At 60.4% G+C, this 56,111-nt stretch carries 53 protein-coding genes (2 of these 53 running past the window's edge); 27 read left to right on the plus strand and 26 right to left on the minus strand.

Annotated elements, in window-relative coordinates; genetic code table 11:
* On the minus strand, positions 1-420 hold the start of the coding sequence (topA, locus tag Q5H92_RS13370; RefSeq protein WP_305012033.1) for a type I DNA topoisomerase. Its footprint begins 2,094 nt before the window's first position; the window shows 420 of its 2,514 coding nt (coding positions 1-420); its start codon is at positions 418-420; its stop codon lies off the left edge, out of view.
* A gap of 279 nt (positions 421-699) precedes the next feature.
* On the opposite strand from topA, the gene Q5H92_RS13375 reads away from it, so the two are divergent.
* The 7 genes from Q5H92_RS13375 to Q5H92_RS13405 all read left to right on the plus strand — a co-directional run bounded on the left by Q5H92_RS13375 (position 700) and on the right by Q5H92_RS13405 (position 10,208).
* Complete coding sequence (locus Q5H92_RS13375; RefSeq protein WP_305012034.1) at positions 700-5,121, plus strand: HAMP domain-containing protein; 4,422 nt, start codon at positions 700-702, stop codon at positions 5,119-5,121.
* 38 nt (positions 5,122-5,159) lie between these two features.
* On the plus strand, positions 5,160-5,687 hold the full coding sequence (locus Q5H92_RS13380; protein WP_305012035.1) for a chemotaxis protein CheW: 528 nt from the start codon (positions 5,160-5,162) through the stop codon (positions 5,685-5,687).
* A 64-nt stretch (positions 5,688-5,751) separates the two neighbouring features.
* Positions 5,752-6,153 (plus strand): response regulator, encoded by a 402-nt coding sequence (locus Q5H92_RS13385; protein WP_305012036.1) that lies wholly within the window; start codon positions 5,752-5,754, stop codon positions 6,151-6,153.
* Positions 6,154-6,257: 104 nt separating this feature from the next.
* Positions 6,258-7,898, plus strand: coding sequence for a chemotaxis protein CheA (locus tag Q5H92_RS13390; protein WP_305012037.1), 1,641 nt, complete (start codon positions 6,258-6,260; stop codon positions 7,896-7,898).
* 105 nt (positions 7,899-8,003) lie between these two features.
* Entirely contained in the window at positions 8,004-8,588 is a 585-nt protein-coding gene (locus Q5H92_RS13395; RefSeq protein ID WP_305012038.1) for a chemotaxis protein CheC, read from the plus strand.
* Positions 8,589-8,747: 159 nt separating this feature from the next.
* The gene (locus tag Q5H92_RS13400; RefSeq protein ID WP_305012039.1) at positions 8,748-9,842 is read left to right on the plus strand and encodes an agmatinase family protein; all 1,095 of its coding nucleotides are present in this window, start codon (positions 8,748-8,750) and stop codon (positions 9,840-9,842) included.
* A gap of 27 nt (positions 9,843-9,869) precedes the next feature.
* Positions 9,870-10,208, plus strand: a complete 339-nt coding sequence (locus tag Q5H92_RS13405; RefSeq protein WP_305012040.1) for a phage holin family protein — start codon at positions 9,870-9,872, stop codon at positions 10,206-10,208.
* Here the strand turns inward: Q5H92_RS13405 and Q5H92_RS13410 are convergent.
* The 4 genes from Q5H92_RS13410 to Q5H92_RS13425 form a co-directional block, all read right to left on the minus strand.
* Complete coding sequence (locus tag Q5H92_RS13410; RefSeq protein WP_305012041.1) at positions 10,205-11,173, minus strand: DUF4349 domain-containing protein; 969 nt, start codon at positions 11,171-11,173, stop codon at positions 10,205-10,207. The genes Q5H92_RS13405 and Q5H92_RS13410 overlap by 4 nt on opposite strands.
* A 145-nt stretch (positions 11,174-11,318) precedes the next feature.
* Complete coding sequence (gene murA, locus Q5H92_RS13415; protein WP_305012042.1) at positions 11,319-12,623, minus strand: UDP-N-acetylglucosamine 1-carboxyvinyltransferase; 1,305 nt, start codon at positions 12,621-12,623, stop codon at positions 11,319-11,321.
* Between the two features lie 149 nt (positions 12,624-12,772).
* Positions 12,773-13,498 carry a DUF4290 domain-containing protein gene (locus Q5H92_RS13420; protein ID WP_305012043.1) on the minus strand — a complete coding sequence of 242 codons (726 nt, stop codon included), beginning with the start codon at positions 13,496-13,498 and terminating at the stop codon, positions 12,773-12,775.
* Between the two features lie 203 nt (positions 13,499-13,701).
* Complete coding sequence (locus Q5H92_RS13425; protein ID WP_305012044.1) at positions 13,702-15,951, minus strand: ATP-dependent helicase; 2,250 nt, start codon at positions 15,949-15,951, stop codon at positions 13,702-13,704.
* A gap of 126 nt (positions 15,952-16,077) precedes the next feature.
* On the opposite strand from Q5H92_RS13425, the gene Q5H92_RS13430 reads away from it, so the two are divergent.
* Positions 16,078-16,377, plus strand: coding sequence for a hypothetical protein (locus Q5H92_RS13430; protein WP_305012045.1), 300 nt, complete (start codon positions 16,078-16,080; stop codon positions 16,375-16,377).
* 59 nt (positions 16,378-16,436) lie between these two features.
* Positions 16,437-17,015, plus strand: coding sequence for a DUF3109 family protein (locus Q5H92_RS13435; RefSeq protein WP_305012046.1), 579 nt, complete (start codon positions 16,437-16,439; stop codon positions 17,013-17,015).
* Positions 17,016-17,154: 139 nt separating this feature from the next.
* On the opposite strand, the gene Q5H92_RS13440 is transcribed toward Q5H92_RS13435, so the two are convergent.
* A complete protein-coding gene (locus Q5H92_RS13440) occupies positions 17,155-17,616 on the minus strand; it encodes a peptidylprolyl isomerase (protein WP_305012047.1) in 462 nt (153 codons plus the stop codon).
* 171 nt (positions 17,617-17,787) lie between these two features.
* On the opposite strand from Q5H92_RS13440, the gene Q5H92_RS13445 reads away from it, so the two are divergent.
* Positions 17,788-18,420, plus strand: a complete 633-nt coding sequence (locus Q5H92_RS13445) for a fasciclin domain-containing protein (RefSeq protein ID WP_305012048.1) — start codon at positions 17,788-17,790, stop codon at positions 18,418-18,420.
* Between the two features lie 210 nt (positions 18,421-18,630).
* On the opposite strand, the gene rsgA is transcribed toward Q5H92_RS13445, so the two are convergent.
* The 5 genes from rsgA to Q5H92_RS13470 all read right to left on the minus strand — a co-directional run bounded on the left by rsgA (position 18,631) and on the right by Q5H92_RS13470 (position 23,854).
* Complete coding sequence (rsgA, locus tag Q5H92_RS13450) at positions 18,631-19,590, minus strand: ribosome small subunit-dependent GTPase A (protein WP_305012049.1); 960 nt, start codon at positions 19,588-19,590, stop codon at positions 18,631-18,633.
* Positions 19,590-20,840 (minus strand): 3-deoxy-D-manno-octulosonic acid transferase, encoded by a 1,251-nt coding sequence (locus Q5H92_RS13455; RefSeq protein ID WP_305012050.1) that lies wholly within the window; start codon positions 20,838-20,840, stop codon positions 19,590-19,592. Before Q5H92_RS13455 ends, rsgA begins: the two co-directional genes overlap by 1 nt.
* Before the next feature lie 113 nt (positions 20,841-20,953).
* Positions 20,954-21,538, minus strand: coding sequence for a peroxiredoxin (locus Q5H92_RS13460; RefSeq protein WP_305012051.1), 585 nt, complete (start codon positions 21,536-21,538; stop codon positions 20,954-20,956).
* A gap of 158 nt (positions 21,539-21,696) precedes the next feature.
* Entirely contained in the window at positions 21,697-22,470 is a 774-nt protein-coding gene (locus Q5H92_RS13465) for an enoyl-CoA hydratase-related protein (protein ID WP_305012052.1), read from the minus strand.
* Between the two features lie 82 nt (positions 22,471-22,552).
* Positions 22,553-23,854: an aspartate kinase gene (locus Q5H92_RS13470; protein ID WP_305012053.1), complete on the minus strand. Its 1,302-nt coding sequence runs from the start codon at positions 23,852-23,854 to the stop codon at positions 22,553-22,555.
* A gap of 191 nt (positions 23,855-24,045) precedes the next feature.
* On the opposite strand from Q5H92_RS13470, the gene fbp reads away from it, so the two are divergent.
* Positions 24,046-25,119 (plus strand): class 1 fructose-bisphosphatase, encoded by a 1,074-nt coding sequence (gene fbp, locus Q5H92_RS13475; protein WP_305012054.1) that lies wholly within the window; start codon positions 24,046-24,048, stop codon positions 25,117-25,119.
* A 72-nt stretch (positions 25,120-25,191) separates the two neighbouring features.
* Here the strand turns inward: fbp and Q5H92_RS13480 are convergent, their stop codons facing one another.
* The 3 genes from Q5H92_RS13480 to yihA all read right to left on the minus strand — a co-directional run bounded on the left by Q5H92_RS13480 (position 25,192) and on the right by yihA (position 27,101).
* Entirely contained in the window at positions 25,192-25,809 is a 618-nt protein-coding gene (locus Q5H92_RS13480) for a DUF5606 family protein (protein WP_305012055.1), read from the minus strand.
* 121 nt (positions 25,810-25,930) lie between these two features.
* Positions 25,931-26,392 (minus strand): energy transducer TonB, encoded by a 462-nt coding sequence (locus Q5H92_RS13485; protein WP_305012056.1) that lies wholly within the window; start codon positions 26,390-26,392, stop codon positions 25,931-25,933.
* Positions 26,393-26,480: 88 nt separating this feature from the next.
* A complete protein-coding gene (gene yihA, locus Q5H92_RS13490; protein ID WP_305012057.1) occupies positions 26,481-27,101 on the minus strand; it encodes a ribosome biogenesis GTP-binding protein YihA/YsxC in 621 nt (206 codons plus the stop codon).
* Between the two features lie 437 nt (positions 27,102-27,538).
* On the opposite strand from yihA, the gene Q5H92_RS13495 reads away from it, so the two are divergent.
* The 4 genes from Q5H92_RS13495 to Q5H92_RS13510 all read left to right on the plus strand — a co-directional run bounded on the left by Q5H92_RS13495 (position 27,539) and on the right by Q5H92_RS13510 (position 32,316).
* Positions 27,539-29,788 carry an OmpA family protein gene (locus Q5H92_RS13495; RefSeq protein ID WP_305012058.1) on the plus strand — a complete coding sequence of 750 codons (2,250 nt, stop codon included), beginning with the start codon at positions 27,539-27,541 and terminating at the stop codon, positions 29,786-29,788.
* A gap of 174 nt (positions 29,789-29,962) precedes the next feature.
* Positions 29,963-30,691, plus strand: a complete 729-nt coding sequence (gene ubiE / locus Q5H92_RS13500; RefSeq protein WP_305012059.1) for a bifunctional demethylmenaquinone methyltransferase/2-methoxy-6-polyprenyl-1,4-benzoquinol methylase UbiE — start codon at positions 29,963-29,965, stop codon at positions 30,689-30,691.
* Positions 30,640-31,443, plus strand: coding sequence for a type IX secretion/gliding motility protein PorT/SprT (porT, locus tag Q5H92_RS13505; RefSeq protein ID WP_305012060.1), 804 nt, complete (start codon positions 30,640-30,642; stop codon positions 31,441-31,443). Before ubiE ends, porT begins: the two co-directional genes overlap by 52 nt.
* A 126-nt stretch (positions 31,444-31,569) precedes the next feature.
* On the plus strand, positions 31,570-32,316 hold the full coding sequence (locus tag Q5H92_RS13510) for an SDR family NAD(P)-dependent oxidoreductase (protein WP_305012061.1): 747 nt from the start codon (positions 31,570-31,572) through the stop codon (positions 32,314-32,316).
* Positions 32,317-32,325: 9 nt separating this feature from the next.
* On the opposite strand, the gene Q5H92_RS13515 is transcribed toward Q5H92_RS13510, so the two are convergent.
* From Q5H92_RS13515 to Q5H92_RS13525, 3 genes are all read right to left on the minus strand, one after another.
* Positions 32,326-32,976, minus strand: coding sequence for an alpha/beta hydrolase (locus Q5H92_RS13515; RefSeq protein ID WP_305012062.1), 651 nt, complete (start codon positions 32,974-32,976; stop codon positions 32,326-32,328).
* A 4-nt stretch (positions 32,977-32,980) separates the two neighbouring features.
* Positions 32,981-33,478: a cytidine deaminase gene (gene cdd / locus Q5H92_RS13520; protein WP_305012063.1), complete on the minus strand. Its 498-nt coding sequence runs from the start codon at positions 33,476-33,478 to the stop codon at positions 32,981-32,983.
* Between the two features lie 78 nt (positions 33,479-33,556).
* A complete protein-coding gene (locus Q5H92_RS13525) occupies positions 33,557-34,693 on the minus strand; it encodes a hypothetical protein (RefSeq protein ID WP_305012064.1) in 1,137 nt (378 codons plus the stop codon).
* Positions 34,694-34,851: 158 nt separating this feature from the next.
* Between Q5H92_RS13525 and Q5H92_RS13530 the strand changes: the two genes are divergently transcribed.
* On the plus strand, positions 34,852-36,198 hold the full coding sequence (locus Q5H92_RS13530) for a saccharopine dehydrogenase C-terminal domain-containing protein (protein WP_305012065.1): 1,347 nt from the start codon (positions 34,852-34,854) through the stop codon (positions 36,196-36,198).
* 13 nt (positions 36,199-36,211) lie between these two features.
* On the opposite strand, the gene Q5H92_RS13535 is transcribed toward Q5H92_RS13530, so the two are convergent.
* Positions 36,212-36,574 (minus strand): hypothetical protein, encoded by a 363-nt coding sequence (locus Q5H92_RS13535; protein ID WP_305012066.1) that lies wholly within the window; start codon positions 36,572-36,574, stop codon positions 36,212-36,214.
* 199 nt (positions 36,575-36,773) lie between these two features.
* Between Q5H92_RS13535 and Q5H92_RS13540 the strand changes: the two genes are divergently transcribed.
* Positions 36,774-37,784 carry a hypothetical protein gene (locus Q5H92_RS13540; protein WP_305012067.1) on the plus strand — a complete coding sequence of 337 codons (1,011 nt, stop codon included), beginning with the start codon at positions 36,774-36,776 and terminating at the stop codon, positions 37,782-37,784.
* Between the two features lie 80 nt (positions 37,785-37,864).
* On the plus strand, positions 37,865-38,557 hold the full coding sequence (locus Q5H92_RS13545; RefSeq protein WP_305012068.1) for an ABC transporter ATP-binding protein: 693 nt from the start codon (positions 37,865-37,867) through the stop codon (positions 38,555-38,557).
* A 110-nt stretch (positions 38,558-38,667) separates the two neighbouring features.
* Here Q5H92_RS13545 and Q5H92_RS13550 read toward each other — a convergent pair whose 3' ends face one another.
* The 6 genes from Q5H92_RS13550 to Q5H92_RS13575 form a co-directional block, all read right to left on the minus strand.
* Positions 38,668-39,648 (minus strand): TolB family protein, encoded by a 981-nt coding sequence (locus Q5H92_RS13550; protein WP_305012069.1) that lies wholly within the window; start codon positions 39,646-39,648, stop codon positions 38,668-38,670.
* A 148-nt stretch (positions 39,649-39,796) separates the two neighbouring features.
* The gene (locus Q5H92_RS13555; protein ID WP_305012070.1) at positions 39,797-40,543 is read right to left on the minus strand and encodes a tRNA1(Val) (adenine(37)-N6)-methyltransferase; all 747 of its coding nucleotides are present in this window, start codon (positions 40,541-40,543) and stop codon (positions 39,797-39,799) included.
* Between the two features lie 9 nt (positions 40,544-40,552).
* Positions 40,553-41,278, minus strand: a complete 726-nt coding sequence (locus Q5H92_RS13560) for a hypothetical protein (protein WP_305012071.1) — start codon at positions 41,276-41,278, stop codon at positions 40,553-40,555.
* Positions 41,279-41,307: 29 nt separating this feature from the next.
* Positions 41,308-41,772 carry a ribonuclease HI gene (rnhA, locus tag Q5H92_RS13565; RefSeq protein WP_305012072.1) on the minus strand — a complete coding sequence of 155 codons (465 nt, stop codon included), beginning with the start codon at positions 41,770-41,772 and terminating at the stop codon, positions 41,308-41,310.
* 136 nt (positions 41,773-41,908) lie between these two features.
* The gene (locus tag Q5H92_RS13570; RefSeq protein ID WP_241934125.1) at positions 41,909-42,469 is read right to left on the minus strand and encodes a MarC family protein; all 561 of its coding nucleotides are present in this window, start codon (positions 42,467-42,469) and stop codon (positions 41,909-41,911) included.
* A 150-nt stretch (positions 42,470-42,619) separates the two neighbouring features.
* Complete coding sequence (locus Q5H92_RS13575; RefSeq protein WP_305012073.1) at positions 42,620-43,687, minus strand: aminotransferase class V-fold PLP-dependent enzyme; 1,068 nt, start codon at positions 43,685-43,687, stop codon at positions 42,620-42,622.
* Positions 43,688-43,931: 244 nt separating this feature from the next.
* Here Q5H92_RS13575 and Q5H92_RS13580 point away from each other — a divergent pair, with 244 nt between their 5' ends.
* On the plus strand, positions 43,932-44,510 hold the full coding sequence (locus Q5H92_RS13580) for a hypothetical protein (protein WP_305012074.1): 579 nt from the start codon (positions 43,932-43,934) through the stop codon (positions 44,508-44,510).
* A gap of 5 nt (positions 44,511-44,515) precedes the next feature.
* Here the strand turns inward: Q5H92_RS13580 and aroQ are convergent, their stop codons facing one another.
* Positions 44,516-44,962: a type II 3-dehydroquinate dehydratase gene (gene aroQ, locus Q5H92_RS13585; protein WP_305012075.1), complete on the minus strand. Its 447-nt coding sequence runs from the start codon at positions 44,960-44,962 to the stop codon at positions 44,516-44,518.
* Between the two features lie 168 nt (positions 44,963-45,130).
* Here aroQ and xerD point away from each other — a divergent pair, with 168 nt between their 5' ends.
* From xerD to lolA1, 3 genes are all read left to right on the plus strand, one after another.
* Positions 45,131-46,030, plus strand: a complete 900-nt coding sequence (gene xerD / locus Q5H92_RS13590; RefSeq protein WP_305012076.1) for a site-specific tyrosine recombinase XerD — start codon at positions 45,131-45,133, stop codon at positions 46,028-46,030.
* 209 nt (positions 46,031-46,239) lie between these two features.
* Positions 46,240-49,236 (plus strand): FtsK/SpoIIIE family DNA translocase, encoded by a 2,997-nt coding sequence (locus Q5H92_RS13595; RefSeq protein WP_305012077.1) that lies wholly within the window; start codon positions 46,240-46,242, stop codon positions 49,234-49,236.
* A gap of 192 nt (positions 49,237-49,428) precedes the next feature.
* Complete coding sequence (lolA1, locus tag Q5H92_RS13600; protein WP_305012078.1) at positions 49,429-50,073, plus strand: outer membrane lipoprotein periplasmic chaperone LolA1; 645 nt, start codon at positions 49,429-49,431, stop codon at positions 50,071-50,073.
* 63 nt (positions 50,074-50,136) lie between these two features.
* On the opposite strand, the gene Q5H92_RS13605 is transcribed toward lolA1, so the two are convergent.
* Positions 50,137-50,802 carry a tetratricopeptide repeat protein gene (locus tag Q5H92_RS13605; RefSeq protein ID WP_305012079.1) on the minus strand — a complete coding sequence of 222 codons (666 nt, stop codon included), beginning with the start codon at positions 50,800-50,802 and terminating at the stop codon, positions 50,137-50,139.
* 224 nt (positions 50,803-51,026) lie between these two features.
* Here Q5H92_RS13605 and Q5H92_RS13610 point away from each other — a divergent pair, with 224 nt between their 5' ends.
* The 5 genes from Q5H92_RS13610 to Q5H92_RS13630 form a co-directional block, all read left to right on the plus strand.
* Positions 51,027-52,328 (plus strand): DUF2851 family protein, encoded by a 1,302-nt coding sequence (locus tag Q5H92_RS13610; RefSeq protein WP_305012080.1) that lies wholly within the window; start codon positions 51,027-51,029, stop codon positions 52,326-52,328.
* Complete coding sequence (locus Q5H92_RS13615) at positions 52,325-53,701, plus strand: hypothetical protein (RefSeq protein ID WP_305012081.1); 1,377 nt, start codon at positions 52,325-52,327, stop codon at positions 53,699-53,701. Before Q5H92_RS13610 ends, Q5H92_RS13615 begins: the two co-directional genes overlap by 4 nt.
* Before the next feature lie 70 nt (positions 53,702-53,771).
* Positions 53,772-54,404 (plus strand): NeuD/PglB/VioB family sugar acetyltransferase, encoded by a 633-nt coding sequence (locus Q5H92_RS13620; protein WP_305012082.1) that lies wholly within the window; start codon positions 53,772-53,774, stop codon positions 54,402-54,404.
* A 93-nt stretch (positions 54,405-54,497) separates the two neighbouring features.
* A complete protein-coding gene (gene trhO / locus Q5H92_RS13625) occupies positions 54,498-55,445 on the plus strand; it encodes an oxygen-dependent tRNA uridine(34) hydroxylase TrhO (RefSeq protein ID WP_305012083.1) in 948 nt (315 codons plus the stop codon).
* 112 nt (positions 55,446-55,557) lie between these two features.
* Positions 55,558-56,111: the 5' portion of a nucleoside phosphorylase gene (locus tag Q5H92_RS13630; protein ID WP_305012084.1), read on the plus strand. It continues 316 nt past the right edge of the window; the window shows 554 of its 870 coding nt (coding positions 1-554); its start codon is at positions 55,558-55,560; its stop codon lies beyond the right edge, outside the window.

Here is a 56,111-nt window from a genome sequence, read left to right on the forward strand (position 1 = left end):
ACGGCGGGCTTGCTGGGCATTCACCAAGTCTTGGTTCACCTCGCGCGGGTTGGCGATGGCGCCCAGAATGGCATTTTTGGTGATTTCTCGGAATACGATGCGCTTGGTTTTGGCGGCCGGCAGGTTCAGCGTTTCGGCCAGGTGCCACGAAATGGCTTCGCCCTCGCGGTCATCGTCACTCGCCAACCACACCATTTCGGCCTCTTTGGAAAGTTTTTTCAGCTGCGCAATAAGCTCGCGCTTGTCGGCCGATACCACATAAGTGGGCTTAAAGCCGTTGGCGATGTCGATGGCGTTGTTGTCTTTGGGCAGGTCGCGCACGTGGCCATAGCTGGAGCGCACCACGAAATCCTGGCCGAGGTAGCCTTCTATGGTTTTGGCCTTGGCCGGCGACTCGACGATTACTAAATTCTTGACCATGTGGGCGGGTAAGGGTTACGGCAAACCAAAAGAGGGGGCAGGGGGAGTGAAACGGCCAGCCGCGGCGAAATGTTAAATTGGCCGCAAAGATGCCGGAATATTCCTAGCGAATGCATACCTAGCAATAATCCAGCCGCGCTCGGGCCATTTCAACACCTCATTGAAGGCGGTGAGTTCATTGCTTTCGGTGCCAAATTCTGCCTTTGCTTATTGCCGCCGAACGCGCGTACCTTCGCCTTCCCTTTTGTCCTTCTTCCCGCCGATTGATACCTATACTATATGGCTTCCCCCAAGACTCCGCAATCTAAGCCCCGCCGCACCCCAGAAGTGGCCGCTACGGAAGGCGAAACCGGCGGAATGCCGGATGCCGGCGCGGTTTCGTCGCTCGATGTAGTGCGGACTAATAATGACCTGACCCGCAAAAAAGGCGGCTCGCGCGGCTCCATCGACACGCAGGACCCCGGCTACGTCAACGACCAGCTGAACCGCGTGCTCTACGCCCTCGACGCCTTCAAAAAAGGCGACGTTTCGGTGCGCCTCACCAAGCAGAACGACGACATCTTCGCCGAAATCGCCGAAGCATATAACTCGATGGTGGACATGATTGCCGGCGTGGGCGGCGAAGTGTCGCGCATCTCGAAAGTGGCCGGCGTAGAAGGTAACCTCAAGGCTCGCGCCTCGTCCGACGGTGCCGCCGGCTTCTGGCGCGACATGGTGAACAACATCAACGGCCTCGTGGACAGCATTGCCGTGCCGGTACTAGAAGTAGGCAAGGTGTTGAAGAATATCAGCCGCGGCAACCTGGACGAAAGCTTCCAGATTCCGGTGTCGGGCGACTTCAAGCTGATGGCCGAAACCATCAACAAGACAATTGATAACCTGAATATCTTCGCCGGCGAGGTAACCCGCGTGGCGCAGGAAGTAGGCACCGAAGGCAAGCTCGGCGGCCAGGCCTCGGTACCCAACGTGGGCGGCATCTGGAAAGACCTGACCGACAACGTAAACAACATGGCTTCGAACCTCACCGTGCAGGTGCGGGACATTGCCAACGTGGCCACCGCGGTAGCAAAGGGCGACCTTTCGCAGAAAATCACTGTTGACGTTAAGGGCGAGTTCCTGCAGCTGAAGCAGAACCTGAACCAGATGGTGGACTCGCTCAATCTGTTCGCCGGCGAGGTAACCCGCGTGGCCCAGGAAGTGGGCACCGAAGGTAAACTCGGCGGCCAGGCATCAGTGCCCAACGTGGCCGGCGTGTGGAAGGACCTGACGGACAATGTTAACAACATGGCCGGCAACCTGACCTCGCAGGTACGGGACATTGCCAACGTAGCTACCGCCGTAGCCAAAGGCGACTTGTCGCAAAAAGTAACGGTAGACGTAAAAGGCGAACTGCTCCAGCTGAAGCAGAACCTGAACCAGATGGTGGACTCGCTGAACCTGTTCGCCGGCGAAGTAACCCGCGTGGCGCAGGAAGTAGGCACCGAAGGCCGCCTCGGCGGCCAGGCCGTAGTGCCGAACGTAGCCGGCGTGTGGAAGGACCTGACCGACAACGTAAACTACATGGCTAGTAACCTTACCAGCCAGGTACGAGACATTGCTAACGTGGCAACCGCGGTAGCTAAAGGTGACCTGACCCAGACGGTTACTGTTGATGTAAAAGGCGAGTTCCTGCAGCTGAAGCAGAACCTGAACCAGATGGTGGCCTCGCTGAACCTGTTCGCCGGCGAAGTAACCCGCGTGGCACAAGAGGTAGGCACGGAAGGTAAACTCGGTGGCCAGGCCAGCGTGCCGAACGTGGCCGGCGTGTGGAAAGCCCTCACCGACAACGTAAACGACATGGCCGCGGCTCTCACCTCGCAGGTGCGGGACATTGCCAACGTGGCAACCGCCGTAGCCCGCGGCGACTTGAGCCAGAAGATGACGGTGAACGTGAAGGGCGAAATTCTGGAGCTGAAGAACATCCTCAACCAGATGGTGGACTCGCTCAACATCTTCGGCGACGAAGTAACCCGCGTGGCCCGCGAAGTAGGTACCGAAGGCAAACTCGGCGGCCAGGCCGTGGTGCCCCGTGTCGGCGGCACCTGGAAAGAGCTGACGGACAACGTGAACACGATGGCCAGCAACCTGACCTCACAGGTGCGGGACATTGCCAACGTGGCCACCGCCGTATCACGCGGCGACCTGACGCAGAAGGTGACGGTAGACGTGAAAGGCGAGTTGCTCGACTTGAAGGACAACCTGAACCAGATGGTGGACTCGCTGAACGTATTCGCTGGCGAGGTAACCCGTGTGGCCCGCGAAGTGGGCACCGAAGGTATCCTGGGCGGCCAGGCCAACGTGCCCAAAGTATCGGGCACCTGGAAGGACCTGACGGACAACGTGAACACGATGGCCAGCAACCTGACCTCGCAGATGCGGGACATTGCCAACGTGGCCACCGCCGTAGCCAAAGGTGACCTGAGCCAGAAAATTACGGTGAACGTGCGCGGTGAGCTGCTCCAGCTGAAGGAAAACCTCAACGAAATGGTGGACTCGCTGAACACCTTCGGCGACGAAGTAACCCGCGTGGCCCGCGAGGTAGGCACCGAAGGCAAGCTCGGCGGCCAAGCCAAAGTGCCCAACGTGCGCGGTACCTGGAAAGACCTGACGGACAACGTGAACACGATGGCGAGCAACCTGACCTCGCAGGTGCGGGATATTGCCAACGTGGCCACGGCTGTATCGCGCGGCGACCTGAGCCAGAAAGTGTCGGTAAACGTCAACGGCGAGTTGCTCGACCTGAAGGACAACCTGAACCGAATGGTGGACTCGCTGAACATTTTCGCCGGCGAGGTAACCCGCGTGGCGCAGGAAGTGGGTACCGAGGGCAAGCTCGGCGGCCAGGCCAGCGTGCCCGGCGTGGCCGGCGTGTGGAAGGAGCTGACCGACAACGTAAACTACATGGCCTCCAACCTCACCACGCAGGTGCGGGGCCTTGTGAAGGTAGTAACCGCCGTATCGAAAGGCGACTTGACCCAGAAGCTGACGCTGCAAGCTAAAGGCGAAGTGGCCGACTTGGCCGACACCATCAACAGCATGGTGGATGACTTGAACCGCCTCGCCTCGGAAGTAAGCCGCGTGGCCAAAGTGGCCGGTGTGGAAGGCAAGCTGACCGAGCGGGCCACCGTAACCGGCGTGTCGGGCTCCTGGAAAGAGCTGGTGGACACGCTCAACGCCCTGCTCGAATCCATCGCCTCGCCGGTGCTGGAAGTGAGCCGCGTGGTGCGCGCCATCTCGGAAGGCGACCTGACCCAGCGCGTGGAAGTACCCACCACGGGCGACATCCTGGCCATGGCCAACGCCCTCAACCTGGCCGTGGAAAACTTGAACGAGTTGCTCGGCGAAATCAACGATTCGTCGCAGATTGTGGGGACTTCGTCGGAAGAAATGGCCGGTAAAGGCCAGGAAATGAGCCGCGTAACGGTTGACGTGGCCTTGGCCATGCAGCAGATGGCTGAAGGTGCTCAGAACCAAGCTCTCAAGACCGACCAGGCTTTCAAGCTGATTGAGGAAATCATGCAGGCCACCAAGGAAACGGCCAATAAGGCCGACGTCGTGAACAAATCGGCTATCCTCGGTGAGCAAACCTCGCAACTCGGTCTGAAAACGGTGGCCGAAGTGGTGAAAAACATGGAAGAAATATCCAGCGCCGCTTCGCAAACCTCGCGCACCATTGAAGTACTGAGCACCCGGTCGGGTGAAATCAGCAAGTCGCTGGGCGTGATTACCGACATCGCCTCCCAAACCAACCTGCTGGCCCTGAACGCCGCCATCGAAGCCGCCCGCGCCGGGGAAGCCGGCCGCGGCTTCGCCGTGGTAGCCGAGGAAATCCGCAAGCTGGCCGAAGGCTCCCGCAAATCGGCCAACGAAATTGCCACGCTGGTAGAGGACGTTCGGAAGGACACCACCTCGGCCGCTACCGCTATTTCGACCATGGAAAACCGAGTGCTCAAGGGCAAGAACGCCACGTTCGAAGCCAGCTCGGCCTTTAAAAACATTGCCACCAGCAGCGGCGAAACGCTCCGCACGTCGCGCGACATTCTCACCGCCACCGAGGTACAAAAAACCTCGATTGGCGACGTGGTGAAGTACGTGGAAGAAGTGGTAGCCATTGCTGAGCAAACCGCTACCGGCACGCAGCAAGTAGCCGGTACTGCCAAGCAACTCTCCACGGCTATGCAGGAGCTGACCACCAGCTCGCAGCGCCTCACCGATATTGCCGACGACCTGCAGGCCGGCCTCGAAACCTTCCAGCTCAGCGAATACACCTACGAGCCCGAGCCGGAGCCGGAACCCGTGCGCCGTCCGGTAGCCCGCGATGCGTATCGCAACCGGGACGCTTACGCCGCACCGCAAAACGGCATAGCCCGCCGCGGCCAGGCAGCTCCCGAGCAGGCACCAACTTCTGGCAACGGGCGGCAGAATGGCATGACGCGCCGGGCAACTCGCCCCGAGATTGAAGCTCCGATTTCTGCTCCCACCGCGCGCCGTACTCCACGTTCGGCCCAGGCAGAGGCACCGGTGGTTGCCGCCAGCCCGTCGCCGGCCGCCCGTCGTAAGGTTCGTGCTGGCGCTAAAGCTGACAGCCAGCCGAAAAACGGGCAGGAGAGTGGCAACGGTCAAGCTGCCAAAGTTGCTCCTAAGGCCAAGGCTAAGAAATAAGTATCAGTCTAACCGCATAGCTTTTTTTCGTCTATCGCATGGCCGAGATTGAATTAGCCGCCGCCCCCAAAGCCGAGCGCGCCAAACCTGCTGAGCTGGTCCAGCTCATCGTGTTTCGCCTTGGCGATGAGGACTATGGCATCCGCATCGAACAAGTAAAGGAGGTGACCGTGACACCCGAAGTGGCGCGCATGCCCAAAACGCCGCCTTTCATCAAAGGCATCGCCAACCTGCGCGGCGACATCATCGCCATTCTGGATTTGGAAGAGCGGTTCCGGCTGCGGCCGGCGGGGCGCCCCCTGCCCGAGCGCAGCTACACCGTGGCCGTGGAAGCGGCCGATTACACCCTCGGCCTGATGGTGCGCGAAGTACCACGCCCTTTCACATTGCCCCTGAGCCAGATTGAGCCGGCGCCGGAGTTTGTGCAGGACGCCGGTACCCGCGATAAATACCTTGAAGGCATTGCCAAACTGCCCGAAGGCGGTATCATCATCGTTCTCGACATGCGCAAGCTGCTCACTCCGAGTGAAGTACTGCGCTTGCCAGGCAAAGGGGCATCTTCGTAGGCGCAAGCCCGTATGATGCCAAGCCGGGCGCCGCAAGCCCGGCACCACCCTCGTTATAATTCTCATGTCACCCAATTCCATGAACAAGCGCATCCTCATCGTCGACGACTCTTTTTACATGCGCACGATGCTTAAAAACATGCTGACCGATGCCGGCTACGAAGTAGTAGGCGAAGCAGCCAATGGAGCGCAGGCCCTGGAAATGGCCACCGCCACTTCGCCCGACCTCATCACCCTCGATGTGATTCTGCCCGACAACACCGGGCTGGACGTGTTGAAAAGCCTGCGCCAGATTCAGCCTTCGGCTAAAGTGGTGATGTGCAGTGCCGTAGGCCAGGAGGTTATCGTCACCGAAGCCATCGAAAACGGAGCTTTGGCCTACATCGTGAAGCCGTTCTCGGAAGAGAAGGTGTTGGAAATCGTAGGGTCGGCGTTGCAAGGCGACGCCTCCGAACAGTCTGCCTAAGTGTTGCGCCAGCGCTTCGTCGTGCCATGCCTGCCTGCCGGAAACGGCCGGTGGTGCCTGCGCGCGGTGGAGTGTAGCCTACGCCTTACCATTTATTTCGGCCAATGAAAACGCGCGACCAGGAATACCGGGAGCTGTTTATGGCCGAAGCGCTGGAGTACTATGACTCCATGAGCCGGCACTTGAGCGAGCTGGAGCGAAACCCCAATGCCGGGCCGTCGCTCAACGAGCTGTTTCGGCTCATGCACAACCTCAAGGCCAACGCTCGGGCCATGGGTTTCAACGATTTGGGCGAAGTGGCTCACCACCTCGAAACCCTGTTTGGGTTGATTCGGGACCAGGAACGCACGTTCAGCGGCCCGCTGACGAGAGTGGTATTTACCGGTGTGGATGCACTCGGCAATATGATTCGGGCGGTGGGGGCCAACCAGCCCTTGCCCGATGCTACCGCTCTGCTCGATAACCTCGACCGCTTGGTGCGGGGCGAAGAGCCCATCCTGGATGCTGAAGAGGCCGCCGAGTCGGAGGAGGAATCCAACAAAAAAATGGAGCTGTCGGACCTGGTCTATATCCAGGTCAAAAAGCTTGACAATCTGCTGAATCTGGTAGGCGAACTGGTCATTGACCGCGACCGGATAATGACGCTGGCCCAGGAGTTGGACAACCCGGCGCTGTTGGCTACGGCCCAGCATCTGTTCCGCATTTCCGACGATTTGCAGTACAGTGTGATGGACGCCCGCTTGGTAGGCGTTGGGGTGCTGCTGAATAAATTTCCTCGCGTGGTGCGCGACGTGGCCTCGGCCGAAGGGAAAGAAGTGGAGCTGACTTTGAGCGGCCAGGACGTGCAGATTGACCGCAACATCCTGCAAATCATCACTGACGCGCTGTTGCACCTTGTGCGCAACGCCGTCAGCCACGGCCTTGAAACCACCGAGCAGCGCCTGGCCGCTGGCAAGCCGGTTGTGGGGAAACTAAACCTGTCAGCCCTGACGGAGCGCGACGACGTGCTCATTCAGGTGCGCGACGACGGCCGCGGCATCAACACCGAAGCCGTGCGCCGTAAAGCTGTGGAGCGCGGCCTGGTTTCGGCCAATACCGCGGCCACATTGGATGAAAAAGCCGTTTGGGCGTTCCTGTTTGAGCCTGGCTTTTCGATGGCGCAGAAAGTGACCGATATTTCGGGCCGCGGCGTGGGCCTTGATGTGGTGAAGCTGGCGCTTGATTCGCTGGGCGGGCAACTGCGGGTCGAATCGGAGCTGGGCGTGGGTACCACGTTCACGCTTGTGCTCCCGACTTCCATCGCCGTGAAGGGCGCCCTACTGGTAGAAGTAGAGGAACGGCCCTATGCCGTGCCGTTGCTGCACACCGATACGGTGCTTTCGCTCCATCCCGGCCAGATTTCGGTGGTGGGCGGCGTGCTGGTTACTTATTTTCAGGAGCAATCGGTGCCGCTGGTGCCGTTGCGCCAGCTTTTGTACGACGAAGGCGACGGGCCGCTGCCCTTTGCCACCCGCGACGATATCACCGGGCCCCAACAGGTACTGGTGGTGAACTACAATAACCGCCGCCTGGGCTTGGTGGTTGACCGATTTATTCGGCAGCAAAACATCGTAATCAAGCCCTTGAGTAAACCCTTGGATACCATTGACCTTTTTGGGGGCGTCACCCTGCTGGGCAGTGGGCAAGTCTGCCTCGTGCTCGACGTGCCCGCCCTGACCCGGCTGTTTCTGAACAAACGTCCCTAATTTCCCTTTTCTTTCACACCAGTCCGCGCAGCTGCACTTCCCCCCAATTACACCGCTATGGATTTATCGATGACTGACTTAGAGCGTGATATAATCCGCGAGATTTTGAACATCGGCCTCGCCCGGGCGGCTGATTCGTTCGCCGTCATTGCCCAGGAACGGGTGTTGCTGGAAGTGCCGAACATCGACCTGCTGATGAGCGACGACATCATGCGCAAAGTGCGGGAGTATCAGTCGAAGCACGTGGCCATTCAGTCCGATATTCGCGGCGATTTCAACGGCACCACGCTGATGTTCTTTTCCGGCCAGCACATTCAACGGCTCTCGCGTGTGTGTTTGCGCATGCAAATCGCTGATACGCTGGACGTGAACGAGCTGCAGGAATCGCTGCTGCTGGAAATCAGCAACATCATCACCGGTGCCCTGGTCACGCAGTTGGCTAACATTCTCAAAGCCAATATTTACGGTGCGCCGCCCACGGCGCCGCGAGGCGATATTGCCACGGCCATGCAGTCGCTGATGCCGCAGCAGCAACTGCAGCCGCTCATTTTCTCGGTGATTACGCAGTTCTCGGACAAGGACAACATGGTGGAATTGCCGCTTATGCTGTTTTTCGACCGGGTTACATTTGCTAAAATCCTCGAAATCATTCGCAGCTACGATTTCCTGGGTAGCCAGATGTCGGCGTAAGCGCTTCATTCCTGCACTTCGTAGAACGTCATGCTGAGCGAAGCCGAAGCATCTTTCCTGCGCAACTAATTTGAGTTAGTGCAGCGGTAAAGATGCTTCGGCTTTGCTCATCATGACGTTCTTCTTATCCCCTAAATTTCAATTAAATACTAACTCATCATGTCTAAAACTGACGCGGCCTTAGCCAAGAAAATAGCTTCTTTCGACCCCAATGCTCCCGGCGACGCGGCGGGCGGTCTGTTCGGCCTGCCCTTCACGGCCGAAGAAGCCCAGGTGGTGGTGGTGCCCGTGCCCTGGGAGGTGACGGTGAGCTACCGAGCCGGCACGGCCGACGGACCCGCTGCTATCCACGAAGCCTCGCTGCAGGTTGACCTCTACGACCCGGACCTGCCCGATGCCTGGAAACTGGGCCTGGCTATGGAAGATGCCGACGAAACCATTGCCGATACAAGCCGCAAGCTGCGCCCCCGGGCGGCCGATTACATTGGCTGGCTAGAAGCCGGCGAGCCCGAGGCCGAACATGCAAAAATGAGCGGTGTGCCCGGCCAGGTGACGGCCGAAGGCGAGAAAATGCTGAAGTGGCTCAAGGATAAAACCGGCGCTTTGCTCGACGCCGGCAAAGGGGTGGTGGTGCTGGGCGGCGACCACAGCACGCCGCTGGGCTATCTGCATGCTCTGGCCGAGCGCCACGAAGAGTTTGCCATTCTGCAGTTTGACGCGCACTGCGACCTGCGCCCGGCCTACGAAGGCTTCCGCTACTCGCACGCCAGCATCATGCACAACGCGCTGGAATTGCCGCAGGTGAAGAAGCTGGTGCAGGTAGGCATTCGCGACTATTGCCAGCAGGAGGCTGAGGTCATCGACAAGTCGAATGGTCGGGTGGCGCTATTTGGCCAGCGTTTTTTGAGCGATGAGAAATTTGCCAAGAAATCCTGGAAGAAGGTATGCGGCAAAATCATCGCGCAGCTGCCCAAGAAGGTGTACATCAGCTTCGATATTGATGGCCTCGACCCCAAATTGTGCCCCGGCACCGGCACCCCCGTGCCCGGCGGCCTGGAGTATGAGGAAGCCACTTACCTGCTGCGCGCCATCGTGCGTTCGGGCATCACCATTATCGGCTGCGATTTGAACGAAGTGGCCCCCGGCGACACCGAGTGGAACGCCATTGTGGGCGCGCGCCTGCTCTACCAACTTTGCAACTGGATGGCCGTATCGCAAGGACGGCTCACGGCGAAGGGCGTCGCGGCCGAATAAGCTTCTTCCACCTTAATCCCCGTTCACATGCTTGGTTTTATTCTCAAATTCATTCTCACAGCCGCCCTGGTGTATGGCCTGAGCATGGTGCTGCCGGGCGTGGCGCTCGGCGGGTTCAGCAGCGCGCTCATTTTGGTGCTAGTGCTGGGCCTTTTGAATGCCATCGTAAAGCCTATTCTTAAAATTCTGGGCTTTCCCATCACGGTGCTCACGCTGGGCCTGTTCCTGCTGGTTATCAACGTCATCATTGTGAAGCTGGCCGATTTCCTGATGGACAGCTTTGATGTGCATGGCTTTCTCAATGCATTGCTATTCAGCCTGGCGCTGTCGGTGGTGAATGCCATTGTGGATTTGGTAATTGACTAAGCCTGGATGTCAGCAATAGAAAAGGGCCTCCCGCGTATGCGGGAGGCCCTTTTTTGTAGAACTTCGGCTAGGCCTGCGCCTGGTTGCGCAGCCGCCAGCGCCCGTACCGCCCACCAGATAATAGACGTAAGAAGCAGGAACGGCCACAGTGCTACCAAACCGATGACGAGACTGGTGATAATCGTCCAGCCCAGATAGAAGGATTCGGCCGCGCGGCTGGCGAACGATACCACCGGCGCCTCGGGCACAGTTTGGGGTAGGGGCTGGTAGCAGGTGAGCGAAATGGTGGAGTAAGCTACTTCGTCGTTCAAGGTTTTGAGGCGGCTTTCGGTGCTTTCGATTTCCTCACGTACTTCGCCAATTTTTCCTTCGATTTCCAGCACCTCGCTGATTTTTTTGGCGCGGGCCAATAGGTCAATGTAACGCTTTTCGACGGCTCGCTTGGTGGTGAGGCGGGCGGCTACGTCGGCGTGCTGCGCGGTCACGTCGTCGGTGGTCAGCTTCTTCTCCTCCACCGTACCTACGCCCCCCAGCGCAGCCATCAGGGGCTGGAAGCGGGCCGGCGCTACCCGAATGGTCATGGCCTGTCGCCATTCGCCGTCGGCCCGCACTTCGGTCGACGCGCTCAGGTAGCCGCCGTTGCGATGCACCAGGCTGTCGAGGCTGGCGCTGGCGCGGGGCAGGTTGGTTACCTTCAAGCGCAGGTCGGCGTGGTAGATGAGCAGGCGGGACGGCGCAACGATAGATTCGGTGTAGGGCCGGGGGCCGGGCAGTACAGTAGCAGTGGCTTCACGGTCGTCGTTTTGATTTTGGCTCGGCGCCGACGGGGCGATAAGCATTGCCGGAGCATTCATCTCCCGCAATGGCGCATCGGCAACCGCCTCATCAGCTTCTTCCTTATGTGCGTGGCTGCAACCACCCAACAACACGGCCAGACCCAGCGCAAAACCCAGATGGTACTTCATGATTTTTAGCGATAAAGTGAATCCTGAAACGGTAGCTGCGCCGCTTCCTTTATGCCAACGAACCAGGTAGTGTAACCCATATATCCGGAAATAAAAATGCCTGACTGCAAAGCCAGGCATTTTTATTGTCAAGCCACAGATGGGCCTATACCCGGCGGATTTCGGCACCCAGGGCATTCAGGCGCTGGTCGATGAACTGGTAGCCGCGGTCAATCTGCTCCACGTTGAGGATGGTGCTAGTGCCTTCGGCCGAGAGGGCAGCGATAAGCAGGGCCACCCCGGCCCGGATATCGGGCGAGGTCATCGTGATGCCGTGCAACTGCTTCTGCTGGTCGAGGCCAATGACGGTGGCGCGGTGCGGGTCGCAGAGGATAATCTGGGCGCCCATGTCGATGAGCTTGTCCACGAAAAACAGGCGCGACTCGAACATTTTCTGGTGAATGAGCACCGTACCCTTGGCCTGGCAGGCCACCACCAGCACAATGCTCAGCAAATCGGGGGTGAAGCCGGGCCAGGTGTGGTCCGAAACCGTGAGGATGGAGCCGTCGAGGTAGGTGGCAATTTCGTAGTGCTTCTGGGCCGGAATATGGATGTCGTCGCCCCGGAATTCGAGCTGAATGCCCAGCTTGCGGAAGGTATCGGGGATGAGGCCGAGCTCGGGAATCTGGCAGTCTTTGATGGTGATTTCGGAGCCCGTCATGGCCGCCAGGCCAATAAAGGAGCCGATTTCAATCATATCGGGCAGCATGCGATGGTCGGTGCCGCCGAGGCTGTCGACGCCCACGATGGTGAGCAGGTTCGAGCCAATGCCTTGAATGTTGGCGCCCATGCGCACCAACATGCGGCAGAGTTGCTGCAAATAAGGTTCGCAGGCGGCGTTGTAAATGGTGGTTGTGCCTTCGGCCAGCACGGCGGCCATCAGGATGTTGGCCGTGCCGGTCACGGAGGCTTCATCGAGCAGCATGTGGGTGCCGGTCAGCTTGCCGTCAACCTTGATTTTGTAGAAGTCCTTGCCTTCGAGCGTGAGCTTGCCGCCCAGCTTTTCGAGGCCCAGGAAGTGCGTGTCCATGGGCCGGCGGCCAATTTTGTCGCCGCCGGGCTTGGGCAGCTGGCAGCGGCCGTAACGCCCCAGCATAGGCCCCAGAATCATCACCGAGCCGCGCAGCGCGCCGGCTTGTGCAATAAATTCCGGTGTGTCGAGGTAGTCCAGATTAACGTCCTCGGCCTGAAAAATATACGTGTCGGTGGCCAGCTTGCCCACTTTCACGCCCATGTCGCGCAGCAATTCGATGAGTTTATTGACGTCGCGGATGTCGGGAATATTGCTGATGGTAACCGGCTCGGGGGTGAGCAATACCGCGCAGAGAATCTGGAGGGCTTCGTTTTTAGCGCCCTGGGGCGTGATTTCGCCGCGCAGCTGCTTGCCGCCGCGTACTTCAAATGCTGCCATTTGTGTAGGTGTTTAGTATTCGGGTGTTCAGATAGTCAGAACGTCATGCTGAGCGCAGCCGAAGCATCTCTACTGTGCAACTAATTCTTTTTAGTAATGCAGTAGAGATGCTTCGGCTGCGCTCAGCATGACGTTCGTTGAAATTGGAATTACTGAGGCGGCTGCTGTGGCTCCTGGCTACGGCCTTTTTTGCGCTTTTTGCCATTTTTGCCGCCGAAGCTGTTGCCACCCCGGTTGTCGCGGTTCTCGCGTCGGTCACGGCCCTCGCGCTGCTGAGAGGGCTGCGGGACGATGAATGCCGGCGTACGACCAACGGCCGTTTCAAACAGCCCCTCGGCATCTACCAGGGCCGGGTCGAGCCGGAGCTGACCGCCCGACAGCTCGCTCAGGTGCCGCAGGATGGTCACGTCCTTGGCGTTTTCCTTGTTGTGCTGGCGGTAGAGGAATTTCATGGTGCGGCCAATCTGCACCGTGGCCTGCTCGCGCTCGGTGGCGTCTTCCAAGGTCAGGGCCTTGGCGATGAGGGCCTCAATACCGGCACCGTAGGCCCGGAGGCGGGGCGCGGTGCGGGGGTAGGGCACGCGGGCCGGCTTCTCGGTGCGCACCGTCAGGCTGCGGAGGGGCACTGGTGCATCCAGAGTAACCTCCTCGCTGGCCATGGCGTGCAGGTGGTTCCAAAGGCGGGTTTGCACTTCCGGCAACTCGCGCAGCGCAGGCTGCAGGCGCAGCATAAGCTGCACAATCTGCCCGGCCCGCTTGGTGCGCTCGGCTTGGTCCTCAATGTCTTTGAGGCCCTGAATGAGCTGGTAAGTGCTTTGCCCATATTCGCGCACCAGCAGTTGCAGGTGGAAGGGCAGGTTGGTGAAGTCAGTCATAAAAAAGAGTAGGGGAGTCCGCGCAGGCGGGGCCCAGGCCAAAGATAAGGCCCCAAGATGGTCGGCCGTCTTTGTATGGAAAAACGTCATGCTGAACGCAGCCGAAGCATCTCTAAGGCAATAGTAAATGATTACGTTGCGCGGTAAAGATGCTTCGGCTACGCTCAGCATGACGGCCAACCGATTCGGCTAGCCGAAAACAATTAATGCACCCGCAGCTTGGCGAAGCTCAGCAGCAGCACTTTCTCGCCCACTTCCTCGAAGAGAATGGTGGCCTTGGTGGTGCCCTGCTGGTTTTCCAGCGCGTTCACTACGCCGAAGCCGAACTTGGCGTGCTCCACGCGCTGCCCGGTTTGCAGCTTGGAGGTGTCGGAGGGCGCGAAATCGGTCGGGGCCACGTACTTCGTAGCCTGCACTTTACGGGGCGCGGTGGGAATCAGGTTCGAACGGCGCTCAAAAACGTGCTGAAACGGCGAGCCTTCGCCCGCGCCGGGCCCGGCCGAAAACTTCACGTTGAGGTACTGCGGGTCAATTTCATCCAGAAAGCGGCTTTTCTCGCAGCTGCGCAGATTGCCCCACTGGTAGCGCGAGGTAGCGTAGCTGAGCGTGAGCTTCTTCTCGGCCCGCGTGATGGCCACGTAGAATAGGCGACGCTCTTCTTCCAAATCGGCCCGCGAGGTAATCATCATCTGGCTCGGGAAGAGGTTTTCCTCCATGCCCACGATGTACACGTTGCGGAATTCCAGGCCTTTAGCGGAGTGAATGGTCATCAATGTCACGGCTTCGCCTTCCTGGGCGGCATCCTTCAGGTCGGAGTCGGTGACGAGGGCAATGTCCTGCAGGAACGCGCCGAGGCTCTTGTCTTCGCGCTCGGGGTCGTCCACATACTCCTTGATGCCGTTGAGCAATTCCTGGATGTTTTCGTAGCGAGAAAGGCCTTCAATGCTCTTGTCGGCGTACAATTCCTCCAGCATGCCGGAGTTTTTGGCGATGAACTTAGCAGCTTCAAACGCGTCCTCCTTGCCGGCTACCACGATGTAGCTCTTGATTTTCTCAGCAAAGCCCACCACCGGGTTGCTCACCCGCGCAGCCATAAATTGGTCGGCGTTGGATACCACTTCCCACAGCGTGTGGTTGGCTTCTTCGGCTGTCATAATTAGTTTACTAATGGTGGTGTCACCAATGCCGCGCTTCGGATAATTAATTACCCGGCGAATGGCCTGCTCGTCGTTTTGATTGACTGTGAGGCGCAAATAAGCCACCAAATCCTTGATTTCCTTGCGCTGGTAAAAGCTCAGGCCGCCAACAATCTTGTATTTGATATTTAATTTCCGCAATGATTCTTCCATCGCGCGGCTTTGCGCGTTAGTGCGGTAGAGAATAGCAAAATTGTCGTACGACAAGTGGCCATTCATCTTGTCCTCAAAGATGGAATTAGCAACCAACTTGCCTTCCTCGTTGTCGGAAGCGGCTTTGATTACCTCAATCAGCGTCCCGTCTTCGTTCTCCGAAAAGACGTCCTTGCGCAATTGCGCTTGGTTGTTTTTAATGACCGAATTAGCGGCCCACACGATATTTTTCGTGGAGCGGTAATTCTGCTCCAGTTTAAATACCTGTAATTCGGGATAGTCTTTCTCAAAATTGAGAATGTTGGAAATGTCGGCACCGCGGAAGGCGTAAATACTCTGCGCATCGTCGCCCACCACGCAGATATTCCGCTCTTTAGCCGCCAGCTTGCGCGTAATTAAATACTGCGAATAGTTGGTGTCCTGGTACTCGTCCACCATCACAAACCGGAACATATTCTGATATTTATTCAGAACATCGGCGTGGTCGCGAAACAGCACGTTGGTGTTGAACAGCAGGTCGTCGAAATCCATCGCGCCGGCCTTGAAGCAGCGTTGCTGGTACTGCTGGTAAATCACGCCAATCTTGGGGCGCAGGGCCGCTTCGTCGTCGGCTTTGATAGCCGGGTCGCTCAAATATTGGTTGTGGGAAATCAGCTTGTTTTTGGCGGCCGAAATCCGGCCTAGCACCACGCTGGGCTTATAGAGCTTGTCGTCGAGCTCCAGCTCCTTTACAATCTGCCCCATCAGGGTTTTGGAATCCTGCGTGTCGTAGATGGTGAAGCTGCGTGGGAAACCGATTTTGTCGGCCTCGGACCGCAGGATTTTGGCAAAAACCGAGTGAAAGGTGCCCATCCAGAGGCTGCGGGCGGCGGGACCAACCACCTTCTCCACACGGGCGCGCATTTCCTTGGCGGCTTTATTGGTGAAGGTGAGGGCGAGGATGTTGAACGGGTCGACACCCTGTTCGAGCAGGTGGGCAATGCGGTAGGTGAGCACCCGGGTTTTGCCCGAGCCGGCGCCCGCGATAATCATGCAGGGACCATCGGTTTGCATCACCGCGGCGCCTTGCGACGGATTGAGTAGGGAAAGATAATCTAGTGCCATTATTCAGGTAAAACGAGCCCGCAGCGAGAGCCGCAAAGGTACTACATTTGGCAAAGAGCCCGGAAACAACCGGCTTTCTGCTGCTAAAAAGCTTAGGCAACGGCAAAGGCTTTAGTAACTTGTAACATGGCTTTCCCTTCCCTCAGTTCGGTCAGCGGCTGGAAAATCGGCTTCTGGAGCGCCCTGCTTTTTTATGCCCTTGGGCTGGTCATTACGGTGGGCTTGGCCCAAGTGATGCCCGTGGCGGATATGTGCAATCCGGGGCTACCATTCTTCACGGGGCTGCTGACGCTGGTATTTGGTGCCTGCGGGCTTATTGCCGCATTGCTGGCGCTCCTCTTTGGCTACCGGCCGCCGTTTTTGATGGGATTTATTGCGGCCAACGTCATGGTTCTGGTAGGGCCGGCCCTGCTGATTTTGGTTTGACGCCGGGCACTTAGGGGTGGCAAAGAAGTATCTTTGTCATCCTCCTCAAGCGCCGCATTATGATTATTATCCAGGAAACGGTTATTTCTGACGACATCGCCGACCATTTTTTCGTCTGCAACCTCGAAGCCTGCAAAGGCGCCTGCTGCGTGGAGGGCGACCTCGGCGCGCCCCTGGAAGAAGCCGAGCTGCGCATTCTGGAGCAGGAATACGCCAACATCGAGCCCTTCCTGAATGAAGCCGGCAAGGCGGCCATCAAGGCCCAGGGCCTGTACATCAAGGATTGGGAAGGCGACTACAGCACCACCACCATCGACGATAAGGAGTGCGCTTACGCGCTATATGATGAGCGCGGCATCTTGAAATGCGGTATCGAGCAGGCATATCTGGCCGGCGCCACCACGTTCAAAAAGCCCATCAGCTGCCACCTGTACCCCATTCGCATCACGAAGTATGAGGGATTTGACGCGCTGAACTACGACCGGTGGGGCATCTGCAATCCGGCTTGCTCGTTTGGCAGTACGCTGGGCGTGCGCATCTACCAGTTTCTGAAGGAACCGCTGATTCGCAAGTACGGCGAGAGCTGGTATGGCCAGTTGGTGCAGGAAATTGAGAATCCGACAGAGGGGAAGAAGTAAAAAAGTTAATTATATGTAAAAGAGAACGTCATGTCGAGCGCAGCCGAGACATCTCACGTGCCAGAGTAAATAATTACTTCGGCACGCGAGATGTCTCGGCTGCGCTCGACATGACGTTCTTGCGTTTTCAGTCGGAAGCTTACGCCTCTTCCTTCACCACAATCTTCTCAATTTCGTCGTCGGCTTTAATCTGGTCGATAACGTCCAGGCCATCCACTACTTTGCCGAATACGGTGTGCACGCGGTCGAGGTGGGCGGTGTTGTCGCGCGAGTGCACGATGAAGAACTGCGAGCCGCCCGTGTTTTTACCGGCGTGGGCCATGCTGAGGACGCCGCGCTCGTGGTACTGGTGGCCGCCGCTGGTTTCGCAGTCGATTTTGTAGCCGGGGCCGCCGGTGCCGGGGTGGCCTTTGGCGCCGGCCCGGGTGTTGGGGCAGCCGCCCTGAATGACGAAATTCGGGATGACGCGGTGGAATTTCAGGCCATCGTAGTAGCCTTTCTGGGCCAAGTCGGTAAAGTTTTTGACGGTGTTCGGAGCGTCCTGCTCGTAGAACTCAACCTTCATCACGCCTTTTTTGGTGTGGATTTCTGCGGTTTTCATGTATCGGAACTTGGTGGATTTAACGAATGATACGGCAAGCGCCGCACATTGGAGGGCGCGAAGGTAAGAAAACCGACCAGCATCGAAACAACCCTACGGGGGCATTTGTCCGTAACCCTGAGCGCCACACTGGCATATACCCTTCTTACTTTTTTCACACCTGCGTTTTACATGAAAAAACATTTCGCTCCGCTACTCGCTGCCCTGGCTACTTCGCTCCTAATGGCCAGTTGCGGCAACGACAAGCCCGCCACCACCGAAACCGGCGCGAGCACCGTCAACCCCGCCGACTCGCTCGCGGCGCTGGCCGGTGATTCGGCCCGGATGGCCAAGCCCGGCGGCGTGATGGTGGACGGCGTGGCCATGACGGCCGACAAAAACATCGTCGAAAATGCCTCGGCGGCCACCAGCGTCAGCACCCTAGTGTCTGCCGTGAAGCAGGCCGGCTTGGTGGAAACCCTGAGCGGCCCCGGCCCCTTCACTGTATTTGCTCCCACCAATGCCGCTTTCGAAAAGCTGCCCAAAGGCGCACTAGCTGGCTTGATGGACGAGGCCAGCAAAGCGAATCTGAAAGGCGTGCTCACTTACCACGTCATCCCTGGCCGCCTCGTGGCTGCCGACCTCAAGGATGGCCAAGAACTGACCACGGTGAATGGCGAAAAGCTGCACATCTCGGTGAAAGACGGCAAAGTGATGGTGAGCAACGGCAAGGATGCCCCCGCCACCGTGCAAATTGCCGACGTGATTTCCAGCAATGGCGTGACCCACGTCATTGATGGCGTGGTGTTACCGCTGGCCAAATAAGACGTCGTCATTGCGAGTGGAGCGTAGTGCAACGTGGCAATCCGTCCTCTCAAAACCAGATACGTCCTTGAGTGAAAAGCCCCAACTCTGAATAGAGTTGGGGCTTTATTGCGTTCATAAGGAAAGACTTTCTCACAACTCGAGGCTGGTCGCATTAAGAGGACGGATTGCCGCGGCCTGCGGCCTCGCAATGACGAGCTGGCGCAGGCGTTAATGCCGGTTGTCCTCGCCGGCCAGCATGCTGAGGTAGCTGTCGTAGCGGGGCAGGGCGATGCGGCCCTGGTCCACGGCTTCGCGCACGGCGCAACCGGGCTCGTGGGTGTGCTGGCAGTTATGATAGCGGCACTGGCCCAGCAGGGCGCGGAATTCGGGGAAGTAGCCGGCCAGCTCAGCGGGCGGCAGGTCGACGAGGCCCAGCTCCTTGATGCCGGGCGTGTCGATGATGAATGTACCGGGGCGCACTTCCAGCATTTCGGCGAAGGTCGTGGTGTGCACGCCTTTGTCGGAAAAGTCGCTGATTTCGGCGGTTTTCAGGTCGAGGTCGGGCACTAGGGCGTTGATGAGCGTGCTTTTGCCCACGCCGGAATGGCCAGCCAGCAGGCTTACTTTGCCTTCCAGCAGCTGGTCGATTTCGGCCACGCCCTCGCCCAGGCTGGCGGCGCAGGTGCGGCTGGGGTAGCCCAAGCTGGCGTACATGCCCGCAATTTCGGCCTGGTAGGCAAAGCCTTCCTCGTCGTACAAATCCGTTTTATTGAACAGCAGCGTGACCGGAATGTGGTAGGCCTCGGCCGTGACCAAAAACCGGTCGATAAACCCAAACGAAGTGGCCGGCGACACCAGCGTAACCACCAGCATGGCCTGGTCCAGATTGGCGGCTACGATGTGCACGTGGCCGGTTTTGTGCACCGAGCGGCGCACGATGTAGTTGCGGCGTGGGGCGATGTGCGAGATGACGCCCGCGCCCTCGGCCTGGGCCTCGACGGTGAAATCGACCTGGTCGCCCACGGCCAGCGGGTTGCTGGCTTTCAGGCCTTTCATCTTGAATTTGCCCCGCAGGCGGCAGCGGTACAGCTGGCCCGACGCTGCGCGCACGACGTACCACGAGCCCGTCGATTTTACAACGACGCCGTGCAGCAGGGGCGGGGCAGATTGGGTGGTTTCTGAGTTCATCAGGGGGCAGCAGTGAGGCCGGGCAGCGCGGCCATGATGGTGCGGGTGGCGCCCGCCTGCCCGTGTACGTAATCGAGCAACACGTCTTGCAGCCGCAGCCGCAACTCTTCGTTGCGCAACAAAGGTGCGAAAGCCGCTTCCAGCTCCGTGGCATCGTGAATGGGGAAGGCGCATTTCAGCGCTACCAACTCTACGGCTTCCTGAAACTTGCCGTAAGTCGGCCCGAAAAACAGCGGCAGGCCAAAAGCAGCGGCCTCCAGCGTATTATGCAGGCCCTTGCCGAAGGCGCCGCCGATGTAGGCAAACTTACCAAACCGGTAGAGCTGGCTCAGCAAGCCCACGTTGTCAAACAGCAGCACGCGGGCCTGTGCGGCGTTGGCCGTGGTGGCCTGCGAGTAGCGCAGCACCTGGCCCGGCAGCGCGGCTTCCACGAGGCGCAGGTTGGTTTCGGTGATTTCGTGCGGGGCCACCAGCACCCGCAACTGCTGGTGTTTCTGGAGCAGCGGCGTGAGGGCCGGCAGGTCTTCGGGCCAGCTGCTGCCCACCACTAGCACCGGCGCGCCATCAGCCACAAAGGCATCGACCACCGGCAGCGGCCGGTGCGCCGAGGCTGCCGTAGCCACCACCGTATCAAAGCGGGTATCGCCGGCCACGCTCACTTGCTGAATGCCGTGTTGGCGCAGCAGCGCCGCCGAGCTTTCATTTTGGGTGAAAATGTGGGCAAAACGCGAAAGAATTCGACGAAAGAAGCCGCCCCAAGGCTTGAAAAACATTTGGTCGGGCCGGAAAATGGCCGACACCACCACGGCCGGAATGCCGCGCCGGTGCGTTTCCGTCAGGAAATGGTACCAGAACTCGTACTTCACAAACACCACCAGCCGGGGCTGCACCGCATCGAGAAAAGCCCGGGCGTTGCCGCGCGTATCCAAAGGCAGGTAGAAAATATAGTCGGCGCCCGGCCAGTTTTTGCGGATTTCGTAGCCCGAAGGGGAGAAGAACGTGAGCACCAGCTTGGTGCCCGGGTAGGCTTTGCGGTGGGCTTCAAGCAGCGGCCGGCCCTGCTCGAACTCGCCAAGCGAAGCGCAGTGGAACCACACGCGCGGCGCGGTATCGTTACTTAATGTTTGGCGAATGTAGGCCAGCAGGCCGCGGCGGCCGGCCACCCAAGCGGCCGCTTTGGGCACAAATGGCGCCAGCAGCCGCAGCAGCAGGCCATAAAGACCCAGGCCGATGTTATAGAGGAATAGCAAGCCCCAAAATTACGCAGTAGCGTGAACTTTCAGTTCGCGTCCCCGCGCCGCTTGGCATTCTTTCCGGGACGCGAACTGAAAGTTCGCGCTACTAAGCTGAACCAGAAACGCCTTTAGTCCTCCGACGTTTCCTGCCAGTCGGCGGGGCAGGACTCGCCGTTTTTCTCGAAATGCTGCAAGGCATCAATCATGCGCAGGGCCTCGGTGAGACTGCGGCCTAGCGGCCGGTCATTGATGAGCTGGTGACGCACAATGCCGTCGCGGTCGATGAGGAACAGGCCGCGGTAGGCGAGGGGCGAGCCCACGTACACCATTTCGCCCTGCTCGGTGTAGTCGTAGTGGCCGCCCAGCACGTCGTAGTTGGCCGAAATGGTTTTGGTCGCATCGGCCACCAGCGGGTACTTCACCCCGAAAATGCCGCCTTTCTCACGCGGCGTCAGCTGCCAGGCCAGGTGGGCGTACTGCGTGTCGGTGGAGCAGCCCACCACGGCCACGTTGCGTTTCTCAAACTCGGCCAGCCGGTCTTGGAAAGCCAGAATTTCGGTGGGGCACACCCGGCTGAAATCGGCGGGGTAGAAGTAGAAAAGAACGTGCTTTTTGCCCAAGTAGCGGTCCAGCGAAAAATCCTCTTCGAAGGTGCCATCAATGACGGCTGTGGCTTTAAAGGAAGGGGCGCGCTTGCCCACGAGAACTGCCATTTATTGCTTCTGTAAATGATGATAATGGCTGTGTGTACGCAAGAATTAAAGAAACGTCATGTTGAGCGCAGCCGAAGCATCTTTACCGCAGTAGCAAATGAATTACTTGCGCGGTAGAGATGCTTCGGCTGCGCTCAGCATGACGTCCTGATTATGCACTACTTCCCGATGAATTCCGGCTTGCGCTTCTCCACAAACGCGGCCATCCCTTCTTTCTGGTCTTCCGAAGCAAACGTGAGGTAGAAGTTCTTGCGCTCGAAATGCAGCCCTTCCTCCAAGTGCGTTTCAAACACGCGGTTGATGGATTCCTTGGCTAGGCGCGCCGCCACCGGGCTCATGGCCGCAATGCGGGCCGCCAGGCGGAAGGCCTCTTCCAGGTACTGGCCCACGGGCACCACGCGGTTCACCAAGCCCACGCGGTGGGCTTCGTGGGCCGAAATGAACTCGCCCGTGAGCACCATTTCCATGGCCTTGGCCTTGCCCACGGCCCGGGCCAAGCGCTGGGTGCCGCCCGCGCCGGGCATGGTGCCCAGCCTGATTTCGGGCTGCCCGAACTGCGCCGTTTCGGATGCCACCAGCATGTCGCAGGTCATGGCCAACTCGCAGCCGCCGCCCAGCGCAAAGCCTGACACCGCCCCAATCAGTGGCTTGCGAAACCGCCGAATCTGCTCCAGCGTGGCAAACCGGTCGTCAAGAAACATATCCACGGCCGTTTTACCGGCCATTTCCTTAATATCGGCCCCGGCCGCGAAGGCCCGCTCGTTGCCCGTGAGGACGACCACACGCACTGCCTCATCGGCATCGAGCGCCTGTAGCGCGTCGCGGATTTCGCGGACTAATTGCCCATTTAAAGCATTGAGTTCTTTGGGCCGGTTGAGCTGAACGAGGGCCACGCCAGGCCGCGCCTGGGGCGTTACGAGGAGGAAATCCATAAGTAGCGCGGACTTTTAGTCCGCGAGTTAAAACGATGATTTTAAAAAGCCGACAGCTGAAGCCGCGGACTGAAAGTCCGCGCTACGACGCCTGGCACACAAACTGAAACGTGCTGCGCGTGCGCTGCTCCAGCAGCAGGCGCTTGCCCGCCGTGAGCTGCGCAATGCTGGCCGCGTCGTAGTTTTTGATGGTGAAAAGCTGCACGCCGGTGTTGTAGTGCAGGGTAAACTGCTCGCGCAGCAAATCGAGCAGCTGATGCACCCGCCGCTCCACAAAATCGGTGCACACCGAGAAGCTGATGGCCGAGTTCTGCATCACGTTAATCTTGAGTTTGGCTTGCGCCAGCGCCGCAAAAATCACGGCCAGATTCTCCTCCGAGATAAACGAAAAGTCCTTGCTGGCAAAGGACAGCAGACACTGGTCGGCCTTGCGAATGAAGGCGGGCGCCAGCGCCGGGTGCTGGCAGTCGTGAATGAGCGTGCCCTCGGCAGCCGGGTCCAGAAACGACTTCACGCGCAGCGGAATGTTGCGGTCGGCCAGCGGTTTCAGCGTTTTGGGGTGAATGACCGAGGCGCCGTAATATGCCATTTCGATGGTTTCGCGGTAGCTGATTTCCGGGTAGCGCACCGTGTCGGGGAAGATTTTGGGGTCGGCATTGAGCAGGCCCGCCACGTCTTTCCAGATGGTTACCGCCTCGGCCCGCAAGCAGTAGGCTAGGATGGCGGCCGTGTAGTCGGAGCCCTCGCGGCCGAGGGTGGTGGTGCGCTCCTTATAAATGGTTTTGGCGGGGTCCTGCGTCGTAGCCACTCCGTAGCTGGTGCCACCCAAAAAGCCCTGCGTAACAACCGGCCCGGCAAGTAGCAATTCAGTCAGACCGTAGCGAACATTTGCCGCCGTCTTCTGCCAGTCTACCCGCGCCTCACGCCAGGAAGTATCGGTGCTAATCAGTTGCTGACTGTTGAAGCTCTGCGCGCCGAGCGCATGGGCTACTAGCTGCGACGCGAGCATTTCGCCAAAGCTGACCACTTGGTCATAATACTCGTCATAATCATCAGTGGCCTTGATTTTCGCTAAACGCTGCCGCAGTTGGAGAAGTAGCTTATTGAAGTACCAGCCTATCGACGACTCCGAAGTCAATCCCAATTTGGTGGCAGTTTGCTGATGAAACTGCTCCAGTAGCTGGAGCTGCGCCTCGTAGCTCTGTTGCTTGTACGCCAAGTCATAAATCTCCTCCAGCGCGTTGGTCGTCTTGCCCATCGCCGACACCACCACCACCAGCGGCCCCTGCGGCCCAAAGTCCCGCACGATGCGGCACAGGTTGAGAATAGCCGCCGCGTCTTTCACCGACGCGCCCCCGAATTTGTACACCTGCAACTTTTCCATCAGCGGCAAAGGTAGGGGCGGCAGCAGGCTTACACGAAAGCTTTTGGCAACTGCGAAAAGCGCAAGAAAAGCCCGCCTCAGGCGCGTTGAGCAAACGTATGCGCTTAAAAAAGGGCAACTTCCTACAAAAAACTACGGTCCTGCCGGAGTAGCTTTGTTGTCCGTTCCCGCCACCTCATTTAGCTATTTATATGGACCACAACAAGCTGGCCTTGCCCGTTGGCACAACCCTCGACCGCTTCATCATGCGCAAGCAGGAAGACTTCCCCTACGCCACCGGGGAGCTTTCGCAGCTGCTGCGCGACATCGCCCTGGCCGCCAAAATCGTCAACCGCGAAATCAACCGCTCGGGCCTCATCGACATCGCCGGCGCCTACGGCAGCCAGAACGTGCAGGGCGAAGACCAGCAGAAGCTCGACGTCATCGCCAACATCCGCTTCATCCGGGCCCTGCGTAACGGTGGCGAAGTCTGTACCATCATTTCGGAAGAAGACGACGAGATGATTCAGACCGGCAACAACCAAGGCAAGTACGTGGTGGCCATCGACCCGCTCGACGGGTCGTCGAACATTGACGTGAACGTGAGCATCGGCACCATTTTTAGCATCTACCGCCGCGTGTCGCCCACCGGCCGCGAGGGCACCGCCGCCGACTGCCAGCAGCCCGGCACCCACCAGGTAGCCGCCGGCTACGTCATCTACGGCTCCAGCACTATGATGGTGTATACAACGGGCAACGGCGTGAACGGCTTCACCTACGAGCACTCGCTGGGCGAGTTCTTTCTCTCGCACCCCGACATCAGCACCCCCAAAACCGGCAATATCTACTCCATCAACGAGGGCAGCTCCGACTCGTTCTCGCCCGGCGTGGCCGCGTTCGTGCAGCATTGTAAGGACAAGAGCTTCTCAGCCCGATACATCGGTTCGCTCGTGGCCGATTTCCACCGCAACCTCCTCAAGGGCGGCATCTACATCTACCCCGCCACCGCCAAAAACCCCACCGGCAAGCTCCGCCTCATGTACGAGTGCAACCCCCTGGCCTTCATCGTGGAGCAAGCCGGCGGCAAAAGCTCCAACGGCCACCGCCGCACTATGGAAATCGAGCCCCAGGCCCCACACGAGCGCTGCCCCGTCTTCATCGGCAGCAAAGAGCTGGTGGAGCAAGCCGAAGCCTTCATCGCTAAAGAAAAACAGGCCAAAGAAACCCCGGCTATTGAAGCACCTGTTAAGGAAGTAGCTCAGCCCAAAGTGGCTTTGGCTAAATAACGAAGACGCCAGCAACAAAAAAGGCCGTTCCTGCATCAGGAACGGCCTTTTTTGTTGCTTCAGAGACCTGGCCTACTCGGCCTTTTTGCGGCTTTTCTTGGCGGGCGCGGTGGCTTCCGGGTTGCCTTCGGCGGCCGGAGCTTCGTCGGCGGCGCCAATGACGCCACCCGTGCTCAGCGGCTCATCGGCTGCGGGCTCTTCAGCCGTTTTAGCCGATTTGCGCTTGGCTTTGGGGGCAGCCGTTTCTTCAGTAGCGAAAGTTTCATCCGCTTTTTCAGTGGCAGCAGCCTCGGCAGCCTGGTAAGGGCGGTTCTTGCTCACGATGCCGTACCAGGTGGCCAGCTTCTTGATGTCGGAGAGGTACACCCGGTCCCGGTCGTAGTCAGGAATCACGCCGGCCAGAAAACCGGTCAGCTCACCTTCGCTCGACTTGGCCGTCACCGGCGATTCGGCGCCGTGCTTCTGGTAAATGCGCTCAAACACCTCCGTCAGCGGCACCGTCTCCTCCGGGTCCTGGGTATAAATGGAAATTTCCGACAGCAGCGACACTTTGTTGCGAGCCGGGGCCAGCGTCCGGGTGGCTTTCTCGTCGAGGCTTTCCACCAGCACGCCGTGGCGGGCGGCGCGCACCAGGCGGTACAGGCCGGGCATGCCGCTGATGGCGGCCAACTCTTGCAATTCGTAGGGCATTGTACTTAAATGAAGAATGAAAAATGAGGAATGAAGAATGAGGAACGAGGGTGAGAAAGCCAATTGGCAATTCTTCATTCCTCGTTCCTCATTCCTCTTTCAACAAGCGCAAAACTACGAATTATTGCGCATCCGTCGCGTTGGAAGCCGTCTGGCCAAGCTTGAACACGATGGGCAGGCTGGCCCGCACGGGCAGCTCCGGCTTCTTGAATTTCAGCAGCTTCACCACGCGCAGGGCTTCTTCGCCGGTGCCGCCGCCCAGTTGCTTCACAATGCGCATGTCCTGCATCGTGCCATCAGCATTCAGCTGGAAGCTGATGATACACTGGCCCTGAATGCGGTTGCGCTTGGCCATCACGGGGTAGTGCAGCTCCTTGCTGATGAAGTCGTACATGGCCGCCTGGCCACCTTCGTAGTACTCGGCCACCGGAATGGATTTGCCTACGGAGCCGATGCCGGTGCCTTTTTCGCTGGGCGCTTGGCCGGCGGGGGTGGTGTTGGGGGTGGTTTGGGCCAGCGCCGGAGCGGCAGCGGCCAGCAGCAGGCCCAAAGCCAGCTGCGAAACGGAACGGGTTTTCGTCATGATAAAAAAAGTGGGGGGCGGGGAAATAAAGAAGAAAGGCAAACGGCCCGGCAAGGACCAAGCCGCAGTTGGCAATTTAAGGGCCAATCTACGCATTGGCCGCGGCATCGGCCGCCCACTGCTGGTTCACTTCGCCAATAAAGTTGAGCACCTCGTCGCGCCCCAGCCCGGTTTCGGCCGAGGTGAGGAAGTAGCGGGGCAGTTCGTCCCAGATTTCGCTCATCTTCTTCAGGTAGTTGGCCAGCAGGGCCTTGGTCTGGGCGGTCGACTGCTTGTCGGCCTTTGTGAATACCATCACGAAGGGCACGCCTTCTTCGCCCAGCTTCTCCATGAACTCCAAATCGGCCGCCAGCGGCGGGTGGCGCGAGTCGATGAGCACGCACACGCACATCAGGTTGGCGCGGTGCATTAAATAATAGTTAATCATGCGGGCCCATTCCGCCCGCGACGTTTTGCTCACCTTGGCGTACCCATACCCCGGCAAATCGACCAGAAACCAGTTATCGTTGATGACAAAATGATTAATTAACTGCGTCTTGCCCGGCGATGCCGAGGTTTTGGCCAAGCCGTTGCGGCCGGTGAGCATGTTAATTAAGGATGATTTCCCGACGTTGGAGCGACCAATAAACGCGTATTCGGGCATCGTGGGCTCCGGGCAGAGGTCGGCGCGCGAATTGCTGGTCAGGAATCGGGCATCGTGAATAATCATAGGGCAGCAGCGAATAGCAAAAGCAGAAGGAAAGCCCAAAATTACGCCTGAATACCAGGGAATCCCGGCTAAATAAAAATAGGGGAATGAATGGCTATTTCAGGACTGCCTCTATATTTGCGCGGCATGCCCTCCAACTCAACGGGCTCTGTTGCCGCCTTCGACCACCCTATAAATGGCCGACTATTCGCTGAAAACCGCTTTTCGCAAGCAAACGACCTACCTTTGCCCGACTCCCGCCGCACCTGTGGCGATACCAATGTGGAAGGCTAGGCGCTTTGATACGGTTACCTTCTGGGCAAATCAGCATTAAAGCCTAACCCTGGCTTAGAAAATCAGTATAAGCCCCAAATAAAGTTCCCTGCCCTTGCCCGAATAGCGGCGCATTTCTACTGACAACCCCTTCAGAAATTTCTTTTTTCCAAATCACTCCTCCAATGGACAACTTATCCAGAAGGTTACTGCAAGCGTCGTGCGCCGTTGCCCTCACCGCCGCTATCGCCACTCCGGCTGATGCGCAAAGCACGCGCAAGGACCTCAAAACCGGCAACAAGTTCTTCGAGCAGGAAAATTACCGCGCTGCCATCCCGTACTACGAGAAGGTGCTGGCCAAAGACCCGAACAACGCCAAAGCGCTGTTCAATGCTGGTATTTCCTATATGTCGTTCGACAAGGAGAAGGCCAGCGACTACATCTATAAGGCCCAAAAGCTGAAACCGAAAGTGTCGAAAGACGTGGAATACTGGCTTGGCCGGGTTGACCACCTCAACTACAACTTCGACGAGGCCGTGGCCCACTTCCAGGCCTACAACGCCACGCTGAAGAAGAACGACCAGCGCAAGGAGGAAATCGCCCAGCTGATTAAGCACAGCCAGAACGCCAAGGTGCAGTTCAACTCGCCGAAGGACATCTTCGTGAAAAACCTGGGCCCGACGGTGAACACGCCGTACTCGGAGCACAGCCCGGTTATCTCGTCGGATGACAAACTGCTCATTTTCACCTCGCGCGGCGAAAACGTGACGGGTGCGGCCGGCAAGCCGAGCGACAAGAAAAACAAAGCCATTGCCGCCGACGGCGAGTATTACGAAGACGTTTTCGAAGCCACCCGCGTGGACGACGAGAACTGGCAGAAGCCCCGCTCGCTGAGCACTGCGCTCAACGGCAAAGGCCACGACGCCTCGATTCAGCTGTTCGACAACGACACCAAGCTGTTGATGTACCGCAACGACAACAACGGCGACATCTTCGTGTCGGACAAGACCGGCGGCGACTGGTCGGCTCCCAAGCCTCTCAACGGCAACATCAATTCGAAATCCTTCGAGTCGGACGCCTACATCACGCCGGACGGCAAAACCATCTACTTCTCGACGGGTAAGTACTCGGAGGACGGCACGCTGGACCTCTACTACAGCACCCGCACCGATGGCGGTGACTTTGGCCCGGCCAAGTCGCTCGGTGCCAACATCAACACCAAGTACGACGACGACAGCCCGTACCTGAGCAAGGACGGCAAGACGCTGTACTTCTCGTCGCGTGGCCACAACACGATGGGCGGCTACGACATCTTCAAGTCGGATTGGGACAGCGTGGGCCGCAAGTGGGGCGCCGCGCAGAATATGGGTTACCCCGTGAACACCCCGGACGATGACTCCTACTACCGCCTGAGCCCCGATGGCTCGTATGCCTACCTCAGCTCGTACCGCATCGGCGGCTATGGCGAGAAAGACATCTACACCATCAACTACATCAAGAACGCCAACATCCGCGGCAAGGTATTCTCGGCCAAAGACAGCACGACGGTGATTCCGGGTGTGGAGCTGGTGTTCAGCGGCAAGCAGGCCGACAACACGGCCCTGAGTTTCCGCGACATCTCGAAGGCTGATGGCGCTTATCAGGTAGCTGTGCTTTCGGGCCGTACCTACCAGGTGGCGGTGAGCAAAGACGGCCGGCCGATTGAGACGCAGGAATTCCCGGTGCCGGTGTCGACGAATGACTCGACCACCATCATCAAGAATTTCTACATCAACTATGTAGATACTCTCACTGGCGGTTACTTGGCGGCTCGGAACATTTATTTCGATACCGATAAGTACAAACTGCGTCCGGAGTCGATTACCCGCCTGAACGAAATCACTCAGTTCCTGACCACCAATTCGGGCATCAACATCTCGATTGAAGGCCACTGCGACTCGCGCAATACCGACGAGTACAACATGGTACTGGGCCAGAACCGTGCGCAGGCAGCCTATAACTACCTGAAGAAGCAGGGCATCACCGAAACCCGCATGAGCACCGTGAGCTACGGCGAGCGTCGTCCGGCTGCGCCGAACGATTCGCCGGAGAACATGCAGCTTAACCGTCGTGACGAATTCAAAGTTGTGGGCGGCACGGGTGCCGGCATGATTGACAATTCGGGTGCCAGCGGCACGGGCATGGGCTCGACCACCACCACCGGCACCATGACCACGACGACCACCACCGCTGCTCCGCTGACCCCCGGCAAGAGCAAAGTGAAAATGGCCGACGGCACCAAAGTGAAAACCAAGGTGGACGAGGACTCGGACAAAGTGAAGGTGAAAACCAAAGGCCCCAACGGCGAAACCAAAACCACCACCAAAAACGGTGAGCTGGAAGGCAAAGCCAAGGACGCCAACGGCGAGAAAACCAAAATCAAAGCCAAGAACTAATTCTGGCAGAGACTGAAAATTCGGGAAGCGGGCCGGGCAATTGTCCGGCCCGCTTTTTTTGTCACTTTGGTGGAGGTTTCGCCAAATAATAGTTGCATTTGTTAACAAACCCGCCCATTTGGGCGTTGGGGAAGAGCAATTTTCCCGCTTCCTTACCGTTCTTTGCGCCCGCTCATGGCCGTATTACCCTACAAAGACAACTCCGCCGACAAGAAATCGCAGGTTGCCCAGATGTTTAATTCCATCGCCGGCAAGTACGATTTCCTCAACCACTTCCTCAGCGTGGGCACCGACATTTATTGGCGGCGCAAAGCGGTGGACGAACTCAAAGCCCTGCGGCCGGCGCGCATTCTGGACATTGCCACCGGCACGGCCGATTTTGCCATCGAAACCCTGCGCACTGCCGCGCCCGGCGCGCAAGTGACGGGCGTGGACATTTCGGAGGGCATGCTGGAGGTGGGCCGCCGCAAGCTGGCCGCCAAAGGCCTCGGCAACCGCATTCAGCTGGAGCTTGGAGACTCGGAAAACCTGCCGTTCGGCGATGGCGAGTTTGATGCCGTGACGGCCTCTTTTGGGGTGCGCAACTTTGCGCACCTGGAAAAGGGCTTGGCCGAAATGCAGCGCGTGCTACGGCCGGGCGGCAAGCTCGTAATACTCGAATTCAGCAAGCCGACGGCGTTTCCGCTCAAGCAAGCTTATAATTTTTACTTCCGCCGGGTGTTGCCGGTTTTTGGCAAGCTTATTTCCAAAGACCAGTCAGCTTATACGTATTTGCCTGCTTCGGTGCAGGCATTCCCCGACGGCCCCGATTTTCTGGCCATTCTGGCCAAAGTCGGCTTTAAAGAACCTGCATGGCAACCCCTCACTTTCGGCATCAGCTCCATCTACACGGCGCACAAATAAAGCGCCTCGCCTTGGTAGGGGCTTTGCTGCTGTTGCTGCCCACGCTGGCGCAGGCGCAGCGCAAGGCCCGTTCATTCGCGAAGCGCGGCAAAAATGGCACCCTGAAATCCATCACGGTGCAGAACCTGCCCTCTTACGACGAGCGGTGGTTTCACCCCGGCATGTATGTGGCGCTCACCAATTCGCGCTTCAACGTGGAACAGTCGGCGCAGTACGTGGCCCGGCAGAACGTGACGGCCAACGCCATCAACAGCCCCAGTCTGGGGGTGGGCTTCATTGGCGATGCGCGCATTGGCGGGCCGCGCTCGCCGTTTATCTTCCGCTTTGCGCCGGGAGTGAGCTTTCTGACGCGCAAGGTAGAATTCAAGCCGCGCGGCTACCAGTACCCGGACTCGATAGTGACGCAGGATGTGACGGCGACTGTGGTGCAGTTTCCGCTGCTGCTCAAGTACCAGTCGGACCGGCGGCGCAACACCCGCATGTATATGATTGCCGGCATCAGCCCCGTTGTGACGGCCAGCAGCCGTCGCAGCGACCCGTTGCGCAACCAAATACGTGTGGTGAACAGCGACCTGACCTTGGAATACGGGGTAGGGCTGGACCTGTTTTATCCCTTGTTTAAGCTGGCACCGGAGTTGCGCTTTTCGCACGGCTTGCGCAACCTATTGGTGGCGCGCAACGACGTGCTGAGTAGCAGCCTACAGGGCCTGAGCACCAATTCGGTGACGCTGTACATCAATATTCAGAACTAAGGAGAGATAGCGAAATGGGGAGGTGGGGAGTTTGGTGTTTGAGGCGGTAAGTCACGCAACTATAACATCAGATTCCCCACCTCCCCATTTCGCCGTTTCGCTATCTTCCGTATCTCCATCTGCCTTATGAAGACTGCATTTATTACCGGCGCCTCGTCGGGCATTGGCCGGGCTACGGCCGTGGCGCTGGCCGGGGCTGGCTTTGAGTTGGTGGTGACGGGCCGGCGCCGGGAGCGGCTGGATAAGCTGGCGGCTGAATTGGCGCCGACGCCGGTACACGTGCTGGCCTTTGATGTGCGCGACCGGGCGGCGGTGGCGGCGGCCATCGCGACGCTACCCGCTGCCCTGCAGGCCCCCGATGTGCTGGTGAACAACGCCGGCGGCGCCCACGGCCTCAACCCCATTCAGGCCGGCGACCCCAGCGACTGGGACCAGATGCTGGACGCCAACGTGCGCGGCCTGCTGAACGTGACGCACGCCCTGCTGCCGGGCATGACGGCTCGCCAAACGGGCTTTATTCTGAACATTGGCTCCATTGCCGGGCAGGAAGCTTATGCCAACGGCAACGTGTATTGCGCCAGCAAAGCGGCCGTTCAGATGCTCACCAAAACCATGCGGCTCGACCTGCTGCCCACCGGCGTGCGCGTGGCTGAAGTGAACCCCGGCGCGGTGGAAACCGAGTTTTCGCAGGTGCGCTTTAAGGGCGACGAGGCGCGGGCGGCAAAGGTGTACGAAGGCTTCGAACCCTTGCGGCCCGAGGACATTGCCGACGTTATCGTGTTTATGGTGACGCGGCCGCCGCACGTAACTATCGCAGAGGTGCTGGTGCTGGCCGGAGCGCAAGGGGCTGCCACCACCATTGCGCGCAAGTAAGCCGGGACGTTATTCGGCGTAAGCCAGTTGAGCCAATAACTCCCGGTTGAGCGTGTGCGGGCCCGTGAAGGTGAGCAGCCGGGGCGTGGCGCCCAGCTGCTGCAGTCGCGCTTGCTGCTGTTCGGACTGGGCTACTGAAATATATTCGTCTTCGGTGCCGATGACGAGGGTGAGCGGGAGGCCTTGCAGGAGCTGCTGAGCCGCCTCCGGCGCAATATCAGGCGGAAAGCTGCCAGCCCAGAGAATGAGGTGGGCCGGCCGAAACGAGGCCTGCGCCAGCCAGCGGCCCACGGTGGCGGTGCCCTGCGAAAAGCCCAGCACGGTGATTTGAACGTCGGACGGGCATTCGGCCAGCACCTTTTCGGCCAGTTGATTCAGAAAGCCGATGTGGTCGGCGATTTCGTGCTGGCGGTCGTCGCTCGTCATCCAGCTGGCGCCCACGCGGCCGCCGTTGCCGCTGAGATAGAAGCGCGAGAGGCCTTCGGGCGCGATGATGACGATATGCGGGTCGGCCTCGGCGAGGAAGGCGAAGTGGCGGATGAAGTAGGCTGCGAGCTGGCCGTAGCCGTGGCATACAAACCAAACGCGCTGCGTGGCGGCCGAAAGCTCGCCCAGTTGCTGGTAGCGCGCGGTGCGGGCAACGGTAAGGTGGCGTTCCATGCGGTTAGGCCGGCGGCAGGTCGTCGGCCGAAAAGTTGAAGGGCATGAGGGCCGCCAGTGTGCTAAAGCGCAGGATGGTGCCGCTCCGGCTGGGCAGCAGCAGCGGAATGGCTTGGTTCTGGCGGCATTCGTATTCGAGCATCACTTGTCGGCAGGCACCGCAGGGAAAGGCCGCGCCAAAATCGCCGGTAGCAGGCCGGGCGGCTACGGCCATGGCCACGATGGGTGCGTGGCCGGGCTGGCTGGCCGCGAGGCCGAACAGGGCCGTGCGCTCGGCGCACAGGCCGGAGGGGTAAGCGGCATTTTCCTGATTGGTACCCTGGAAGATGGTGCCATCGGCCAGCAGCAGGGCCGCCCCGACGTGAAAGCCGGAATACGGCGCGTAGGCGTGGTTGGTGGCGTCGCGGGCGGCCTGCCAGGCGGCTTGCTCGGCAGGGGTGAGGTCGGTGGCGGAATCCAGCTCTTCGTAGGTCAGAAGCTGCTGGCGGGAAATGCGGGCCATGTGGGCGGGATTAGGGGGCGGCGAAGATAGGCGAAAGTCATCAGCCTTGCCACATGCCGGGCCGCCGCCGCTCCGCTGTCACGGGACTGGTTTCTTGGGCAGCAGGTGCCGCTCCCGGAGCAGGGCCGCCAGCGGACCGGTGGGGCGGACAATGGGCAGCAGGGCTTCGTAGGGAACCTCGACGGTGATTGACCGGTCGGCGTGGTAGGGGCCGGGGAAGCCCAGGCTTTCGTCGTCGCGGTCGTCGTAGCTGAATGTCAGGCCCGTGCCCGTCACCAGAAAGCCGCTGGCGGGCAGCTTACCATTGGCCCCGACATCGCTGTAGTGCACATTTGCCCAAATCGGTTTCAACTGCTGTTGCAGGCAGCGGCGTAGCTGCGGTCCATATCCGGGCATTAGCATGTCGGCCAGGGTCAGCCGGCGGCCGGTACGCAGGTCGTAGGTGCTGCACCGGCTCCACTCGTGCGTGCCCATGCCTTCGTCTCCGGTCGCCATAAAATGTTCAAAATTCACCACCGAGAAAAGGTGGTTGCTGTTATACATCACGTAGATATCCCCATAAAAAAAGTAGCCGAACTGGTCTGCATGCCGGGTGCGCAGCAGCGAATCGACGTACTGATTCATGCGCGGCCGGGGAACGGGCAGGCCCAGGGCAGCGCTTGGCGGGCGGATGGCTCCCTGGGGCCGGCGGAAATTCAGGTAGTATTGGCGAAGCTCCACCGAATCGAGGCGCGTGCTGTCGGAAAAGCCACCGCGAATAAATTGCTTCACCTCCCAGGTTTCCTCGTCGTAGGCCAAGGCATCGGCGTGGGTTTCGTGCAGGGCCACGGGCAGAGTGCGGCGGCCATCGGGGCTGCGCCAAGTGCCGGTGAGCTGGGCGCGTAGGGGGCCATTGAACAGGAGAGTGCCCGTAGGCTTCCAATCGTCTCTTTCGACAAGTTCGGTTTGCCTCCCTTTGCGAATTTTTGATTCCTGACTCAGCCCCAAAGTCCGACCGCGTCGGTCGTAATAATACTGGCCGTGGTAGCCCCAGCGGCCCGAATCCAGCTCCAGCGTCACCGCCTGCTGGCCGATGGTGCCCCGCCAATGGCGCGGGCCCGGCGTGGAATTGTGGTCGAAGCGGGGCGGGGGCAGTGCCGGCAGGGGCGTTTGGGCGGGGGCTTCGACTACTGATGCCAGCAGCAACCACAGTAGGCCGGAGAAACGGAAGCGCATGAGTAAGGCAGTGTTCAGCGTGAGGACGAGGGGCCGGCCGGGGAGGCGGGCCGTATGGTGGGACGGGGCCCCGCAAAGATGGGCTGCCCGGCCCAGTAGAGCCGCCCGGAATGGTGCTTTTGCCAATTCCTTCTGCCTGAATCCCCCATATTTGCCGCATGACTTCCCGCCTTTTGCTCCTTGGGGCCGGCCGCTCGGCCTCGTCCCTCATTCAATACCTGCTGCGCCACGCGCCCACCGAAAACTGGTTTCTGACCGTAGCCGACGCCAACCCCGCCCACCTGGTGCCCGTGCTGGCCGCGCACAGCCAATACGCGCGCGCGGTGCCTTTTTCAACCGAGAATGAAGCCTTGCTGGATGAGCTGGTGGCCCAGGCCGATGTCGTGATTTCGATGCTGCCGGCGATGCTGCACCCCGTGGTGGCGCGGGCCTGCGTGCGCCACGGCCGGCACCTGGCCACGGCCAGCTACGTGAGCCCCGAAATTCGGGAGCTGCACGCCGGGGCGGTGGCAGCAGGCGTGACGCTCCTCATGGAATGCGGCCTCGACCCCGGGCTCGACCACATGTCGGCCATTCGGGCCATTGCGCACATTCGGGCGCGGGGCGGCATGCTAACGAGCTTCAAGAGCTACTGCGGCGGCTTGCTGGCCCCGGCGGCCGAGGGCGACAATCCATGGAAATACAAGTTCACCTGGAACCCGCGCAACGTGGTGCTGGCCGGCCAGAGCACGGCCAAATTTCTGGAAAACGGGCAGCTGCGATTCATCCCTTACCAACAGCTCTTCAGCCGGACTGAGACGCTGACGGTGCCGGAGTACGGCGAGTTTGAAGGCTACGCCAACCGGGATTCGCTCAGTTACCGGGCGCCGTACGGGCTGGACGACATTCCCACTATTTTGCGCGGTACGCTGCGCCGGCCGGGCTACTGCGCTGCCTGGCACGCGCTGGTGCGCCTGGGCCTGACGGACGACGTGGTGAATCTCGACAACCCCGAAACCCTGACCTGGGCCGAGCTGGTGGCGGCGTATCTGCCCACGTCGCTCATTCCGCACCTCGACTTGGCGCAGCGCGTGGCCACCTACCTCGGCCTGAACCCCACTGGCGAAGAAATGGGCCGGCTGAACTGGCTGGGTTTGTTTTCGGACCGGCCGGTGGGCCACGCCCACGCCACGCCCGCCCAACTGCTGGAGCGTCTGCTGGCTGAAAAGTGGCAGCTCCAGCCTCACGACCACGACCTGATTGTGATGCAGCACCTGTTTGAATACGAAGTGGACGGCACGCCGCATCGCCTCACGTCATCCCTGGCTGTGGAGGGCGACGACGCCACCCACACCGGCATGGCCAAAACCGTGGGCCTGCCCTTGGGCATGGCCGTGCGCCGCTTGGTGCGCGGCGAAGTAGCCCAGTGCGGCGTATTGATTCCGGTGCAACCGGAGCTGTACGAGCCCATTCTGGACGAGCTGGCGGCGGATTATGGAATTCGTTTTGAGGAGGTGGTGGATTAAATGCGCCGTTGGGTCAGGGTTTGAGTGATAAGTCGCGGGCCGTCAGATGAAAGTGTTTGCGGCGCAGCTTGCCGCGAATGTCGGCCGGGACGGGGTTGCCCAATCGATAAGATTCGATGATGTTGGCTTCCCGTTCGGGACTGTAGCGGCCGGCTTTCGCCCAGCTGACCGTGGTGAAAGCGGCCGCGGCCAGGGCATCCTGTCGGGCTTCCTGCCCGGTGGGCTGGCCGTTGGGGAGCCGGGCGTACCGTTTGCGGGAGCTGGCCGTATCGGCGGCGGCGGAGTAGCCCGCCGCGCCGCCGCGCTTTTCGCGGAAAAGCTTATGCACGGCAAATACGGTGTCGCGCCCCTGGCCGAAGCTGGGTTGGGCAAGCACAGCCTTCAGCAAAAGCGTGCCGAATAAGCGAAAAGCGTTTTGAGTTAGCATGGGAGTGAGGGGGAGTTGGTAGCGAAGCTAGGCAACCAAGCTTCAGCCCGGTCATGTCGGGCGCAGCCGAGACACGACCGGGCTGAAGTTTTCACAAATGCCCTGCGATGCTGCAATAGTAGCATTCCAACGGGCGTTACCTTCGGGCATGATGCCACTTCGGGCCTACTTATTACTGCGCGGCCGGCTACTGCTACGGCTGCTCCGGGAAGTTGGTGCGGTGCGGCTGGCACTGCTGGGGCCGGTGCTGCTGATACTTACGGGACGGGCGCTGCTGCTGGCGGCACCGCACCCGCTGGGCCAGTGGGCAGTGCCGGCGCTGCTTGCCTTCACGCTCGCTTCGGCCCACCGTCAGCGGGCCGACCTGCGTTTTCTGGCCACCAGCGCGCCGGGTTTTCGGCGGTGGCTGGCCGCAGAGTACGCCTTGCTGGCGCTGCCGGTCGTGGTGGTGTTGCTGGCGTTTGGCGACGGGGGCGCGGCGGCCCTCACGCTGGTGCTGGCCCCAGGCGCCGCCGCCCTGCCGCCGGCCCGCGAAAGCCGCAGCATGCGGCAGCGGGCACGCAGCTTGTTTCGGAGCGAGGCGTTTGAGTGGGTGAGTGGGATGAGAACGGGCGGCTTGTGGGCATGGCCGTTGCTGCTGGCGGGAGCCGTATGGCAGCACGAGGCGCCGCTGGGGCCGGCCCTGGCCCTGCTAGGCTGGCTGCTGGTGCTGCTGGCCAGCTATGGCACCCCTGAACAGCTAACCATGCTGGCAATGGCCGCGCGCGGGCCTGGGGCGTTTCTGCGGCGGCGGCTGGTGCTGGGCGTGGGCTACGCGGCCCTAACGGGCGCGCCGTTTTTCTGGCTGCTGGGCGCGGGGCCGGCCGGCGTGGGCGGCACGCTGGCGGTAGGCGTCTTTTGGCTAGGACTGGTGGCGCTGCTGATTCTGGCCAAATATGCCTTCTATCCCAATGCGGTGCACATTCGCACCACGCAGGCGCTGGTGGTGGGCGTGGCGCTGGCCTTGCCCGGCAACCCGGTGTACCCGGTGCTGCTGCTGGTGGCCGTGGGCGGGCTCATCTGGCAAAGCCAGCGCCGGCTGCGGGCGGTGCTGGGAGATGTTGAAGCTCATGCAGCTGAACGTCATGTCGAGCTGGCCGAGACATCTCACGTGGGGTAGCAATCCAATCGATTGAGTTACTTCGGCACGCGAGATGTCTCGGCCAGCTCGACATGACGTTCGCATTATCATTTAACAAAATGCTCGAAATTCGGAATTTGCGCAAGGCCTACGGCAGCCACGTCGTGCTGCACGACGTGAGCCTGAACCTGCAGCCCGGCACTATTCACGGCCTGGTGGGGGCCAACGGCGCGGGCAAAACCACGCTCATTAACTGCCTCTATGGGTTGGAAAGCGACTTCGGCGGCACGGTTCGCGACACCACTGGCCGGGCCGTGCGCCAGCATACCGGCCTACTGCCCTACGAGCCCTATTTCTACCCGCGCCTGACTGGCCGCGAGTACCTGGAGTTTTGCCTGCAGGCGCGGGGCCGGCCGGTGGTTGATTTCAAGGGGTGGAACCAGCTGCTGGAATTGCCCCTCGACCAGTACGCCGACGAATACTCGGCCGGCATGCGCAAGAAGCTGGCGCTGCTGGCCCTGCTGGTGCAAAACCTCGATTACCTCATCCTCGATGAACCCTTTAACGGGCTCGACCTCGAAGCCAACCTGCTCCTGAAAGAGATACTGAAGCGCCTGCGCGACCGGGGCACGGGCATCCTGCTCACCTCGCACATCCTAGGCGCCCTCACCGAAACCTGCAATGAGATTTCGGTGCTGGTGGGCGGACGCGTGCAGCGGCACTACACGGCCGCCGAATTCGGCACGCTGGAAACGGATTTGCTCGACAGCCTGCACCGCGAAAAGCTGGGGCTACTGGCGGGGCTGGTGTAGCGGCTGGTATTGATACGATGTTCCTGGTGCTTCAGAACGAGTAGAAGGCGCACCGCAAAGCCGCAAGGCCAAACGCCTTGGTACTGCCGCCCGGCGCTTTTTTAATCAACTTATTTGCCTGTGTAGTAGGGCGAAATGTAGGCGCTGCTATTGCTCCTTAGTAAATTTTCGTAGGTGCCGGTTTTCGTGTCATAGGCATCGGCCATGAAGCCGGTAGTCAGCAGATAGATGCTGTGGAAATAGATGCGGCCATCGGTGCCCCAGTTGAGGGGGCCGCCGTGGACGCCGCCGTCGCTGACTACCGCTTTGCGGTTGGCCCCGGAAGCGTCTATGGTGACCAGGTCGGCGGTCGTCAGCAAGGCATTGCCGGCGCTGAAGGCGATGGTGCGGCCGTCGGGCGAGAAGCAGGGGTCCTGGTCGCGGGTATTGTCGGACGTGAGCTGGCGGGCGTTGCTTACCTGGTTGGCGGCGTAGTCGTAATCGGCGGTAAATACTTCGAAATTGAGCGGCACGCTGCCCGTCGCGCCCAGGCCGATGTACACGATTTTGTTGCCCTGCGGTGCCCAGTTGGCATCCAGGGTGTACTGAGTGGTCAGTAGCTTGGGGTTCTGGCCGTTGGTGTCGATGGTGGCGGCGTAAAACGGGCCGCTTGAAGCGGTGCCGGGCTGTGCCAGTAGTAAAATGCGGTTGCCGCTGGGGTGCCAGTGCGGGTTGCCAAATGCGTACCAGCCGTTGGCATTGTCGGGCAGCAGTACTTGCTGGCCGGTGCCGTTGGCCGCGGCCCTGACGAGTTCGCACTGGGCGTAGTTGAACTGGTCGGGGGTGCTGCCGTAGGGGCTGCGCAGCAGTAGCAGCTGGCTGGCATCGGGCGAAGCTTCCACCCACCAATAATTATAGGCCGGGCTTTTGGCAATCGTGTCGATTGCACCGTTGAGGAGGTTTTTCTTATACACCTGCCAAGGACCCGACGGCAGTTGCCGGGCACAGTAGTACACGGCCCCCGGCGTGGCCGGGGCCGGTGTGCCGCCCTTTTGATGGCATCCCGCGGCAGCCAGCAGCAGGCTGCCGCATAAGCAGAGCGAGCGCAGCATCCGCATATGCATTCAGAGTAGGGTGAACAAACAGCCCGGCTGGCGGGCCGGCGTAAGCGGCTTAAAGATATAAGATAAGAGGAGTGGAAACCAGCTGCGAATGCCGGATACGCCAGGGGAATAGCAGGTTGTGGTTGGCCAGGGCCGGCTATAGCGCCAGGTAAAACCCGGTCAGCAGTGCCCGAAACGCTGCCGAATACTGCGTGTCGTCCTCCGCCGTCCGAATGGTCAGCTCCGTTTCCTGCGTTGCCAGGGCCTCCCGCCGAAACCCGGTGATGTGCCGCAGGGGCCGGCTGCCGGGCCGGTGCCGTACCACCAGCCGTGTGGCCGGGAGCAGCCCGCTTCCGGCTGCCACCTGCTCAAACGCCTGCATCTCGGGCGGCGGCAGCAGCACGGTAAGCAAGCCGGGCGGCGACAGCAGCCCCGCCGCAAAAGCCGCCAGCGCGTCAAAAGAAAGCGAGTCGGCCGCCTCGTGCCGGGCGGTGCTGCGGGCGGCGTCGGGCGAGCGGAGCGACTGCCGGAAAAACGGCGGATTGCAGATGATGTGGCTGAACCGCCGGTCGTCGTCCGCCAAGGGGGCCGGCTGCGCCCTGGCAAAATCGGCCAGGCTTTGCGCGTGCACCTGGATGCGCCCGGCCCACGGGCTGTCCGCCACATTGGCTGCCGCCTGTGCCGCGGCGGCTTCGTCAATCTCCACTGCTTCAATCTGCACGGAAGCGTGGCGCTGGGCGGCCATGAGGGCCAGCAGGCCGGTGCCGGTGCCAATGTCGAGCAGGCGGGTGGCGCCGCGCAGGTCGGTCGCCGCGCCGAGCAGGCAGGCATCGGTGCTCACCTTCATAGCGCACCGGCCTTGCTCGATGCGGAACTGCTGGAACTGGAAGTAGTCGTTGGGCACGTCTGGTTGTCAGTACCGAAAAACGGTTATCGCATTTTCATGCACGTCGAGGTAGCCGTTTTCCTCCCTGTTCCTATAAAAGAGAACGTAATGGCCGTTGTCGGTCCTCACCATTTCGGGGTCACTCGTGCGGATACTGAAGTCAGCAATTGGAGCGATGGTGACGAATTTCCCCCGTGAAACCTTGGCCAAAAAGGTTTTCTTGAAATCGGTAACGACGTGGTACAACTGCCCCTGGTACGGAAAGCTGCCCAATGCGAGCACGTGTATCGTATCGACAAGCGTTTTTACGCCGTGGCCCGGCTCCCGGCTGCTGGGCGGTGGCATAAGTGCCGCGCCGCGTTGCTTTCCGCTGGGCTTCAAAATGGGGAGTGCGCGCGGATTGTCGATGGCCAGAATCTTTGAAAAGCCAATCATGTGGGACAGGGTGGTGGTGGCAATGTACTGGCCGTTGAGCTTGTTTAGGATGACGGGGCAAGTGGCCTCGCAACCGTATAAAAGGCCGGTGGCTTTCTCTTTAAAAATCAGACTGCCGCCAAACTCTCCGGCGCAACTCTTAGTCACCGTGAAGCTTTCGTCCTCGTAAAACGCCGGCGAGGCCCGCTTGAAGTCACGGACGGATTTTCGGTCTGAATGCTTGGCCGTGACCACCTCTATTTTAAACAAGCCACTGTCTTGCCCACGGGCCGAAAGCGAGCAAAACACTGCCGCAAGCACTACCTGAATCAATCGCATGGGGGGCCTTACGTTTGGTGAATTTTGTGTTAGGCCCCGGCCGCGATGGCTTCGTAGCCCTCATCCACCAGCAGGCCCTTTCCCAGCGCGCTTTGCACGGCCAGCACGTCGCAGCGCTCGTTTTCGGCGTGGCCGGCGTGGCCTTTTATCCAGTGGAAGGTGACTTTGCGCTGCTTGTAGATGCGCAGGAAACGCCGCCATAAGTCTTCATTGGCCTTTTTGCCGAAATCAGATTTCGCGGCCCAGCCGAATACCCATTTTTTCTCCACGGCATCGACCACGTATTTCGAGTCGGACACCACGCGAATCGGCAGCTCGGGCCGGGTTACGGCTTCGAGGCCCACGATGACGGCCAGCAGCTCCATGCGGTTGTTGGTGGTGCGGCGGAAGCCCTGGGTGAGTTCCTTCTCGTGGGGGCCGTAGCGCAGAATGGCGCCGTAGCCGCCGGGGCCGGGGTTGCCGCGGGCCGAGCCGTCGGTGAACAGGTGAATCAAGGTAAAAATGTTAATAGAACGTCATGCTGAGCGAAGTCGAAGCATCTTGCGTGCCACTACTAATTCAAGCGTCGGAGAAAAGAATTAGCACCACACGCGAGATGCTTCGGCTTCGCTCAGCATGACGTTCAATAAGTTAAAAATTCGCTTTAAACAGCTTGATGGCAATGGCCAGCAGAATGACGCCAAACACGCGGCGCAGCACGTCTTCGCCGGCTTTGCCGAGCTGGCGCTCAATCCAGGGACTGGTTTTGAGGACGGCGTAGACAAACACGAGGTTGAGCAGGATACCGACCAGGATATTGGGCAACGTGTAGGCGGCGCGCAGCGAGAGCAGCGTGGTCATGGTGCCGGCTCCGGTGATGAGCGGAAACGCCAGCGGCACAATGGAGCCGGTGCTGGCCGTGAGGTCGGAATGAAAAAGCTGGATGCCCAGTATCATTTCCAGGCCGATGAGGAAGATGATGACCGCGCCGGCCAGCGCAAAACTCTCGTTGTCGACGCCGAACAGGCGCAGGATGCTCTGGCCCAGAAACAGAAAGGCAACCATCAGGCAGCCGGCCACGAAGGTGGCCAGCTCGGCCTTTATCTGTCCTTCGCGCTGCCGAATCTGGATGATAATCGGGATGGAGCCCACGATGTCAATCACCGCAAACAGCGTGAGCGTGACGGAGAAGATTTGCTGGAGGTTGAGCATGGGAGCGCAAGAATTTAGAAGAACGGTCATGCAGAGCGCAGCGAAGCATCTTCACCGCGCTACGCAATTCAGCCGACAGGATTAGTGTCGAGGTAAAGATGCTTCGCTGCGCTCTGCATGACGTTCTTTAATGATGTTCAAATTCCCCAACTATCCCGGGTATTCCTTCACGAAAAACTGCACCAGCGCCTCCATCGCGGCATCGGGCACGGCGGGGAAGTTGGCGATGCGGATGGTGGTGTTTTTCAGCGGGCCGTAGCCGCTGCCGAGCTGCAGGCCAGCCTCTTTGGCTTTGGTCTTGATTTCGTCAATTAGGGCGGCGTCGCCGCGCAGGCCGATGACGGTGGTGGAGCGGGTTTCGTAGTTGTGGACGAGGGGCGAGAGGGGCGTGGCTTGCTCGAAGAAGGCGTAAAGCTTCTCGGCGCGGTCGACGAGGTGCTGGTGCACGGCTTTGATGGGCTCACGGTCGGCTAGCACGCGGCTGAGCAGGTAGATATCCAGCACGTTGGGCGTGTAGTTGGTCTGGTAGTTCAGCATCTGGCTGAGCATGGCGGGCAGGGCGTTGTAGTGGGCCCGGTCGTTCACGGTTTTGGCCAGGGCTACGGCGCGTGGCGAGAGTATCATCACGCCCAGGCCGGCGGGCAGCCCGAAGCACTTCTGCACCGAGCCGAACCACACGTCGGCCTTGATGTACTTCAGGTTCAGGCCGGCCAGCGAGCTGGTGGCGTCCACGGCCAGCAGGGCGCCACCGAGGCGGTTGTAAAGGTTCAGGATGAAGCCTTCGCGCAGCTGGGTGGCGGTGCTGGTTTCGTTCTGGGTGATGCAAACCAGGTCGGTATCGTCGGCCGCGAAGGGAAGGCTGGCGATGTCGGGCAGCTCATCGAGGCCGAAGCTCTGGCCCGTGCTGGCCGGCCGCAGGGCTTTGGCGTATTTATACCACTTCTCGCCAAAATCGCCATTGTAGAGGTGAAACGAGCGGCGCGGGGTGAGGCTCTGGGCCAGGATTTCCCAGCACTCGGTGGCCGAGCCGGTGAACAGGACGGTGTAGTCCTGCGGCACGTTGAGTTTGGTTTTGAGGTCGGTGACGGCTTGGCGCACCAGGCCAATGACCTTTTCGGAACGGTGACCGGCCGAGAGCCAGCCCTCGTCAAAAGCATCGGTGAGGTATTGGCGCACGGCCGGATAAACGGCCGAAGGCCCGGGATTGAATGTATACATGAGGAGGGAAGTCGAAGGAGTAAGGGGCGCCGCCGCCGCAAAGGTAGCGGCTGAGCGAAGCCACCGAATGCCAGCGCAGGGCTTTTATCAGCCCTGTTTCGGCCGAGGTGGTCGGCACAAAAGCAGGAAAAAATTGATAACTTGGACTGGCCGGCTGGTGTTCAGCCCGCTTCCCCCTAACGCCCGATTAGCCCCTATGATTGTACGATTTACCCTTGGTAGCGCAGTATGTTGCACAGTGTTGGTGTTTTGCAGCGAAGCGGCCCGGGGGCAGCAGGGGCCACCGCCAAGCCAGCCATCGCCCGCCCAGGTGGAGCGGGTGCTTACGGCGGCCGTGCTGGATTACCGGGGCGTGGCCGTGCAGCAGGAGCGGGGCCTCTCGTCCCGCGTGACGCTGCTGGGCGGCGTGGGCGCGCATTATTCGTCGTTCAGTTCCGACCAGGCGCCCTTGTTCGGCACGCGCTTTCTCAACGTGGTCGAAAAAGAATTCGGTCGGTCTTACCGCACCAGCGGCATCACGCCCTACGTGTTTGCCGAAGCCCGCATCTACGCCAACCTGGCCCATCGCAGCAAGCGCGGCCACGACACCCGCGCCAACGCCGGTACCTACCTGGCCGCCGTGGGCGAAATGCCCTTTGCCCCCGGTGATTTAATCAACGTCCAGAACTTGCAGCTGGCCTACCCGGTGGGCCTGAAAGTGGGGATGCGCCGGGCCTTGGGGCCATATGTGTACCTGGAGGGCAGCGTCGGGGCTATGTTGAAAATCAGCCAGAACCAGCGCGACCTGGGCCCGCGCCTCGACTTGGCGCTCGGCTTTCACTAACCGCCTCACACCCGGAACCCCACGCGCTTGGGCTGCTGGTTCACGAACCACTGCACGGCCAGCCGGTAGCTTTCCAGCCCGAAGCCGCTAATGCTGCCGGCGCAGTTGCGGCCCAGCAGGCTCTTCTGGCGGAATTCTTCGCGGGCGTGCAGGTTGCTCAGGTGCACCTCCACCACGGGCGTGTTGATGGCGGCCACGGCATCGGCCAGGGCCACGCTGGTGTGGGTGTAGCCGCCGGCATTGAGCACGATGCCGTGGTGCGAGAAGCCCACTTCGTGCAGCTTGTCAATGAGTACGCCCTCGTGGTTGCTCTGGAACTGCGTAAGCTTAAGCTGCGGGAAGGCTTCTTCGAGTTCGGGGAAAAAGTCGTCAAAGGAGCGGCTGCCGTAGATGCCGGGCTCGCGGCGGCCGAGCAGGTTGAGGTTGGGGCCGTTTATTATTAGAATGTCCATGCGGAGGGGCGGGGTACTTTTGTCATCCTGAGCGCAGCGAAGGACCTTATCACCGCCGAACGGCTAGCAGCAAATTCAAAAATGCGCCCGTGATAAGGTCCTTCGCTGCGCTCAGGATGACAGACTTTAGTCAATAAGGACAAAAGTACCCCTTCTACCTCCCCGCCCATGACCTGGCCCCAAGCCCTCAAACAATTCGACGGCTACCTGCGCCTCGAAAAGTCGCTCTCGCCCAATTCGGTGGAAGCCTACGTGCGCGATGCTGCCAAGCTGCAGCAGTTTCTGACGTTTCAGAAGCTGCCTGTGGGGCCGCTGCAAGTCAGCACCGAGGTGCTGCGCGAGTTTCTGAACACGCTGCAGGGATTGGGCCTGGGCGCCACCTCGCAGGCCCGCACCCTCTCCGGCCTTAAGGCGTTTTTCAGCTTCCTCATCATGGAAGACCTGCTCAAGCTCGACCCCACCGATACGCTGGAAGCCCCCAAAACCGGCCGCCACCTGCCCGACACCCTCAGCTACCCCGAGGTGGAGAAGCTGCTCGCCGCCATCGACCTGAGCACCGACGAGGGCCTGCGCACCCGCGCCCTGCTGGAAGTTCTCTACTCCTCCGGCCTGCGCGTGAGCGAGCTGTGCGACCTGCGCCTGAGCAACATCTACGCCGACGAAGGCTTCATGAAAGTGGTGGGCAAGGGCAACAAGGAGCGCCTCGTGCCCGTGGGCCGCGAAGCCCTCAAGCACCTAAATTTCTACCTGAGCGGCGTGCGTGGCCACCTCGACATCAAGCCCGGCGCCGAAGATTTCGCCTTCCTGAGTCAGCGCGGCCGGCCGCTCTCGCGTATCACCGTCTTCACCACGCTCAAGAAGCTGGCCGAGCAGGCCGGCCTGCGCAAAACCATCAGCCCGCACACGCTGCGGCACTCCTTCGCCACGCATTTGATTGAAGGCGGAGCTGATTTGCGGGCTGTACAGGAGATGCTGGGCCACGCCAGCATCACCACCACCGAAATTTACACGCACCTCGATAGGGATTTCCTGCGCCAGGTGATTACAGAGTTTCACCCGCGCAGCTAGGGCGGGGGATGAGGATGTAAGGCGAAAAAAGGAGTGACAGAAAGAACGTCATGCTGAGCGCAGCCGAAGCATCTCTCCCGTAGCAGTAATTCAATCGAAAGAATCGCGTTGCGCGGGAGAGATGCTTCGGCTGCGCTCAGCATGACGTTCTTTCATTCCCTGAACTTCCCGCCCGCCGTGCGTAAATTTGGCCTTTATGCCTCTCCCGAATGGCCGATAACCGCTATAAAAACACCCCCGCCGGCCCCTCGGCTAACCGCCCCGCCGACCCCCGGCCCACGCGGCGCAACGAGGCGCGGCCCAACGGCCCGGCCCCCGAGCCCGCGCCGGCCCGCGCCGCCGAGCCCCGGCCCGCTGCCGCCAACGTGCCCAAAGCCGCCCGGCAAGCCCCGGCGCCCAAGCCCGCCCGACCTCCGCGTGAGCCGCGCGGCCCCCTGCCCGGCGTGGGCAAGGTGCTGGATGTGTTGCGCGACCGCCGCTTCCATCTCTTCGTGGGCTTCGGCCTGCTGCTGGCCAGCCTGTACCTGACCATTGCCTTCACCTCGTTCCTGTTCACTGGCCATGCCGACCAGAGCGTGGTGGCCGCCATGGGCACCATTCCGACGAAGGAAGCCGGCCAGGAATCGGGCAACTGGCTGGGCCTGCTTGGGGCCTGGGCCGCGCAACTGTTTATTTACAAGCTGTTTGGCGTGGCGGCGTATGCCCTCATTCCCATTGTGTTTTTTCTGGGGGCGAAGATTGTGTTTCGCACCGCCCGGGTGTCGGTGAGCTATGTGATGGCGCTGGGCCTCTTTACCATGGCTTGGCTGAGCGTGCTGCTGGGCTACGTGGTGGTGACGCTGGCCACGCCCGGCGCCGACCCGGTGCTGGCCCACCGCCTCGATTTCCTGTGCGGCGGCGTAGGCTTCGAAGCCGCTTCCTGGCTCGACAGCCTCATTGGCTGGGGCACGGTGTTACTGCTGGCCTTCGCGCTCATCTCGTTCGTGGTGTTCTTCTTCAACGTCACCAGCCTCAACCTGGGCCGTTTCCGCAGCCTCAGCACCGAAGACGACGCCGAGGAGGACGCTGAGTTAGAAGCCGAAATTGCTGCCGAGCAGGCGGCTGCTGTAGCCCCGGTTGCCGCGCCAACCCCGCCGCAAATGACCCTGAAAACCCGGCCCGGCGCCCCTGAAACGGTGGCGACTTCGGCCGCTTCCGTGTCTGCCGGTGGTGCCCAGGCGGCCGGCCCGACCCTGCAGCTCAACGACGACGAGCCGGAGGAAACTCCGGCCCGGCAGGAATTCGAGCCCGCGCCCCGCATGAGCGCCGGCCTGCCGCTCAGCGTGGCTGGCGCCGCAGTGGCACCGGTTGCTGCCGCGGCCGCGAGTGCCACCACTGCTGCGACAACTGCCGCCAGCGCCGCCGCGGCCTTGCCGCTGGCCGTGAGTGGCCCGTCGTTTTCTTTCGAATTGCCCGTAGCAGAGCCGGAGGCTACCCCAACGCCGAGCGTGCCGGCTTCCACCATTCCCACGCCGCTTTCGCTAGCTGACCTGGCCGATGGCGACATGCCCGCCGTGGCGCCGCTGGCGCCCGTTGCAATGCCTGCCCCGCGCCCGCTCGAAATCACCGTGCCCGGCCGCGACGACTTGGACCCTAACGCCGGGGCCGACATCGCCGCCGTGGCTGACGAGGATGAGGACGCCATGCCGCCCGGCAATTACGACCCCACGCTGGACCTCTCGCGCTTCCAGTTCCCCACTTTGGAGTTGCTTAACGACTACGGCACGCCCAAAGCCCAGGTGACCAAAGAGGAATTGGAGGCCAACAAAGACCGCATCGTGGAGACGCTGGGCCACTACGGCATCGGAATTGCCAGCATCAAGGCCACCATCGGGCCCACGGTCACGCTCTATGAAATCGTGCCCGAAGTAGGCGTCCGCATCTCCAAAATCAAGAGCCTGGAAGACGACATTGCCCTGAGTTTGGCTGCGTTGGGTATTCGTATCATCGCGCCCATTCCGGGCAAGGGCACCATCGGCATCGAGGTGCCGAACACGAAGAAGGAGATGGTGAGCATCCGCTCGGTGCTGGGCTCGGAGAAGTTCGCCAAGACCGAGATGGACCTGCCCATCGCCTTCGGCCGTACCATCACCAACGAGGTGTTCGTAGCCGATTTGGCCAAGATGCCCCACCTGCTCATGGCCGGCGCCACGGGCCAGGGCAAGTCGGTGGGCCTGAACGTGATTCTGGCCTCGCTGCTCTACAAGCGCCATCCGGCTACGCTGAAATTCGTGCTCGTCGACCCCAAAAAGGTGGAACTGAGCATCTTCAATAAGATTGAGCGCCACTACCTGGCCAAGCTGCCCGACACCGACGAGGCCATCATCACCGACACCAAAAAGGTGGTGAACACGCTCAATTCGCTGTGCATGGAGATGGACCGGCGCTACGACCTGCTGAAGGAAGCCGGCTGCCGCAACCTGAAGGAATACAACGCCAAGTTCATTGAGCGCCGGCTGAACCCCAAGAAAGGCCACCGTTTCCTGCCCTTCATCGTGCTGGTGATTGACGAGCTGGCCGACCTGATGATGACGGCCGGCAAGGAGGTGGAAACGCCCATTGCGCGCCTCGCGCAACTGGCCCGCGCCATCGGCATCCACCTCATCGTTGCCACCCAGCGCCCGTCGGTGAACGTTATTACCGGCATCATCAAGGCCAACTTCCCCTGCCGGATTTCCTTCAAGGTGACGAGCAAAATCGACTCGCGCACCATTCTCGATACCGGCGGGGCCGACCAGCTCATCGGCCAGGGCGACATGCTCTTTTCGGCCGGCTCGGACCTGATTCGGGTGCAGTGCGCCTTCATCGACACGCCGGAGGTAGACCGCGTCTGCGACTACATTGGCGAGCAACAGGGTTACTCCGACGCCTACCTTCTGCCTGAAGTAGCCGGGGCCGACGGCGATGCCGGCAGCGGCAACGAGGAAATGGACCCCTCCGAGCGCGACACCATGTTCGAGGAAGCCGCCCGCTGCATCGTGCTGCACCAGCAGGGTAGTACCTCGCTCCTCCAGCGCAAACTGAAACTGGGTTACAACCGCGCCGGCCGCCTCATCGACCAGCTCCAGCACGCCGGCATCGTGGGCCCGTTTGAGGGCAGCAAGGCCCGCGACGTGCTTATTCCGGACGAATATCAGTTGGAGCAGCTGCTCAACTCGATGAAGTAGCCCGAGTACCGCGAAATTTCATCTCGCCGACGAGCGTAGCGAGTTCACCCATGCAGGACGCTGGAACTCGTTTCACTCGTCCGCGAAATGAAATTTCGCGGTACTCGGGCTTTTGGCCGGACGTTTGTTAAGCCAAATCCGTATCAGGCTTTTCAAGCCCCGCACCAGCGCTTTTTGAACATTCCTCTTCTAATGAAAAAATCAATTTCCTTCTTGTTGCTCGCCGTTTCGCTGGCCCTGCCCGCCGCCGCGCAGCAAGACCCCAAAGCCGGCAAGATTCTCGACCAGATGAGCGCCAAATATCAGGCCCTGAAAGCCTTTCAGGCCACTTTTACTCAAACGCTGGAAAACCCCGGTGCCAAGGTGAAGCAGAACATCAACGGCGACATCGTGGTGAGCGGCCAGAAATTCCGCCTCAAAATCAGCGGCCAGGAAGTCATCAACGATGGCAAAACCACCTGGACTTACCTGAAAAACGAGAACGAGGTGAACATCTCGGATTCCGACCCGGATTCGCAGGATATGTCGCCCTCCCAGATTTATACCATGTATAAGAAGGGCTACAAGTACACCTACGTGCAGCAGGTGACCGAAGGCGGCGAGCCCCTCGATGTAATTGAGCTGGCGCCCGAAAACCGCCAGAATGACGTGTTTAAGGTGCGCCTGAAGGTGCGTAAGAAGGATGCGTCGGTGAAAAGCTGGCAGATGTTCAAAAAGAATGGCAACCAGTACACCTTCCTCATCAAAAACTTCAAGCCCAACCCGCCGACCGATGCCAGCACCTTTGCCTTCGACAAAGCCAAATACAAGGGTGTGAAAGTGGTAGACCTGCGCTAAGCCCACCAGCAATGTGGTTAAGAAAACAGCCCGCTTCGCAAGAGGCGAGCTGTTTTGCGTTTATCAGAATTGTTCGCCTTGCAGTTCGGCCAGGCGCAAACCCGCTCGGTTGTGTCCGGACTGCACTGCTTTTTCGAACCAGAACAAGGCATCGGCAATTTTCTCATCGCCAGTCCAGCCCTCGGCAGCCCAAATGCCCAGCAGGTACATCGCATGGGATTGTTGGTGCTCGGCGGCTTGCTCCAGCCAGTACCGGGCCTTCGCCCAGTCTTCCGTGGGCTTGAGGGTGTACTCCAGCCCGAGCCAGGTGGTGGCGCGCACACTGCCGGCCTCCACCGCTTTTGTGAACCAGAAAAGCGCATGGCGCTGGTTTCGGCGCCCACCAACGCCTCGCTGGTAGCACCGGCCCAAATCGGCCATGGATTCTACCTGGCCAAGCTGCGCACCCTTTCGGTACCAATACCGGGCCTTGGCATAATCCTGCGCAACGCCTTCGCCTAAATAGTAGAAACTGCCGAGGCAATACATCGAATCCCGGCAGCCTTGGCGCGCGGCCAGCGAAAAGTAGCGAAAGGCCTGATTATGGCTTTTGACAAGCTCGTAGCCATTATCATAAGCCACTCCCAGGTTGTGCTGCGCGGTGCGGTGGCCGGCTTCTGCGGCCATTTGGAGCAGGTGCAGCGCCCGTTCGCGGTTTTGCGCAACTCCCCAGCCATCCCAATGCAGCATGCCCAGCCAATACGTAGCGGTGGTATCACCGGCCTCGGCCGGCGTGACGAGCGCCGAAGCCACCTGGCTCATATACCGGCTGTTGGAGTAAAAGCCGAAATTTGCGCGGTTGATGGTTTGGATTAGCCGCTTGGTGGAAGGGTGACGTTGCGCCTTGGACAAATGGGGGAGATTGTTGAGTCTGCCGACGAATCAGAGTAAGTTTACGGGCCTAAGCGCAATTTATGAAAGAAGACTTCCTCCATTACGTTTGGCAGCACCAGTATTTTGACAAGCTGGATTTGCGCACCACCGACGGGGAAGAAATTCTGGTGCTGCGGCCCGGCCACCGCAACGCCGATGCCGGCCCCGACTTCCTGAACGCCCGCCTGCGCATTGGCGAGGTGGAGTGGAACGGTGCGGTGGAAATCCACCTCCGCGCCTCCGACTGGGCCCGCCACAACCACCAGACCGACCCGAAATACGACCAGGTAATCCTGCACGTAGTAGGCAGCGCCGACGCCGACGTGTGCCGCACCAACGGCAGCCTCATTCCCGCCCTGCCCCTGCAGGCCCGGCTGGCGCCCGAGCTGCTGGCCTGCTACACGGCCCTGGTAGAAGCCCCCGCGGCGGCCCCACTGCCCTGCGCGCCGTTACTGCCGCTGGTGCCCGAAATCACGAAAATGATGATGACGGAGCGTGCCTTGCTGGAGCGCGTGGAGCGCAAAGCCGACGCCATCATGGAACTGCATCAGGCGCTGGGACAGGACTGGGAAGCCACCGCCTACCATGCGCTGATGGCCGCTTTCGGCTTCCAGAAAAACAGCGAGCAGCTGGCCCGCCTGGCCAAAGCGCTGCCGCTGGCCGTGCTGCGCCGCCATCGGCACGACCAACGCCAGCTCGAAGCATTACTGTTTGGCCAAGCCGGATTTCTGGTTGATAATGAGGAAACAACCGCCGATGAATACATCCGGGACTTGAGGTACGAATATGAGTTTCTGCGCCACAAATACAGCCTCGGCGAGGCCGCGCTGCTGGTGCACGAGTGGAACTACCTGCGCCTGCGGCCGGCTAATTTTCCGCCGGTACGGCTGGGCCAGCTGGCGGGCTTGCTCCACGCCCGGCCCGCGCTGTTCGATGCCCTGCTCACGGCCCAAAGTGTGAGGGCGCTCACCGAGTTTTTTCAGGCGCCCGCGCCCAAATACTGGCGCACCCACTTCCGGCCGGGCCGGCCCGGTAAGGTGCCCGCGCTGGGCAAAAGCAGCATCGACCTGCTCGTCACCAACGTGGTGGTGCCGCTGCGCGTGGCCTACGCCCGCTACGTGGACAAGCCCGAAGTAGTGGAAAGCAGCGTGGCCCTGCTCAGCCAGCTGCCCGCCGAGCACAACCAGTTCACAGATGTGTACGAAGCCCTGGGCTTTGCCCACCGCACGGCGGCCGACTCGCAGGGCCTGCTGGCCTTACACAAAACGTACTGCGCCCCGCGCCGCTGCCTGCACTGCGCCATTGGCAGCCGGCTGGTGCAGCAACCCCGCGCTTCCCGATGATATCCGAACTGGCCCTTTTACTGATAAAGCTAGCGGTTGCCATCGGGGTAAATGCGCTTTTCCTGCTCTGGCTGCTGCCGTGGGTGGCCCGCCAATGGCGCGAAGCCACCGGCTGGTGGCGCGGTGCTTTCGCGGTGGGCCTGGGCCTGCGGCTGGGCACCGGCCTGGCAAAAAACTGGCATCTGAAGCTGGATGCCAACTACATGAGCTCGGTGGGCGACGTGGTGACGGAACAGCTCTGGCTGGCGCCGTTGAATTTTTTGCAAATGCTGACGCAATCCGTCACGGTGCTGCCGAATGTGACGGGCAAGTATTTGTTCGTTTATCAAAGCAGCTCCAACACTTGGAATCTTGCCAAGATATTGTCGCTGCTAAACCTGGGCTCTTTGGGCTGTGCACAGGTGAATTCGTTGTACTTGAGCGTGTTCACCTTTGTCGGGTGCTGGATGTTGGTGCGGGCACTGGCTACCTGTTTTCCGGCCACGCCCGCCGGGGCCGGGGTGGTGGCCTTGCTGCTGTGGCCTTCGGTGTGGTTCTGGGCCGCGGGCATCAGCAAGGAAGCCGTGCTGTTGGGCTCGGGCGCGTGGCTCACGGCGCGGGTATTTGCCTGGCTCTACGCCGGCGAAGCACCCGCATCGGCTCCGGCGGTGGCCCGGGGCGGAGGCTGGTGGGTGGGTACGGCCGCGCTGGCGGTTTTGCACGTGGCGATGCGCTATTTTTTCGCCTTGCCGCTGTTAGCCGTGTTGGCGGGGCTGGCGGTAGGGCGGGGGCTGGAGCGCCTGCTGCCCCGGCGGTGGGCGGCCGTGCTGGGAGTAGTTGCCGTGTTCGGGGTCGGGGCCTGGGTAGGGCCGGAAATTAGCGTAGCGTTTCGCCTGAATAAGTTTGTCTATCAGGTGATTAAAGTGTATAGCTACGACGTGGCTCAATCCGCTGACCGTCCGCATTTTGAGTACCCCGATTTGCGGCCCACGGCCAGCAGCATTGCCGCCCACGCTCCGCGGGCCGTGGCCAACGTATTCACCCAGCCGTGGCCGGGGCAGTCGCGCCAGCCGCTCTACCTGGCGGCCGGGCTTGAAAACGCGGTGCTGCTGCTGCTGCTGGCCCTGGCCGTCTGGGCCCTGGTGCGCGGGCGCGGGGGGCACCTGCCGTTCAGTGTGGTGTTCGCGCTGGGCGTATTTTGCGTGTTGCTGGCCTTTCTCATTGGCATCACCACGCCCAACCTGGGGTCGCTGCACCGCTACCGCAGCACTTTGCTGCCTTTTCTGCTCCTGTTGCTGCTCCAGAACGACTATGCGGCCGGGGCTCTGCGTCGTCTGGTTTCGCGCATGCGGCCCTTCACGCAGTTCCGGCCCGCACGCACGCCAAACGCGTAACTTTGCACCACGGTGCCGCCGCCGTCGGGCATTTTCCCCCGGCCCGTGCCACCCCTGCAACCCTAGTTAAATGGAAAATCCTGTTATCATTCTTGGTGCCCAAACCGTGGGCACCGCCGCCCTTGATGCCTTTCTCTCCAACGACGTAGTGGTGTATTGCCTGCTCGACGACGATAAAAAGCTGCAAGGCACCGAGCTGCTCGACGTGCCCGTGATGGGCAACACCGACGACGGCGAGCTGCTGAAACTGCTGGGCAAGAAGTGCGAAGTTTTTGTGGCCACCGAGGACACCGCCAGCCGCCGCAGCCTCACTGAGATGCTGCGCAACGAGTACGAAGCCGTGCCCGTGAATGCCATCCACGAGCGCGCAAGCGTCTCGAACCACGCCACCTTGGGCCACGGCAACTACGTGGGCCCCAACGCCGTGGTGGCCGCCACCGCCACCCTCGGCGACGGCTGCCTGGTGGGTGCCAACACTGTGGTAGAGGCCCGCGCCTCTATCGGCAATTTTGCCCAGCTGGGCAGCGGCGCCCTGCTGGGGGCCGACGTGCAGGTGGGCGAGCTGGCTTTCATCGGCGCGGGCGCCGTGGTGGTGGCCGGCGTCAAAATCGGCGACAAAGCCCGTGTGGGCGCCGGCTCGGTGGTAGTGGCCGACGTGCCCAACGGCCAGACCGTATTTGGCAACCCGGCGGTTAAGGTTTAACTTTTAGTTGTCAGTTGCTTGTTGTCAGTTGTGAGTGTTTTGCTTGGAATACGCTTCAACTGACAGGCAACTGACAACGAGCAACTGACAACTATGAGCTATCAAGTTCTTCTTTATTACTGCTATACGCCCCTCGAAAACCCGGAGCAATTCCGGGATGAGCACCACCGCCTGTGCCTGGACCTGGACCTGCGCGGGCGCATCATCGTGGCGGCCGAGGGGCTGAATGGCACCGTTTCGGGCACAGTGGAAAGCTGCGCCCGCTACATGGCGGCCGTGAAAGCCGACTCACGCTTCGAGGCGCTGGAGTTCAAGGTTGACGAGGTGGCCGCGCACACTTTTCAGAAGCTGCATGTGCGCGTGAAACCCGAAATTGTGCACAGCAGCCTGCGCCACGTGCGGCCCCACGAAAAAACCGGCCAGCACCTCTCGCCCGAGGAGTTCAAGGCGCTGAAGGACCGCGACGACGTGGTGGTGGTAGACGTGCGCTCAGACTACGAGTACAACCTCGGACGTTTCAAAAACGCCGTGACGCTGGACATTGAGAACTTCCGGGACTTCCCGGAGCGGGTGGAGCGCCTGAAGGAGTTCAAGGACAAGAAAATCCTGACCTACTGCACCGGCGGCGTGAAGTGCGAGAAAGCCAGCGCCTTCCTGCTGGAGCAGGGCTTCGAAAACGTGTACCAGCTGCACGGCGGCATCATCAAGTACGGCATTGAGGCCGGGGGCGAGGATTTTGATGGCCAGTGCTACGTATTCGACAACCGCGTGGCCGTGGACGTGAACCGCGTAAACCCGACGGTGATTTCGCGCTGCCAGCACTGCCAGACGCCCAGCAACCGCCTCATCAACTGCGCCAACCCGCACTGCAACGCCCACCTGCCGCTGTGCGAGGCCTGCGGCGAAAAGCTGCAGGGCGCCTGCTCCGAAGCCTGCGCTGCCCACCCCGACAAGCGCGCCTACGACGGCACCGGCGCCTACCCCAAGCTCAGCAACCACTACAACCCCGCGCAGGGCCTGGCGTCTTACGCCAAAGCGTGATTATGAATTAAGAATTATGAATTAAAAATTCGCAGTTAATCAATACCATGGTTTAGCTGCTTGAAAATTCATAATCCATAATTCATAATTTTTAATTCATAATTTCCTTCCCATGATTCCCAATTCCGAGCTCATCCTGAACCCCGACGGCAGCATTTATCATCTTAACCTGCTGCCCGACCATATTTCCGACACCATCCTCACCGTGGGCGACCCCGGCCGGGTGGCCCAGGTGAGCCGGCATTTCGACTCGGTGGAGTTTGAAACCACGCACCGCGAATTCGTGACGCACGTGGGCTACTACCGCGGCAAGCGCATCACGGTGCTGAGCACCGGCATGGGCACCGACAACATCGACATCGTGATGAACGAACTGGATGCGCTAGTGAACATCGACTTCATGGCCCGCACTGTGCGCCCCGCCGAGGAGCGCATGAGTCTGCGCATCATCCGGCTGGGCACCAGCGGCAGCCTGCAGGCCGATGTGCCCATTGGCTCGGTGCTGGCCACTGAGCACGCCGTAGGCCTTGATAGCCTGATGCAATTCTACCCGCTGATGGAAACCGGCCTCGAAACCGAAATTGCCACCGAACTGCAGGCTACGCTGGGCCTACCCTTCGCGCCCTACGTGGTGCGCGGCTCCGACATCCTGCGCGAACAGTTGGG

Source organism: Hymenobacter mellowenesis (assembly GCF_030581005.1).
Lineage (GTDB): Bacteria > Bacteroidota > Bacteroidia > Cytophagales > Hymenobacteraceae > Hymenobacter > Hymenobacter mellowenesis.

Excerpts from the sequence above, each read along its gene's own strand:
- Q5H92_RS13375 (WP_305012034.1), top strand. The coding sequence starts at position 700 with ATGGCTTCCCCCAAGACTCCGCAATCTAAGCCCCGCCGCACCCCAGAA.
- Q5H92_RS13380 (WP_305012035.1), top strand. The coding sequence starts at position 5,160 with ATGGCCGAGATTGAATTAGCCGCCGCCCCCAAAGCCGAGCGCGCCAAA.
- Q5H92_RS13385 (WP_305012036.1), top strand. The coding sequence starts at position 5,752 with ATGTCACCCAATTCCATGAACAAGCGCATCCTCATCGTCGACGACTCT.
- Q5H92_RS13390 (WP_305012037.1), top strand. The coding sequence starts at position 6,258 with ATGAAAACGCGCGACCAGGAATACCGGGAGCTGTTTATGGCCGAAGCG.
- Q5H92_RS13400 (WP_305012039.1), top strand. The coding sequence starts at position 8,748 with ATGTCTAAAACTGACGCGGCCTTAGCCAAGAAAATAGCTTCTTTCGAC.
- Q5H92_RS13405 (WP_305012040.1), top strand. The coding sequence starts at position 9,870 with ATGCTTGGTTTTATTCTCAAATTCATTCTCACAGCCGCCCTGGTGTAT.
- Q5H92_RS13410 (WP_305012041.1), bottom strand. The coding sequence starts at position 11,173 with ATGAAGTACCATCTGGGTTTTGCGCTGGGTCTGGCCGTGTTGTTGGGT.
- murA (WP_305012042.1), bottom strand. The coding sequence starts at position 12,623 with ATGGCAGCATTTGAAGTACGCGGCGGCAAGCAGCTGCGCGGCGAAATC.
- Q5H92_RS13420 (WP_305012043.1), bottom strand. The coding sequence starts at position 13,498 with ATGACTGACTTCACCAACCTGCCCTTCCACCTGCAACTGCTGGTGCGC.
- Q5H92_RS13425 (WP_305012044.1), bottom strand. The coding sequence starts at position 15,951 with ATGGCACTAGATTATCTTTCCCTACTCAATCCGTCGCAAGGCGCCGCG.
- Q5H92_RS13430 (WP_305012045.1), top strand. The coding sequence starts at position 16,078 with ATGGCTTTCCCTTCCCTCAGTTCGGTCAGCGGCTGGAAAATCGGCTTC.
- Q5H92_RS13435 (WP_305012046.1), top strand. The coding sequence starts at position 16,437 with ATGATTATTATCCAGGAAACGGTTATTTCTGACGACATCGCCGACCAT.
- Q5H92_RS13440 (WP_305012047.1), bottom strand. The coding sequence starts at position 17,616 with ATGAAAACCGCAGAAATCCACACCAAAAAAGGCGTGATGAAGGTTGAG.
- Q5H92_RS13445 (WP_305012048.1), top strand. The coding sequence starts at position 17,788 with ATGAAAAAACATTTCGCTCCGCTACTCGCTGCCCTGGCTACTTCGCTC.
- rsgA (WP_305012049.1), bottom strand. The coding sequence starts at position 19,590 with ATGAACTCAGAAACCACCCAATCTGCCCCGCCCCTGCTGCACGGCGTC.
- Q5H92_RS13460 (WP_305012051.1), bottom strand. The coding sequence starts at position 21,538 with ATGGCAGTTCTCGTGGGCAAGCGCGCCCCTTCCTTTAAAGCCACAGCC.
- Q5H92_RS13465 (WP_305012052.1), bottom strand. The coding sequence starts at position 22,470 with ATGGATTTCCTCCTCGTAACGCCCCAGGCGCGGCCTGGCGTGGCCCTC.
- Q5H92_RS13470 (WP_305012053.1), bottom strand. The coding sequence starts at position 23,854 with ATGGAAAAGTTGCAGGTGTACAAATTCGGGGGCGCGTCGGTGAAAGAC.
- fbp (WP_305012054.1), top strand. The coding sequence starts at position 24,046 with ATGGACCACAACAAGCTGGCCTTGCCCGTTGGCACAACCCTCGACCGC.
- Q5H92_RS13480 (WP_305012055.1), bottom strand. The coding sequence starts at position 25,809 with ATGCCCTACGAATTGCAAGAGTTGGCCGCCATCAGCGGCATGCCCGGC.
- Q5H92_RS13485 (WP_305012056.1), bottom strand. The coding sequence starts at position 26,392 with ATGACGAAAACCCGTTCCGTTTCGCAGCTGGCTTTGGGCCTGCTGCTG.
- yihA (WP_305012057.1), bottom strand. The coding sequence starts at position 27,101 with ATGATTATTCACGATGCCCGATTCCTGACCAGCAATTCGCGCGCCGAC.
- Q5H92_RS13495 (WP_305012058.1), top strand. The coding sequence starts at position 27,539 with ATGGACAACTTATCCAGAAGGTTACTGCAAGCGTCGTGCGCCGTTGCC.
- ubiE (WP_305012059.1), top strand. The coding sequence starts at position 29,963 with ATGGCCGTATTACCCTACAAAGACAACTCCGCCGACAAGAAATCGCAG.
- porT (WP_305012060.1), top strand. The coding sequence starts at position 30,640 with ATGGCAACCCCTCACTTTCGGCATCAGCTCCATCTACACGGCGCACAA.
- Q5H92_RS13510 (WP_305012061.1), top strand. The coding sequence starts at position 31,570 with ATGAAGACTGCATTTATTACCGGCGCCTCGTCGGGCATTGGCCGGGCT.
- Q5H92_RS13515 (WP_305012062.1), bottom strand. The coding sequence starts at position 32,976 with ATGGAACGCCACCTTACCGTTGCCCGCACCGCGCGCTACCAGCAACTG.
- cdd (WP_305012063.1), bottom strand. The coding sequence starts at position 33,478 with ATGGCCCGCATTTCCCGCCAGCAGCTTCTGACCTACGAAGAGCTGGAT.
- Q5H92_RS13525 (WP_305012064.1), bottom strand. The coding sequence starts at position 34,693 with ATGCGCTTCCGTTTCTCCGGCCTACTGTGGTTGCTGCTGGCATCAGTA.
- Q5H92_RS13530 (WP_305012065.1), top strand. The coding sequence starts at position 34,852 with ATGACTTCCCGCCTTTTGCTCCTTGGGGCCGGCCGCTCGGCCTCGTCC.
- Q5H92_RS13540 (WP_305012067.1), top strand. The coding sequence starts at position 36,774 with ATGATGCCACTTCGGGCCTACTTATTACTGCGCGGCCGGCTACTGCTA.
- Q5H92_RS13545 (WP_305012068.1), top strand. The coding sequence starts at position 37,865 with ATGCTCGAAATTCGGAATTTGCGCAAGGCCTACGGCAGCCACGTCGTG.
- Q5H92_RS13550 (WP_305012069.1), bottom strand. The coding sequence starts at position 39,648 with ATGCTGCGCTCGCTCTGCTTATGCGGCAGCCTGCTGCTGGCTGCCGCG.
- Q5H92_RS13560 (WP_305012071.1), bottom strand. The coding sequence starts at position 41,278 with ATGCGATTGATTCAGGTAGTGCTTGCGGCAGTGTTTTGCTCGCTTTCG.
- Q5H92_RS13570 (WP_241934125.1), bottom strand. The coding sequence starts at position 42,469 with ATGCTCAACCTCCAGCAAATCTTCTCCGTCACGCTCACGCTGTTTGCG.
- Q5H92_RS13575 (WP_305012073.1), bottom strand. The coding sequence starts at position 43,687 with ATGTATACATTCAATCCCGGGCCTTCGGCCGTTTATCCGGCCGTGCGC.
- aroQ (WP_305012075.1), bottom strand. The coding sequence starts at position 44,962 with ATGGACATTCTAATAATAAACGGCCCCAACCTCAACCTGCTCGGCCGC.
- xerD (WP_305012076.1), top strand. The coding sequence starts at position 45,131 with ATGACCTGGCCCCAAGCCCTCAAACAATTCGACGGCTACCTGCGCCTC.
- Q5H92_RS13595 (WP_305012077.1), top strand. The coding sequence starts at position 46,240 with ATGGCCGATAACCGCTATAAAAACACCCCCGCCGGCCCCTCGGCTAAC.
- lolA1 (WP_305012078.1), top strand. The coding sequence starts at position 49,429 with ATGAAAAAATCAATTTCCTTCTTGTTGCTCGCCGTTTCGCTGGCCCTG.
- Q5H92_RS13605 (WP_305012079.1), bottom strand. The coding sequence starts at position 50,802 with ATGCTGCATTGGGATGGCTGGGGAGTTGCGCAAAACCGCGAACGGGCG.
- Q5H92_RS13610 (WP_305012080.1), top strand. The coding sequence starts at position 51,027 with ATGAAAGAAGACTTCCTCCATTACGTTTGGCAGCACCAGTATTTTGAC.
- Q5H92_RS13615 (WP_305012081.1), top strand. The coding sequence starts at position 52,325 with ATGATATCCGAACTGGCCCTTTTACTGATAAAGCTAGCGGTTGCCATC.
- Q5H92_RS13620 (WP_305012082.1), top strand. The coding sequence starts at position 53,772 with ATGGAAAATCCTGTTATCATTCTTGGTGCCCAAACCGTGGGCACCGCC.
- trhO (WP_305012083.1), top strand. The coding sequence starts at position 54,498 with ATGAGCTATCAAGTTCTTCTTTATTACTGCTATACGCCCCTCGAAAAC.